At 31.6% G+C, this 52,871-nt stretch carries 43 protein-coding genes (1 of these 43 cut by a window edge); 26 read left to right on the top strand and 17 right to left on the bottom strand.

All coding sequences use genetic code 11. The features are described from left to right. From BMX42_RS07520 to BMX42_RS07560, 9 genes are all read left to right on the top strand, one after another. Nucleotides 1-322 carry the 3' portion of a Crp/Fnr family transcriptional regulator gene (locus tag BMX42_RS07520; RefSeq protein WP_091311580.1) on the top strand. Its footprint begins 305 nt before the window's first position, so 322 of the gene's 627 nt are visible here — the last part of the coding sequence; its start codon lies off the left edge, out of view; the stop codon is at nt 320-322. Between the two features lie 140 nt (nt 323-462). Next, nucleotides 463-1,776 carry a TolC family protein gene (locus tag BMX42_RS07525; protein WP_091311584.1) on the top strand — a complete coding sequence of 438 codons (1,314 nt, stop codon included), beginning with the start codon at nt 463-465 and terminating at the stop codon, nt 1,774-1,776. A gap of 30 nt (nt 1,777-1,806) precedes the next feature. Next, nucleotides 1,807-2,892 carry an efflux RND transporter periplasmic adaptor subunit gene (locus BMX42_RS07530; RefSeq protein WP_091311588.1) on the top strand — a complete coding sequence of 362 codons (1,086 nt, stop codon included), beginning with the start codon at nt 1,807-1,809 and terminating at the stop codon, nt 2,890-2,892. Between the two features lie 44 nt (nt 2,893-2,936). Next, nucleotides 2,937-6,152 carry an efflux RND transporter permease subunit gene (locus tag BMX42_RS07535; RefSeq protein WP_091311592.1) on the top strand — a complete coding sequence of 1,072 codons (3,216 nt, stop codon included), beginning with the start codon at nt 2,937-2,939 and terminating at the stop codon, nt 6,150-6,152. A gap of 10 nt (nt 6,153-6,162) precedes the next feature. Beyond that, on the top strand, nt 6,163-6,468 hold the full coding sequence (locus BMX42_RS07540; protein ID WP_091311596.1) for a hypothetical protein: 306 nt from the start codon (nt 6,163-6,165) through the stop codon (nt 6,466-6,468). A gap of 29 nt (nt 6,469-6,497) precedes the next feature. Further along, nucleotides 6,498-6,683 carry a YgaP family membrane protein gene (locus BMX42_RS07545; RefSeq protein ID WP_091311601.1) on the top strand — a complete coding sequence of 62 codons (186 nt, stop codon included), beginning with the start codon at nt 6,498-6,500 and terminating at the stop codon, nt 6,681-6,683. 154 nt (nt 6,684-6,837) lie between these two features. Continuing rightward, nucleotides 6,838-7,623, top strand: a complete 786-nt coding sequence (locus tag BMX42_RS07550; protein ID WP_091311605.1) for a sulfite exporter TauE/SafE family protein — start codon at nt 6,838-6,840, stop codon at nt 7,621-7,623. A 10-nt stretch (nt 7,624-7,633) separates the two neighbouring features. Continuing rightward, entirely contained in the window at nt 7,634-8,200 is a 567-nt protein-coding gene (locus BMX42_RS07555; RefSeq protein ID WP_091311608.1) for a YeeE/YedE family protein, read from the top strand. A 2-nt stretch (nt 8,201-8,202) separates the two neighbouring features. Next, nucleotides 8,203-8,613, top strand: coding sequence for a DUF6691 family protein (locus tag BMX42_RS07560; protein WP_091311612.1), 411 nt, complete (start codon nt 8,203-8,205; stop codon nt 8,611-8,613). A gap of 62 nt (nt 8,614-8,675) precedes the next feature. Here the strand turns inward: BMX42_RS07560 and tyrS are convergent, their stop codons facing one another. From tyrS to BMX42_RS07580, 4 genes are all read right to left on the bottom strand, one after another. After that, complete coding sequence (tyrS, locus tag BMX42_RS07565; protein ID WP_091311616.1) at nt 8,676-9,974, bottom strand: tyrosine--tRNA ligase; 1,299 nt, start codon at nt 9,972-9,974, stop codon at nt 8,676-8,678. Between the two features lie 103 nt (nt 9,975-10,077). Then, nucleotides 10,078-12,492, bottom strand: a complete 2,415-nt coding sequence (locus BMX42_RS07570; RefSeq protein WP_091311619.1) for an efflux RND transporter permease subunit — start codon at nt 12,490-12,492, stop codon at nt 10,078-10,080. Between the two features lie 128 nt (nt 12,493-12,620). Further along, nucleotides 12,621-14,852: a DUF5686 family protein gene (locus BMX42_RS07575; protein ID WP_143055615.1), complete on the bottom strand. Its 2,232-nt coding sequence runs from the start codon at nt 14,850-14,852 to the stop codon at nt 12,621-12,623. Between the two features lie 83 nt (nt 14,853-14,935). After that, nucleotides 14,936-15,544: a superoxide dismutase gene (locus BMX42_RS07580; protein WP_091311628.1), complete on the bottom strand. Its 609-nt coding sequence runs from the start codon at nt 15,542-15,544 to the stop codon at nt 14,936-14,938. A 199-nt stretch (nt 15,545-15,743) separates the two neighbouring features. On the opposite strand from BMX42_RS07580, the gene BMX42_RS07585 reads away from it, so the two are divergent. The 5 genes from BMX42_RS07585 (at nt 15,744) to BMX42_RS07605 (ending at nt 26,732) form a co-directional block, all read left to right on the top strand. Then, the gene (locus tag BMX42_RS07585; protein ID WP_245748273.1) at nt 15,744-18,887 is read left to right on the top strand and encodes a UvrD-helicase domain-containing protein; all 3,144 of its coding nucleotides are present in this window, start codon (nt 15,744-15,746) and stop codon (nt 18,885-18,887) included. A 25-nt stretch (nt 18,888-18,912) separates the two neighbouring features. After that, nucleotides 18,913-20,106 carry a glycine C-acetyltransferase gene (gene kbl / locus BMX42_RS07590; RefSeq protein WP_091311637.1) on the top strand — a complete coding sequence of 398 codons (1,194 nt, stop codon included), beginning with the start codon at nt 18,913-18,915 and terminating at the stop codon, nt 20,104-20,106. Nucleotides 20,107-20,221: 115 nt separating this feature from the next. After that, nucleotides 20,222-21,625 carry an OmpA family protein gene (locus BMX42_RS07595; RefSeq protein ID WP_091311641.1) on the top strand — a complete coding sequence of 468 codons (1,404 nt, stop codon included), beginning with the start codon at nt 20,222-20,224 and terminating at the stop codon, nt 21,623-21,625. A 65-nt stretch (nt 21,626-21,690) separates the two neighbouring features. After that, the gene (locus BMX42_RS07600) at nt 21,691-24,483 is read left to right on the top strand and encodes a PD-(D/E)XK nuclease family protein (protein ID WP_091311644.1); all 2,793 of its coding nucleotides are present in this window, start codon (nt 21,691-21,693) and stop codon (nt 24,481-24,483) included. A gap of 71 nt (nt 24,484-24,554) precedes the next feature. After that, on the top strand, nt 24,555-26,732 hold the full coding sequence (locus BMX42_RS07605; protein WP_091311648.1) for a S41 family peptidase: 2,178 nt from the start codon (nt 24,555-24,557) through the stop codon (nt 26,730-26,732). Nucleotides 26,733-26,907: 175 nt separating this feature from the next. On the opposite strand, the gene BMX42_RS07610 is transcribed toward BMX42_RS07605, so the two are convergent. Further along, nucleotides 26,908-27,693 (bottom strand): alpha/beta fold hydrolase, encoded by a 786-nt coding sequence (locus BMX42_RS07610; protein ID WP_091311652.1) that lies wholly within the window; start codon nt 27,691-27,693, stop codon nt 26,908-26,910. 126 nt (nt 27,694-27,819) lie between these two features. Between BMX42_RS07610 and BMX42_RS07615 the strand changes: the two genes are divergently transcribed. Both BMX42_RS07615 and BMX42_RS07620 read left to right on the top strand, forming a co-directional pair. After that, nucleotides 27,820-29,085 carry an AbiH family protein gene (locus tag BMX42_RS07615; protein ID WP_091311655.1) on the top strand — a complete coding sequence of 422 codons (1,266 nt, stop codon included), beginning with the start codon at nt 27,820-27,822 and terminating at the stop codon, nt 29,083-29,085. A gap of 12 nt (nt 29,086-29,097) precedes the next feature. After that, nucleotides 29,098-29,490 carry a DUF1398 domain-containing protein gene (locus tag BMX42_RS07620; RefSeq protein WP_091311659.1) on the top strand — a complete coding sequence of 131 codons (393 nt, stop codon included), beginning with the start codon at nt 29,098-29,100 and terminating at the stop codon, nt 29,488-29,490. 177 nt (nt 29,491-29,667) lie between these two features. Here the strand turns inward: BMX42_RS07620 and BMX42_RS07625 are convergent, their stop codons facing one another. Both BMX42_RS07625 and BMX42_RS07630 read right to left on the bottom strand, forming a co-directional pair. After that, a complete protein-coding gene (locus tag BMX42_RS07625; RefSeq protein ID WP_091311663.1) occupies nt 29,668-30,960 on the bottom strand; it encodes an aminopeptidase P family protein in 1,293 nt (430 codons plus the stop codon). 73 nt (nt 30,961-31,033) lie between these two features. Further along, nucleotides 31,034-31,561 carry a Crp/Fnr family transcriptional regulator gene (locus BMX42_RS07630; RefSeq protein WP_091311667.1) on the bottom strand — a complete coding sequence of 176 codons (528 nt, stop codon included), beginning with the start codon at nt 31,559-31,561 and terminating at the stop codon, nt 31,034-31,036. Nucleotides 31,562-31,654: 93 nt separating this feature from the next. On the opposite strand from BMX42_RS07630, the gene BMX42_RS07635 reads away from it, so the two are divergent. The 7 genes from BMX42_RS07635 (at nt 31,655) to BMX42_RS07665 (ending at nt 40,366) form a co-directional block, all read left to right on the top strand. Continuing rightward, nucleotides 31,655-34,264: a WD40/YVTN/BNR-like repeat-containing protein gene (locus tag BMX42_RS07635; RefSeq protein WP_091311670.1), complete on the top strand. Its 2,610-nt coding sequence runs from the start codon at nt 31,655-31,657 to the stop codon at nt 34,262-34,264. Then, entirely contained in the window at nt 34,261-35,142 is an 882-nt protein-coding gene (locus BMX42_RS07640) for a hypothetical protein (protein WP_091311673.1), read from the top strand. Before BMX42_RS07635 ends, BMX42_RS07640 begins: the two co-directional genes overlap by 4 nt. A 138-nt stretch (nt 35,143-35,280) precedes the next feature. After that, nucleotides 35,281-36,186, top strand: coding sequence for a succinate dehydrogenase cytochrome b subunit (locus tag BMX42_RS07645; protein ID WP_091311677.1), 906 nt, complete (start codon nt 35,281-35,283; stop codon nt 36,184-36,186). 6 nt (nt 36,187-36,192) lie between these two features. Then, nucleotides 36,193-38,202, top strand: coding sequence for a fumarate reductase/succinate dehydrogenase flavoprotein subunit (locus tag BMX42_RS07650; RefSeq protein ID WP_091311680.1), 2,010 nt, complete (start codon nt 36,193-36,195; stop codon nt 38,200-38,202). A gap of 6 nt (nt 38,203-38,208) precedes the next feature. Next, a complete protein-coding gene (locus tag BMX42_RS07655) occupies nt 38,209-38,970 on the top strand; it encodes a succinate dehydrogenase/fumarate reductase iron-sulfur subunit (protein ID WP_091311683.1) in 762 nt (253 codons plus the stop codon). Between the two features lie 2 nt (nt 38,971-38,972). Continuing rightward, on the top strand, nt 38,973-39,536 hold the full coding sequence (locus BMX42_RS07660; protein WP_091311685.1) for a hypothetical protein: 564 nt from the start codon (nt 38,973-38,975) through the stop codon (nt 39,534-39,536). Between the two features lie 65 nt (nt 39,537-39,601). Then, the gene (locus BMX42_RS07665; RefSeq protein WP_091311687.1) at nt 39,602-40,366 is read left to right on the top strand and encodes a nitrilase family protein; all 765 of its coding nucleotides are present in this window, start codon (nt 39,602-39,604) and stop codon (nt 40,364-40,366) included. 31 nt (nt 40,367-40,397) lie between these two features. Here BMX42_RS07665 and BMX42_RS07670 read toward each other — a convergent pair whose 3' ends face one another. Next, entirely contained in the window at nt 40,398-42,002 is a 1,605-nt protein-coding gene (locus BMX42_RS07670; RefSeq protein ID WP_091311691.1) for an Ig-like domain-containing domain, read from the bottom strand. Between the two features lie 70 nt (nt 42,003-42,072). Continuing rightward, on the bottom strand, nt 42,073-42,777 hold the full coding sequence (locus BMX42_RS07675; protein ID WP_091311695.1) for a ComF family protein: 705 nt from the start codon (nt 42,775-42,777) through the stop codon (nt 42,073-42,075). Between the two features lie 40 nt (nt 42,778-42,817). On the opposite strand from BMX42_RS07675, the gene BMX42_RS07680 reads away from it, so the two are divergent. The 3 genes from BMX42_RS07680 (at nt 42,818) to BMX42_RS07690 (ending at nt 45,753) form a co-directional block, all read left to right on the top strand. Continuing rightward, the gene (locus tag BMX42_RS07680; RefSeq protein WP_091311699.1) at nt 42,818-43,636 is read left to right on the top strand and encodes a hypothetical protein; all 819 of its coding nucleotides are present in this window, start codon (nt 42,818-42,820) and stop codon (nt 43,634-43,636) included. A gap of 46 nt (nt 43,637-43,682) precedes the next feature. Continuing rightward, nucleotides 43,683-45,224 carry a glycine--tRNA ligase gene (locus BMX42_RS07685; protein WP_091311702.1) on the top strand — a complete coding sequence of 514 codons (1,542 nt, stop codon included), beginning with the start codon at nt 43,683-43,685 and terminating at the stop codon, nt 45,222-45,224. Between the two features lie 91 nt (nt 45,225-45,315). After that, nucleotides 45,316-45,753 (top strand): retropepsin-like aspartic protease, encoded by a 438-nt coding sequence (locus BMX42_RS07690; protein WP_091311706.1) that lies wholly within the window; start codon nt 45,316-45,318, stop codon nt 45,751-45,753. Here BMX42_RS07690 and BMX42_RS07695 read toward each other — a convergent pair. The 8 genes from BMX42_RS07695 to BMX42_RS07730 all read right to left on the bottom strand — a co-directional run. After that, nucleotides 45,713-46,990 (bottom strand): TCR/Tet family MFS transporter, encoded by a 1,278-nt coding sequence (locus BMX42_RS07695; protein ID WP_091311709.1) that lies wholly within the window; start codon nt 46,988-46,990, stop codon nt 45,713-45,715. The two genes, BMX42_RS07690 and BMX42_RS07695, sit on opposite strands and share 41 nt — an antisense overlap. Nucleotides 46,991-47,184: 194 nt before the next feature. Then, the gene (locus BMX42_RS07700) at nt 47,185-48,201 is read right to left on the bottom strand and encodes a type I restriction enzyme HsdR N-terminal domain-containing protein (protein ID WP_091311713.1); all 1,017 of its coding nucleotides are present in this window, start codon (nt 48,199-48,201) and stop codon (nt 47,185-47,187) included. Between the two features lie 211 nt (nt 48,202-48,412). After that, the gene (locus BMX42_RS07705; RefSeq protein ID WP_091311717.1) at nt 48,413-49,267 is read right to left on the bottom strand and encodes a T9SS type A sorting domain-containing protein; all 855 of its coding nucleotides are present in this window, start codon (nt 49,265-49,267) and stop codon (nt 48,413-48,415) included. 79 nt (nt 49,268-49,346) lie between these two features. Continuing rightward, a complete protein-coding gene (locus BMX42_RS07710; protein ID WP_091311720.1) occupies nt 49,347-50,135 on the bottom strand; it encodes a hypothetical protein in 789 nt (262 codons plus the stop codon). 18 nt (nt 50,136-50,153) lie between these two features. After that, a complete protein-coding gene (locus tag BMX42_RS07715) occupies nt 50,154-50,420 on the bottom strand; it encodes a hypothetical protein (RefSeq protein ID WP_091311724.1) in 267 nt (88 codons plus the stop codon). A gap of 72 nt (nt 50,421-50,492) precedes the next feature. Further along, nucleotides 50,493-51,623 (bottom strand): hypothetical protein, encoded by a 1,131-nt coding sequence (locus BMX42_RS07720; RefSeq protein WP_091311728.1) that lies wholly within the window; start codon nt 51,621-51,623, stop codon nt 50,493-50,495. Between the two features lie 39 nt (nt 51,624-51,662). After that, nucleotides 51,663-52,205 carry a hypothetical protein gene (locus BMX42_RS07725; RefSeq protein ID WP_091311732.1) on the bottom strand — a complete coding sequence of 181 codons (543 nt, stop codon included), beginning with the start codon at nt 52,203-52,205 and terminating at the stop codon, nt 51,663-51,665. Nucleotides 52,206-52,289: 84 nt separating this feature from the next. Beyond that, nucleotides 52,290-52,871 (bottom strand): T9SS type A sorting domain-containing protein (locus BMX42_RS07730; RefSeq protein ID WP_143055616.1); only part of this gene is annotated, 582 nt, incomplete at its 5' end.

Here is a 52,871-nt window from a genome sequence, read left to right on the forward strand (position 1 = left end):
TATTTTAATTCCAGTGGCTAAAATGAACGAATGGTTAGGTAAATATGCCACTTGGCGAGATTTTGTATTCAACAGCTATAACAACCGATTAAAAGAAATGCTAACCACAATTGACCATTTAGCGTTCATGAATATGGATGAAAGGTTACTAAATTATCTTTTAGAAAAATCGAAAATCAATCATTCCAAAGAAATTCACAATACACATCAAGAAATTGCCTACGATTTAAATACGTCAAGAGTTGTAATTTCCCGAATTTTAAAAGCCTTAGAAAATAAAGGGAAAATTAAATTGAATAGAGCGTATATTGAGTTGTTGTAAATGTTAATTAATAAGCTATGGTGTGAAAGCTAATTATAACTAACCTATTCCAGCCCAAATCAAAAATTCCACCTCTGTAACATTTGTAACTGTATAACGTTTGAGTTGCGTTTAATTTTGCTTCATAATTAATTTAGATTATGAAAAAAATTAAACACCCTTTTTTAATAACCACTTTATTATTTTCAGTTTTTGGATTGGCGCAAGACACGCTGACTATTTCTAAAAACGATATTTCTAAGAAAATTTCAGAAAATAATTTACAAGTGAGAATTGCTGAAAAAAACTTTCAGTCGGCAAAAGCAGATTATAACCAATCGAAAGCAGTTTTCTTACCGAATATTAATGTTTCGCACACTGGGATTTCAACCACCAATCCTTTAATGGCTTTCGGTTCGAAATTAAATCAGGAAATTTTAACGGCTTCAGATTTCAATCCCGCTTTATTAAATGATCCAGCAAAAACACAAAATTTTGCTACAAAATTCGAAATTCAACAACCCCTTATTAATGTAGATGGTTTTTATGGAAGACAAGCTGCAAAAGCAAAAATGGAAGCGTTCCAACTACAAACTGAACGCACTAAAGAATATTTAGAATTAGAAGTTTCGAAAGCTTATATGCAATTGCAACTGGCCTATAAAGCCGTGAGCGTTTTAGAAAAAGCCAATACCACTGGAAAAGCCAATTTGAAATTAGTAGAAAACTATTTCAAACAAGGCATGTTGCAAAAAACCGATTTATTAAATGTGCAAGTTCGTGTAAGTGAAATCGCAAATCAATTGCAATACGCGAAAAGTAACGTACAAAATGCGTCAGATTATTTAGGATTTTTGTTAAACGAAGACACACAAGGAAAAATCTACAAACCTGCTGAAGCTTTAGAAAACTCCATTGCGATTGAAGCAATAAACACCACTTTATCTGAAAACAGAAAAGACATTCAAGCGATGACAAAATCTTCGGAAGCGTATGCGAAAATGTTAAAATCTTCAAAAATGACATTCCTGCCAAGATTAAACGCTTTTGGAAGTTATGAAATGTACGATAAAAATATCTTAGGAACTTCGGCAAAAGGATATGTAGTTGGTGCCCAATTATCTTGGAATGTTTTCGACGGCTATAAATCTATCGGAAAATTCGAAAAAGCGAAAGCGGAATCTCAAAAAGCCGATGCGGAAAAAGACCAATACACCAAACAAAGTCAATTGGAATTAAACAAAACGAATCGCCAATTAAAAGACGCGGAAAACAAAGTGAATTTATCACAATTAGCTTTCGAACAATCACAAGAAGCCTACAGAATTCGTCAAAACAGATTCGCGCAAGGTTTAGAAAAAACAACAGATTTATTGCAATCCGAAACACAAATGATTCAAAAAGAATTAGAACAATTACAAGCGGTTTTCGAATATAATTTTACAAAACAATATTTACAGTTTTTAACGAAGTAAATTTTAATAATCAATTTCAATTTTAAAAAGATGAAAAAAAATATAGCAATTTTAACCCTTTCCACTTTAGTATTTCTTTCATGTGGAAAAGAAAAAAAAGAACTAACTAACAACGAACCAGCTATTAAAGTTGTAGTGAATGGTTTAGCCACAAATAACTCAGAATTCATCACCGCAAGCGGAAAAACAGAAGCGGAAAGCAGTGCCAATTTAAGCACAAGAATGATGGGTTATGTGACTAAAGTTCACGTAAAAACAGGTCAGAAAGTTTCTGCTGGACAATTATTGGTAAGCATTAATAGTTCCGATTTACAAGCAAAAAAAGCGCAAGTTGACGCGTCTATTTTACAAGCGACTGCAGCCTATAATAACGCGAAAAAAGACTATGATAGATTTACGGCTTTATTCAGTCAACAAAGTGCTTCTCAAAAAGAATTAGACGATATGACCTCTCGTTACGAAATGTCAAAAGCTGGTTTAGCTGGTGCGAAACAAATGCGTAATGAAGTTATGGCGCAGTTTTCTTACTCTAATATTACCGCTCCATTTTCTGGAGAAGTTACGAATACATTCATTAAAGAAGGCGACATGGCTAACCCAGGAATGCCTTTAGTAAGCGTAGAAGGAGTTTCTAGAATGCAAGTAACGGCAATGGTTTCGGAAGGTGATATTTCTCAAATTAAAAACGGAATGCCAGTGAAAATTATGGTAAAATCGTTAAATAAAGAAGTGTCAGGTAAAGTTTCAGAAGTGAGTGGTTCTGCTAAAAACACAGGTGGACAATACTTAGTAAAAGTGACTTTAAACTCCAACGACAAAACCATTTTATCAGGAATGTTCGTAAATGTTCAATTTCCAATCGCTAATCAACCAAAATCAGAAACTACTTTAAAATCAGATAAAGTAATGGTTCCAGAAAGTGCTTTGGTAAAACAAGGACAATTAACAGGGATTTACACGATAGCCAACGGTAAAACAGCCATTTTAAGATGGATTAGAACCGGAAAAGCCTTTGGTAATCAAGTAGAAGTTTTATCAGGATTATCTGCAAACGAGCAATATATTGTTTCTGCAGAAGGTAAGTTATATAACGGAGCTAATGTGAGTATTCACTAATCCGTTTTTAGTGCTAAGACATTAAATTCTTAAACAAAAAAATCATGCAAGAAGGTATATCAGGTAAAATTGCCCATTTTTTCATCAACTCTAAATTAACGATTTTGTTAATGGTTGGTTTGATGATCATCGGGGTGTATAGTTCGTTCTTAATTCCTCGTGAAGAAGAACCACAAATCGCTATTCCAATGGCGGATATTATGATTGGCTATCCAGGCGCAAGTCCGGCAGAAGTAGAAAGTCGTGTTATTAAACCCTTAGAAAAAGTATTGTCTAACATCAAAGGTGTAGAACATTTACATAGTATGGCAATGAACGGTCAGGCTATGATAATTGTGCAGTTTTATGTAGGCGAAGATTCAGAACGCTCGTATGTGAAATTGTACGATGAGTTAATGAAAAACGAAAATATTTTCCCAAAAGGCGTATACAAACCTATGGTAAAAACACGTTCCATTGACGATGTTCCTATGCTAGGTGTTACACTTTGGAGTGAAAAATTGAACGATTTCGAAATTCGTCAAATTGCGGAAGAAGTTACTTCGGAAATTGAAAAAGTAAAAGATGTTGCCATTACGAAAGAAATTGGAGGAAGAACCCGCGAACTAAAAGTCGTTTTAGATAAAGATAAAATGGCGGAAAATGGTGTGGATGCTTTAGGAATTATGCAAATGATTCAAGCAAATAACGGCAGTTCTCAGTCAGGAAGTTTTGTAAATAATGACAAAGAATATCTACTTACAACTGGAGAATTTTTATCGACTTCAGAAGACGTAGAAAATTTGGTTGTAGGTGTGAATGCCAATATGCCAGTCTATTTAAAACAAGTGGCGGCAATTCAAGACGGACCGTCAACACCAAGAAGTTACGTGTCTTTCGGATACGGAAAAGCAAATGAAAAGTATGCGAAAAACAAATCGGAATATCCTGCTGTTACAATTTCTGTTGGAAAAGTAAAAGGCGCGGATGCGATGAAAATTTCGGATAAAATCATCGAGAAAATCGAAACCTTAAAAAAGACCTTAATTACAAATGATGTTCACGTAGAAATCTCTAGAAATTACGGAGAAACGGCTTCTCATAAAGTTGGCGAATTATTAATGCACTTAGGTGTGGCGATAATCGCGGTAACGCTTTTAGTAATGCTTGCTATGGGTTGGCGTGGTGGTTTAGTGGTTTTCTTTTCAGTGCCATTAACGTTTGCCTTAACCTTGTTTGCTTATTATATGTTGGGTTACACGTTAAACAGAATTACGCTTTTCGCCTTAGTTTTTGTGGTGGGAATTGTGGTAGATGACAGTATTATCATCGCTGAAAACATGCACCGACATTTTAAAATGAAGCGATTGCCGTTCAAACAAGCTGCGATTTATGCAATTAACGAAGTAGGAAATCCAACTATTTTAGCCACTTTTACAGTAATTGCTGCTATTTTACCAATGGCTTTCGTGTCAGGAATGATGGGGCCTTACATGAGTCCAATGCCAATTGGTGCTTCCATTGCGATGTTACTTTCGTTGTTTGTTGCCTTAACGGTTACACCATATTTAGGTTACCATTTATTACACGAAAAAGAGGAACAAGAACACAAAGCAGAACAAGGTTTAGAAACATCTTGGATTTATAAATTATATAATAAAATTGAACGTCCCTTTTTAGAAAATTCTACGAAACGTAGAGTGATGTTAGGAATTACAGTGGTTTTATTAGCAGGTTCTGTATTAATGTTTTTCACGAAATCGGTTTTAGTAAAAATGTTGCCTTTCGATAATAAAAACGAATTCCAAGTGGTAATCGATATGCCAGAAGGAACTACGTTAGAAAGAACAGCAGTTGTTACGCAAGAAATTGCACAATATTTAACTACCGTTCCAGAAGTAGTGAATTATCAAAATTATATTGGAACGTCTGCGCCTATTACGTTTAACGGATTGGTTCGTCATTACGATTTACGTGGTGGAAGCAATATGGCTGATATTCAAGTCAATTTATTACACAAAGAAGACAGAGATTTGCAAAGTCACGATATTGCAAAAGTAGTTCGCCCAGAAGTGCAAAAAATCGCAAAAAAGTATGGTGCGAATGTGAAAATTATTGAAGTGCCACCAGGACCACCAGTTTTATCAACTTTGGTTGCTGAAATTTACGGACCAGATTACAAACAACAAATTGAAGTAGCTAACCAAGTAAAAGGAATTTTAGAAAAAACTACTGATATTGTGGATATTGATTGGTATGTAGAAGACAATCAAACGGAATATAAATTGGAAGTCGACAAGGAAAAAGCGATGTTAAACGGAATCGCACCACAACAAATTGTTGGAAATTTGACGTATTTGTTAAAAGAATATCCGATTTCTAATTTGTACGATGAAAATTCAAACAACAGCGTTGGAATTGTTCTTTCTCTAGATGATAAAGACAAAACATCACTTCAAGATATTCAGAATTTAAAAATAAAAGGCAGTCAAGGAAATGTAGTTCCAGTTTCCGATTTGGTAAAAGTGAAAGAAGATGTTTTACAAAAAACGATCTATAGAAAAGACCAAAAACGAGTAGTTTACGTAACTGCAGATATGGCTGGAGAATTAGAAAGTCCGGTATATGCAATTTTAGGAATGAACGAAGAATTGCAAAAAATGAAATTACCAAAAGGTTATAAAGTCAACGAATTGTACATGGAACAACCATCAGATGAAAGTGATTTTACCGTAAAATGGGATGGTGAATGGCAAATTACTTTAGAAGTGTTCCGTGATTTAGGAATTGCATTCGGAGTGGTAATTGTAATTATTTATATGTTGATTGTAGGTTGGTTCCAAAACTTTAAAACACCAATTGTCATGATGCTAGCGATTCCGCTTTCGTTAGTGGGAATTGTTTTCGGACACTGGTTGTTAGGTGCTTATTTCACCGCAACTTCTTTCATTGGAATGATTGCTTTAGCTGGAGTTATGGTTCGGAATTCCGTTTTACTTATCGATTTTATTGAAATTCGATTAAACGAAGGTATTCCATTAAAACAAGCTATTATTGAAGCTGGTGCCGTAAGAACCACACCAATTTTACTAACAACAGGTGCAGTTGTAATTGGAGCCTTAATTATTTTATTCGATCCAATTTTTCAAGGATTAGCCATTTCATTAGTATTTGGAGCTGTAGTTTCTACCATATTAACTTTACTTGTAGTGCCAATTATTTACTATGTCACGGAAAGAAAAAAATGGGAGAAAAAGAGTGTTGAGGAAATAAACCAATAAATTGTAACCTATGAAACTATTAATAATAACATCAATTTCTGAATTTGAAAACGAAATAAAACAAATGCTAGTGAAAGCAAATGTGAAAAATTTTTCATACAAAGAAGTTATGGGCTATCATAACACAAGTAATGAGGCTATTGGTGATAACTGGTTTGCCACAGAAATGAATGAGAATGAAAGTATGTTATTTTATGCTTTTGTACCAAGCGAAAATGTGGAAATGATTTTTAATGCAATTAATGAATTTAATGGAAAACAAGAAACACTTTCAAAAATTCATGTGGCCACAGTAAATATTGAGAATTCAAATTAATTTAGTAATAATATATAAAAAGCATAAATATGAAAAACAGAATCATCCGAGCAATAGCAGGAAGTTTTGTACTAATCAGTATTTTACTTTCCATTTATGTCAACCAAAATTGGTTATGGTTTACAGCCTTTGTAGGTGCTAATTTATTGCAATCTTCCATCACCAAATGGTGTTTAATGGAAGATATTTTAGCCAAATTAGGGGTGAAAGATTAATTAAAAAGCCGTTCTAAAATATTTTAGAACGGCTTTTTGATATTCGTCTTAACAACACTTATCTCTGTAACAATTGTTACTGATTCTCGTATTTTATGGACTTAAATTTGTAGTTTAGCTTAAGTTTTAGACAAATTGAAACAATCTTTTTTATATGCAAATAATTGGTTTTACATTAAGTATTTTGATTGGTATTTCTCTCGGTCTAATTGGGAGCGGTGGTTCTATACTTACCATTCCAATTTTGGTTTATATATTTCATGTGTCGCCAAGTGATGCTACAACGTATTCTCTTTTCATCGTTGGAATTTCTGCATTAGTAGGAAGTATTAATGGTGCCAAAAATAAATTACTTGATTATAAAACGGCCTTGTATTTTGGTTTACCAAGTGTAATTTCTGTTTTTTTGATGCGTAAATTGTTAGTGCCATTACTACCAAATGAACTTTTTAGGATATCAAATTTTACAGTTACAAAAGATTTACTGATAATGATCGTGTTTTCTGTTTTGATGATTTTGGCTTCCTTCTCAATGATACAAAAAAGAAAAACTACTGAGAATGATAGTTTAGAAATAAATTACAATCTTTTAATTTTAAAAGGTATTTTCGTTGGTTTGTTAACGGGTTTTGTTGGTGTAGGTGGCGGATTTTTAATCATTCCTGCTTTGATATTTACGGCAAAATTAACCATGAAAAAGGCAGTGGCCACTTCTTTAATTATCATCGTTTTCAATTCACTAATCGGATTTTTAGGTAGTATTTCAAACACATCAATAGAGTGGAATTTTTTAATGCTTTTTACGTTCTTTTCTATAATTGGAATTTTTATAGGAATGTATTTAAGTAAAATAATACCTAACGAAAAATTAAAACCAGTTTTTGGTTGGTTTGTATTAATAACTGGAATCTATATTGTCGTAAAAGAATTAATAATTTAATTTATTAAATATGTTAGAACTTATCAAACAACCTTGGCATTGGGCTGTTGCGGGTACATTAATAGGGTTAATTGTTCCAATATTATTACTTTTGGGTAATAAAAAATTAGGAGTTTCTTCTTCCATGAGACACTTATGCGCCATATTTATACCAAGAAAAATTCCTTTTTTTAATTATGATTGGAAAAAAGAGATCTGGAATCTTTTCTTTGTTTTTGGAATCTTTTTAGGTGGTTTTATTGCTGCGAAATTTCTAACTAACACAAACCAAATCGTAATAGCTGAAAGCACTAAAGAAATATTAGCAGGATACGGTATTACCGATTTTAGCCAAATCATGCCAACACAAATATTTTCATTAGAAAACATATTTACATTAAGAGGATTTTTCTTTTTTGTAGTAGGTGGTTTTTTAGTAGGTTTTGGTTCAAGATATGCTGGTGGTTGCACAAGCGGACATTCCATTATGGGAATTTCTACTTTTCAATTACCATCACTTATTGCTACATGTTGCTTTATGATTGGAGGTTTTTTTACGGCAAATGTTATATTGCCAATAATCTTTAAATTTATTTAAAAATGAAAAATTTAAAATATTTAATAGTTGGAATCTTATTCGGTATTATTTTCGTTAAAGCCGAAATATTAAGCTGGTTTCGTATTCATGAAATGTTTCGCTTGCAATCTTTCTTTATGTATGGCATAATTGGAACAGCAATTATTGTTTCGATGTTATCTATATTTATTATCAAAAAATTCAATATTAAAACCTTTTCAGGAGAAGACATTGTTATCGAAGATAAAGAAAGCAATAAAGGTCAAATTTATGGTGGATTAATTTTCGGAATTGGATGGGCAATCACTGGTTCTTGTCCAGGTCCATTGTATGCACAAATAGGCGCTGGCTTTTTAGTAGTTGGTGTTGTTTATCTGAGCGCCGTTTTTGGCACTTGGTGCTATGGATACGTCAAAAATAAGTTACCTCATTAATAAAAACAAAGCCGTTCTAAAATCAATCAGAACGGCTTTTTAAATTTTTTAATAAAAACAGCTTACACCACTTTTAAAATATAATAGTTTTTCTTTCCTTTTTGAAGTAAAACGAATCTGTTTGCAATTAAATCATTTGTTGTAATTACATATTCTTCTGTTACTTTTACTTTGTTCACAGAAACCGCATTTTCTTTTAAGGCTCTTCTAGTTTCGTTTCCAGAAGATAAAAATCCAGATTTCACAAAAGCATCAACAATTGGGTAACCTGCTTCAATTTCTGCTAAAGTAACATCCGCTTGATCTAAACTTTGAAAAACATCCGATAAGGTTTTTAAATCTAATAGTTTTAAATCGTCAACCGTTGGTTTAAAAAACGCTTGCGAAGCAAAAACTGCTTTTTCATGTTCTTCTGCACCATGAATCATAACTGTTAATTCTTCGGCTAATTTTTTCTGTAACACACGTAAATGTGGTGCTTCAGCGTGTTCCGCTAATAAAGCATCAATTGTTGCTTTATCTAAGAATGTGAATATTTTAATATATTTTTCTGCGTCAATATCAGTTGTGTTAAACCAAAATTGGTAAAATTCATACGGAGACGTTTTATCTGCATCTAACCAAATGTTTCCTTTTTCCGATTTCCCGAATTTCGAACCATCTGCTTTTGTAATTAACGGACAAGTCATCGCGAAAGCTTTTCCTTCCGTCTCAGAATCAACGTTCATTCTTCGAATTAATTCCGTTCCTGTCGTAATATTTCCCCATTGGTCACTTCCACCCATTTGTAATTTACAATTGTGGTATTTGTGTAAATGATAGAAATCATACCCTTGAATTAATTGGTATGTGAACTCTGTAAAACTCATTCCTTCGCCTTCACCAGACAAACGTTTTTTCACAGAATCTTTACTCATCATATAGTTTACAGTGATACGTTTTCCCACTTCACGAACAAAATCAATGAATGAAAAATCTTTCATCCAATCGTAATTGTTCACTAAAACTGGTGCTTGTGCATCCGTAGCATTGAAATCTAAAAAGCGAGATAAAACACCTTTAATTCCTTCTACATTATGATTTAAAGTCGCTTCGTCTAATAAATTTCTTTCGTTTGATTTTCCTGATGGATCACCAATCATACCTGTTGCACCACCGACTAAAGCAAATGGCTTATGTCCGAATTTACGCAAGTGCATCAATAAAATAATTGGCACTAAACTTCCAATATGTAACGAATCTGAAGTTGGATCAAAACCAATATAAACGGCTGTTGGTTCTTTTAAAAGTTGCTCTTCTGTTCCTGGCATGGCATCGTGTACCAAACCTCTCCATTGTAATTCTTCTATTAAATTATTCATATGTTTAAGCTTTGTTTTTTTATAGGTAACATATGTTATCACCTTTTTATTATTGGTGTTTGTTTACAACAAACTTTTTGTTAGTGGTGAGGGCATTTATTTTTTATTTTTCTTCAACCACAGCATCTGGGTCGTCATCATTTTCTAATATATCAATTCTTGGTTCTTTCATTTCTTGTTCGTTAGCTAAGCTTCTGTTTAATGATAAAACCAAACTTGGTAATAAAATTAAATTGGTCAACATTCCGAATAATAAAGTGATTGAAACCAAACCTCCTAAAGCTACCGTTCCTCCGAAATCTGATAAAGTAAACACAGAAAACCCAAATAATAACACGATAGAGGTATAAAACATACTCGAGCCTTCTTCTTCTAGCGTTGAAAACACAGATTTTTTAATTTTCCAATTGTTTCTGACTAATTCTTGACGGTATTGCGCCAAATATCTAATAGTATCATCCACGGAAAGTCCGAACGCAATTCCGAAAACCAAAATCGTTGATGGCTTAATTGGAATTCCAATATATCCCATTAATCCAGCAGTTGCTAATAAGGGTAATAAGTTTGGAATTAACGCCACAAATATCATTTTAGCCGAGCGGAATAAAAAGAAGATTAAAGCTCCTGTTAAAAACACAGCAAAAATTAACGATTCAATTAAATTGTCTAACAAGTAACTTGTTCCTTTTTGGAATAATAATGCTTTCCCAGTAATCGTAACAGTAAAACGTTCTTTCGGGAATAATTTATTAATTCGATCTTGAAGTTTTTCTTCTACTTTATTCATTTCGTCCGTGCTGACTTCTCTCATAAATGTAGAAATTCTAGCATATTGTCCAGTAGAATCTACATAACTTTTTAGTGGATTATTTTTACTGTTTTTTGACGAATTTTTTATAAATGGTAATATAAATGCTTGTTCTTGTGAATTCGGTAAATCATAAAAAGCTGGATTGCCATTATAAAAAGCTTGTTTAGAAAACTTCACTAAATTTACAATTGAAATTGGTTTAGAAAGTTCCGGAATCGCTTCAATTTCTTCCTGTAATTCTTCCATTTTTTTTAATGTCGAAATCTTCATCACACCTTTTTTGCGTTTGGTGTCAATCATAATTTCAACAGGTAAAACGCCTTTAAATTCTTTTTCAAAGAAACGAATATCTTCGAAAAAATCGGTACTTTTTGGCATGTCTTCCAAAATGCTCCCTGAAATTTTCATTTTATAGACACCAATTATTCCAATAATAATTAATGCCAAAGAAACTGCGTAAACTCTAACATTATGGAATTTAACTTGATTAATTACCCATTTATTAAAATTAACTAAATAACCACGTTCCAAATGCTCCAAATGCTTTTCTTTTGGAAGCGGCATAAAACTGAAGAAAATTGGAATAATAAATAAACTTAGTACAAAAAGCGCCATAATGTTTATTGAGGTTACAATACCAAATTCTTGAAGTAATTTGTTGTTAGTAACAATAAAAGTCGCAAAACCAACAGCGGTTGTTAAATTTGTAATAAATGTTGCCGTTCCTACTTTGGTTAAAACACGTTGTAAACCTTTGGCTCTGTTTCCATGAGCACGCGTTTCTTGATGGTATTTATTGGTTAGGAAAATACAGTTTGGTATTCCAATAATAACAATCAATGACGGAACTAAAGCCGTTAAAACGGTAATTTCGTATCGTAATAATCCTAAAAATCCGAATGACCACATTACACCAATCATCACGACAAAAAGCGCCATCATGGTGGTACGGAACGAGCGGAAAAAGAAATAGAAAATTAATGATGTTACCAATAAAGTCGCGCCAATAAACAAACCAATTTCGCTAATAATTGCTTTTGCGTTTAAAGTTCTAATGTATGGCATTCCCGAAACTTTAATATCTGTTTTGGTAGCATTTTTGAACTCTTCAATAGCCGGAATTAGTTTATTTAAAACGAATTCTTTTCTTTCAGGTTTGTTGACAATATCTTTTTTCAGATAAATAACACTTCTAACAACACCACTTTTTTTATTGAACAAAAGGCTTTCGTAAAAAGGCATTTTGTTTAATAAATCGTGTTTTTTGGAATCCAAATAAGCGGCATCGGCGACTTTATTTTGATCTATAAATGGTTTTAACTGGAACGTTTGTAACGAATCGTTTTTGACTAAATTCTGAATTTCATTAAACGACAAAACACCTTCTACTTCTTTGTTTTTCGCAATAGAAGCCATCATATTGTTCCATGCCTTAAACGTAGTAGGTTTAAAAACATCAGAACTTTTAACCGCGAAAATGATCACATTACCTTCTTCACCAAATTTCTTTAAAAAATCGGTGTAAGCAATGTTATCTTTATGGTCGTTTGGTAATAAATTGGCTTCGGTTTGTGTAAAACGGATGTATTTCCATTGCGTCCCCATAAAAATGGTGAACAATGCAATTAACAAAAGAACCCAATGTCTATTTCTTAAAAGCGTACGTGCTACAAAATTCCAAAAATTGATATTTAACCACTTCGTCATGATATAAATTTAGGCTGCAAAGGTAAGAATTATGCTGAAATATAGGCGAAATTTGAGCTAAAAGATGGGAATTATATAAATTTTTTTAACTGTATTATGTCATTTGAGTTTGAAGTCTAAGATTTTGACTAAATCCCCAAATTCAACGTAAACGACAATTTTATTGCAATATTTTGGTCGAATCTTGGTAATTGATACGGCCCATATCTGTAATAGGTTGACAATCCGAAGCCACTGAAAATGTTTTGTAGCTCAAATCCGCTTTCAAAAAAACCTTTTTCCATTGTTTTAAATTCAATACCTTGATGCTTTTCTGAATGTGAAAAATCACCAAAAGCGACCTTACTTCCCAAAACTAATGTAGGTTTGATGCTTTTCGAGATTTGTAATTTATTGAAGTAATGTTTCAATTGAAAAAGTGAATACCTGTCCGAATAAAATTCATTAAAATACATGGTTTCAAATGACGTTTTATTAGCAAAAGTAAGACGTTGCAAAATCGCTTCTCGATCTAAATTATTAGGAGAAACACTATACAAATGTGAAAGTGGTGCGTTGCCTAAACTAATTCCACCTTGCAATAAAAAAGTTGTTTTTTGCCCCGATAAATATTTCTTCTCTTGATAAATTCTAGTATCAATTTTAGTGAATTCGATATTGTCACTCAATACATTCGGAATGGCATGAGCAATTTGTAAAATCACTTTGGGATATCCTTTTTCGACTTCTAATATTTCTTGTGGCGCTTGTAAAAAAGTACTTTTGGGCGACCATTCTAAACTTAAAGTTGCTAATGTTAAATTGTAAATATGATAAGTTTTACTTGGCGCAATAAAAGCGTAATCAAATAATGGATTGATTCGAGAGCGGTTTATTTTCAGTGTAGTTTCTACTTTAGAAATAAATTTCGATGCAAATGTTAACTCATACGATTGATGGTTGTAAAACGTAGAAATATTAAATGGTCGTGGATCTAAAAGTTTAAAACGTTTGTTGTCTGCTAAAAGCGTTAAGTCGGCAAATTCAGTTAAATCATTTGTTGCTGATCCAGAAATCCAAGTATCGGTATTTTTAGAAACTCGGAACGAACTCCCAATTTGACCTTTAAATTTGCCGTCTTTTGTGCCATAAGCACCATAGCCAAATAATTTATAAGATGGCGAAAGGCGGTCGTTGGTAGATAAACCTAAACCTAAACGGAATCCTTCGTAATTATTAAATTTAAACAAATCTCGAGCACGAACATCTACAATTCCAAAAGGAATTTGTCCGTTAATTAGTTTTTTTCCAAAATAAATTTTCCTTTCTATTTGTGTAGCCGTTACCAAACTATCTAAAGTTTGATAGGTTTTTAGAGAACGTTTATCTAAAGTATCATTCGAAATGGTTTTAAAAAAAGCGACGTTCGTTTTTGTAGCACTTTTATCAATATGAATTTGATAATGTTGTTTTTTTGGTTTTTCGGTAAAGTTATAATCGGTAAAATCTCGGTCGATTTTCACATACAAATTATCTGAATAATCGAATTTTTTAGAAGAAGTACTTGTCATTTCCTCAAACTGAATGGTTTCTCCTAAAAAATCAATATTGTGTTTACCTTTTCCTTTGGTTACCAATAAGCTTTGCGATACAGGAAACCACGATTTCCCATTATTAAACCAACCAAAAATGGTTTCCGTTTTGACATTGATAATGCTGTTGATAAGAAAAGTACTTTTAGTAATAGAAAACGTATTTAAATCGACAGTTAGTGAACCTTTTATTGGGGTTTTAAAGATGTTTTTCTTTGATTCAAATTGCAAGACAATTTCTTTACCATTTTCGGTTGCAATCGTATCTGTAATTTCAAATTTGTATTTGCGTGAACCTTCTGAGGTAAAAGGATTTTGGAAAGTAAATTGTAAAATTTTCAAGTGTTTTTTACTCAAATCAAAAGGCATAAATTCTTGTCCTAATAATTCGTAAACGGGTTGTTTCAAACCTGCCATTTTCAGTCCAATAATGTTTTCTTTTTTCTTGCCTTTTACGATAGAAATGGTAGAAACTTTTTCGGTTTGATATACGTGTTGTTTGGTAATAATTTTCTTGAATTTATAACTCGAAGAATCAAGAATATATTTTGTTTTTTTCTTGTTTTTAAAAACCATTTCAATACGATCAGAAATAGAATCGGGATGTGCCGAAACAATTGCTTTTTCGTAAAAAGAATAACTAAAATCAGTGGCTTTTAAATTATTATTATTCTGAATTCTAATGATATTGCCAACTAATTTTTGGGTGTTTTCATCCTGCTTTGATGTATTCTTCTGAGCCATCGCCTCAAAAGAACATAAAAACAAAATCCAAAACAATATCCTCATTTAGTAGTAAATTAGAAGCAAATATACAGATAATAAAAAAGCGTCCAATTATACTTGAACGCTTTAATTTTATATTTATGAAATTATTTCGCTTCGTTGAAACGTCTCGTTACTTCATCCCAGTTAATTACATTGAAAAAAACTTCTATGTAATCTGGTCTTCTGTTTTGGTATTTTAAGTAATACGCATGTTCCCAAACGTCTAAACCTAAAATTGGCGCCCCACCACAACCAATTCCTGGCATTAATGGATTGTCTTGATTTGCTGAAGAACAAACTTCAACTTTTCCGCCTTTTTGCACACAAAGCCAAGCCCATCCTGAACCAAAACGCGTTGCAGCAGCTTTAGCAAATTCAGCTTTAAAAGCGTCAAATGAACCATAAGCAGCATCAATCGCAGCAGCTAATTCACCTGTTGGTAAACCACCACCGTTTGGCGACATAACTGTCCAAAATAAATTGTGGTTAAAAAATCCACCACCGTTATTTCTAACTGGCATGTTGTTCATATCTAAATTAGCCATAATCGCTTCAATAGATTTTCCTTCTAAATCTGTTCCAGCAATGGCAGCATTTAAATTTGTAGTATAAGCATTATGATGTTTTGTATGGTGAATTTCCATAGTTCTCGCATCAATATGTGGTTCTAATGCATCATATGCATAAGGTAATTGCGGTAATTCAAAAGCCATGATATATATTTTTAAATGATTAATTATAATTTTCAAATTTATAACTTTAACTTTGAAAATAAAAATTTACAAGGCACAAACGAATTGATTTAACACATAGATTCATAGTTTTTTTTGATTGAAGTGAAGATATTTCGTTCAAAATAGTTCAGAATAGGATTGAGTTAGAAAATAATCGGTGGCTTAAAAAATAAAAAATATGGCATTTCAACTTTATAACGCTTCAGCTGGTTCTGGAAAAACGTACACTTTAACAAAAGAATATTTGAAAATTTTGTTAGTGGCACCAGCCAATGATGCTTATAAAAAAATTCTAGCGATTACGTTTACGAATAAAGCTGTTGAAGAAATGAAAAGCCGAATTGTAGAAAGTTTAATTGCTTTTACAGAAGAAGAAGTTTCGGAAAAAACAGCCGATTTTATGCAAGAAATTGCCTCTGAAATTAAGTTGGATGTGCATTCTATTCAAGTCAAATCGAGAAAAATTTTAAAGAATTTAATTCACAATTACGCCGCTTTTGATATTTCAACTATCGATAAATTTACGCATCGAATCATCAGAACATTCACGCACGATTTAAATTTACCTACGAATTTTGATGTCACACTTGACACAGATGAATTACTGAAAAATGCTATTGATGTAGTTGTTGCCAAAGCTGGTGAAGACAAACAACTGACGGATATTTTAATCAATTTTGCTAAAAATAAAACCGACGACGATAAAAGTTGGGATGTGACTTTAGATTTATACGAAGTTTCGAAACTGATTTTAAACGAAGAACATTTTTTCAATTTCGGAAAATTGAGTGATAAATCAGTAGATGATTTTTCTAAAATTGCCGAAAAAATCAAGCTGAAAATTGAAAGCAATAAATCAAAAATAAAAGAAAACTCTAAAAAAATTTTAGATGATTTCACTGCAAATAATTTAACTAAAGACGATTTTGATCGCGGGACTTTTTATAATCATATTGTGAATTTGTTTCACGAAAAGGCAACGGATTATGATTTTGTAAACGACAGAGAAATAACCGTTCCAAAAAAATCAAATAATTTAGAAGTTGTAGAAAGTTTTTCTGCTTCTTGGAAACAGAAATTGAGTATTATTTATAGCGCTCAAAACGAAAATGCGTTGTTCGATTTGATTATCAAAAACATGATTCCGTTATCGTTAATCAACGTGATTTATCAAGAATATAAACAACTACAAGAAGATCAAAATGTGTTGTCAATTTCAGATTTCAATACGATAATTCACAACGAAATTAAAGACCAACCCGCGCCGTTTATTTATGAACGTTTGGGTGACAGATACCGTCATTATTTTATTGACGAATTTCAGGATACTTCGCAATTGCAATGGGAAAATTTTGTGCCATTAATTGATAATGCTTTGGCGAGTGAAGATCTAGACGGCACAAAAGGTTCGCTAATGATTGTGGGAGATCCGAAGCAATCTATTTACCGATGGCGTGGTGGAAAAGCGGAACAATTTATCGATTTAAGTAACGAAGAAAATCCTTTTTCGAACAAAGATAAACGCGTCAAAAATCTGCCAAAAAATTACAGAAGTTATTCGGAAGTGATTGATTTTAATAACCAATTTTTCCAATTTCTTTCGGGCGAATTTACGAATGAAGCGTATCAAAAATTATATCAAGAAACCGCCAATCAGGAAGTTAATGCTAAAAAAGGCGGATTTGTTTCGGTGAGTTTTTTAAATGACAATATTGAGATTAATGATGAAATTGCCGATGATGAAAATATCACCGAAAAAGACAAACAATATTTATCGAAAACTTTAGAAATCATTCAAAGTTCCATTGCGAACGGATTTGAATATTCTGATATCGTTTTGCTAACTCGAAAAACTAGAAATGGTGTTTTACTGGCGAATTTCTTAACCGAAAATAACATTCCCATTATTTCATCGGAAACGTTGCTGATTCAGAATGCTTCGGAAGTGAAATTCATCATTAATTTTTTAGAATATTTAAATAGCGCGAATAATCAAGAATCGAAAATAAATTGGTTGTATTACGTAGCGAAAGAAAAGGTTTCGAAACAAGAAATTCATCAGTTTATTACGGAAACAAAAGATTTATCGGAAACTGATTTAGAAAAATATTTATCGGATTTTGAATGTAAAATTTCGTTTGAAAATTGTAGAAAAAAATCGTTATACGAAGCCGTAGAAAACATCGTTCACGTCTTTTTAAAAGAAAAAACTACGATTTCTTACGTGCAATATTTCCTAGATTTGGTTCTGGAAAGAAATGTAAAATATCAAACAAGTATTGCTGACTTTTTAGAGTATTGGAAAAAAACCGGATTCAAACAAAGTATTCCATCTCCAGAAGGTGAAAAAGCCATCCGAATTATGACCATTCATAAATCGAAAGGTCTAGAATTTCCTGTCGTAATTTATCCGTTTGCCGATGATAGTTTAAATCCGAGAACCAACAACATTTGGATTCCAATGGAAGACGAAAGTGTTGATATGCCGCAAGCTTTGGTAAAAAACACAAAAGTTTTAGAAAAGTACAACGACAAAACCAACGAAATTTATCAAACCAAATCGCAAGAAGAAATTCTTGATACGATTAATGTTTTATATGTAGCGTTAACACGTGCCGAAGAACAATTGCATATTATTAGCAGTTATAAAGTCACCGCAAAAGGAGAAATTTCGACTTCAAAAACATTGGCGACATATTTCATCAATTTCTTGGAGCAAAACGCCAATTTTTCTATCGAACAAAAAGACTATGTTTTTGGAAATCCGGAACGAAAATCGCAGCCGAAATTATTCTCAAAAAACAAAGCCGAGATTCATGCCGTGGAAAATGCTTTAGATTTTTCTTCGATAAAAATCGCAAAAAAAGAAGCCTTAATGTGGGGAACTTTGCAACAAGATGCGATTGAATTCGGAAATATTTTACACCAGATTTTATCGTATATTATTACGAAAAACGATTTGCAATTCGCCTTAACGAAAAGTTTAGAAGAAGGATTAATTCAACATTCTCAAAAAACCATTTTCGAAGAAAAAGTCAATCAAATTATCAATCACCCTGAATTGGAAGATTTCTTTAATCCGAGTTATACCGTTTTTACAGAACATAATATTATATCGCCAAATGAAGTCAATTTAAAACCAGACAGATTAGTAATTCATAATAATGAAGCTTTCCTAATAGATTATAAAACAGGTTTGCCAGAAGAAAAGCATAAGAATCAAATTGAAAATTACGCACGCGTTATTGAAAAAATGAGCGTAAATGTTAGTAAAAAAGTCTTACTATATATAGGAGAAGAATTAAAAATTATACATTTGTAAAAAATACAACAAACTATACCTTATTATGTACGGAAAAATTCAAGAGCATTTGCAAAAAGAGTTAGATGCGATTCAACAAAACGGATTATATAAAAAAGAAAGAATTATTACTTCGCCTCAAGGTGCTGAGATAATTGTAAATGGTGAAACGGTTTTAAATTTCTGCGCGAACAATTATTTAGGATTATCATCTCATCCAGAAGTGGTGCAAGCTGCAAAAGACGCTTTAGATTCTCACGGATTCGGAATGTCGTCTGTGCGTTTCATTTGTGGAACTCAAGATATCCATAAACAATTGGAAGCTGAGATCGCAGATTTCTACGGAACAGAAGATACTATTTTATATGCTGCCGCTTTCGATGCGAATGGTGGTGTTTTCGAACCTTTATTAGGAGAAGAAGATTGTATTATTTCGGATAGTTTAAATCACGCTTCTATTATTGATGGAGTACGTTTGTGTAAAGCAGCACGTTACCGTTATGAAAATTCTAATATGCAAGAGTTAGAAGAACAATTAATAAAAGCTACAGAAGCAGGTCATCGTTTCAAGTTAATTGTAACAGACGGAGTTTTCTCTATGGACGGATTAGTAGCGCCTTTAGATAAAATTTGCGATTTAGCAGATAAGTACGATGCATTAGTAATGGTAGACGAATGTCACGCTGCTGGTTTCATCGGTGCAACTGGTAAAGGAACAATGGAAGCAAAAGGAGTTATGGGTCGTGTGGATATTATCACAGGAACATTAGGAAAAGCTTTAGGTGGCGCGATGGGTGGTTACACAACGGCTAAAAAAGAAGTCATTGAAATTTTACGTCAACGTTCTCGTCCATATTTATTTTCTAATTCATTATCTCCGGCAATTGTTGGTGCTTCATTAAAGGTTTTCGAATTATTGAAAAAAGACAATTCTTTAAGAGATAAATTAGAATGGAATACGAATTATTTCAAAGAAGGAATGAGAAAAGCAGGTTTAGATTTCATTGATGGTGATTCTGCAATTGTACCAGTAATGTTATATGATGCAAAATTGTCACAAGTAATGGCTGATGAATTGTTAAAATTAGGAATTTATGTAATTGGGTTCTTTTTCCCAGTTGTTCCTAAAGAAAAAGCAAGAATTAGAGTACAATTATCTGCTGCTCACACACAAGAACACTTAGATAAAGCTATAGAAGCATTCGCTACCGTAGGTAAAAAACTAAATATTATTCAGTAAATTAGCATTAATTAACTTTTAATTAGGAAAAAAAGCACAAAAGTTTTGTGAATTACAAAAAACATATTACTTTTGTTCGTATTATAACGCATTGTAATTAAATTAAATAAAAAGTATGAAACATCTTAACAAACTATTTGCTGGGGCGTTATTGTTAGCTGGATTCGCAGCTAATGCTCAAGACAGCACAAACCCATGGGCAATATCTTTCGGAGTTAACGCAGTTGACACGAAGATAAGCATGAAAGGAAATGACCACCTTAGATTTGAAGAATTGTACAATCCACAAGGAAATTGGAACATTGTACCTTCAGTATCTTATGTAAACGTTGCTAGAAATGTAGGAGGAAACTTCAGTTTTGGTTTAACAGGATCATTCAACAAAATCACTAAGTGGGTAGAACACGTTGAAGGAACTAAAAACACTCACGTTGTAGGTAATCCTGGTGATTTAAACTATTACGGAGTTGATGGAGCAATTACTTATAGCTTCAAAAGCTTAATTAAGTCAAAATGGTTTGACCCAAGTTTACACTTAGGTGGAGGTTATACTTTCTTCGGAGATGCTTCTGCTGGTACTGTAAATGGAGGATGGGGATTAAACTTATGGTTTGCTAAAAATGTAGCATTAACTTTAGGTTCTACTTTAAAATACGGTTTCGACGACAAAAGAATGCCAAACGCAGATGTACCAACTCATATTTTTCACCAAGCTGGTTTAAAATTCCAATTCGGTGCTAAAGATAGAGATAATGACGGAATCATCGACAAAGAAGATGCTTGTCCAGACGTTCCTGGTTTAGCTGCTTTCCAAGGTTGTCCTGATACTGATGGAGACGGAATCCAAGATTCAGCTGATGCTTGTATCGATGAGCCAGGTACTCCAGAAATGAATGGTTGTCCTGATCAAGATGGTGATGGTGTTGCTGATAAAGATGACGCTTGTATCGATGTAGCTGGTTTACCTGTATTACAAGGTTGTCCTGATGCTGATGGTGATGGTGTTGCTGATAAAGATGACGCTTGTCCTACTGTAAAAGGAGAAAAAGCTAACAAAGGTTGTCCATGGCCAGATACTGATGGTGACAAAGTTTTAGACAAAGATGACAAATGTCCTACTGTTGCTGGAACTGTTGCTAACAACGGATGTCCTGAAGTTTCTGACGAAACAATGAAAAAATTAAATGACTATGCTAAAACTATATTATTTGATTCTGCAAAAGCATCGTTCCAAAAACAAACTTTCCCAGTATTACAAGCTATGGTTGCTATCTTAAAAGAGTACCCAACTGCTAAGTTTGCTTTAGAAGGTCATACAGATTCAGATGGTAAAGACGCTATGAATTTACAATTATCTAAAGATAGAGCTGCTGCTGTAAGAACTTACTTAGTTGATAACGGTATTGGTGCTGACAGATTAACTTCTGAAGGATTTGGAGAATCTAAACCAGTTGCTTCAAACAAAACTAAAGCTGGAAAAGCTCAAAACAGAAGAGTAGAAGTTAAATTAGTAAAATAATTTTTCTCTTATAATATTTGAAAAAGGCCTCAATTTATTGAGGCCTTTTTTTTATCTTTATTGCCATGGATGCATCTTTTTTATCTAAACTGGCAAAAGAATTATTAAGCAATAATTCTACCACACTATATAATACAAACATTGTTTTGCCTAACAAAAGGGCAAAACTTTTTTTAATTGAAGAATTAAAAAAACAATCTACTGAAACTTTTTTAGCGCCTCAAATCATTAGTATTGAAAGCTTAATTGAAGATATTGCACAATTAAGAGCTTTAGATAATATTGAACTTTTGTTCGAGTTTTATATCGTGTATTTAGATATTACAGAGAAATCTAAACAGCAAGATTTCGAAAAATTTTCTAGCTGGGCCGTTACACTACTACAAGATTTTAATGAAATTGACCGTTATTTAGTCAATCAAAATGAAATATTTTCCTATCTGTTAGATATTGAACGCATCAAACATTGGACGCCAAATATAAATAACCAAACCAAATTGGTGGAGAATCATTTAGAGTTTTGGAAATTATTGCCTCTTTACTATGAGAAATTTACTCAACATCTACTAAATAAAAAAGTCGGTTATCAAGGTTTATTATACAGAAAGTCGGCAGAAAATATTATTGATTTCACCAAGAATCTAGAAAATAAAACCTTTGTATTTGCGGGTTTTAACGCGCTAAATAATGCCGAAGAAACCATCATCAAATATTTATTAGAAAATAAAAAAGCTACGGTTTATTGGGACATTGATGCGGTTTTCTTAAGAGACGAGTTTCACGATGCCGGTTTGTTTTTAAGAAGAATTAAAAATTCGTGGAAACATTTTGAAACGAATCCTTTCAATTGGATTATGAACGAGTTTTCCAATGAAAAAAATATCGAAGTAATTGGAACACCAAAATCTATCGGACAAGCAAAAATCGCAGGTAAAATCATCGAGAAAATTGCTTTAGAAAATCCTTCTTTAGAAAAGACTGCTGTGGTGTTAAGTGAAGAAAATATCTTAATTCCTTTATTGAATTCTTTACCTGTTGAGGTGGAAAATTTAAACATCACGATGGGTTATCCAAGCAAAAATAATCCAGCACAAATATTAGTTTTTAAACTGTTCAACCTTCATTTGAATGCTCAAAACAGAAACAAAAAGCAAAGCGTTTTCTATTATAAAGAAGTGCTAGAAATCCTAAATAATCCGTTAGTAGTTTCAAGTGTCAACGCAAATGAAGTCGTTAAAATTATTAAAAATTCGAATTTAACGTTTATCACGAGCAATCGATTAGCAGATTTATTTTCGAAATATAATTTAGAAGAAAACAAATTGGTTACACTTTTGTTTTTCGATTGGAATGTTTCTGTAGAAGAAATTTTAGAGAAATTAAAAGCAATTCTTATCTACATCAAAGAGCATTTAAGTAATCAGAATGAGCAAGATAAAGTCACGAAGGCCTTTGTGTTTTCGATTTATAACATCATCATAAAAATCACCAACTATTACGAAACCTATCATAACATTGAAAATTTAGAAATTCTTTTTTCTATTTATAAGCAGGTTATCGATCAAGCTCAGGTTTCTTTTGAAGGTGAGCCGTTACAAGGTTTGCAAATCATGGGAATTTTGGAAAGTCGTGTGTTAGATTTTGAAAATGTGATTATCACTTCGCTTAATGAAGGAAAATTACCTGGCGGAAAATCGAATAATTCTTTTATTCCACACGATGTAAAATTAGAAAAAGGTTTGCCAACCTATAAGGAACGTGACGCCATTTTCACGTATCATTTTTACCGTTTGTTGCAACGTGCGAAAAACATTTACTTATTATACAACACACATTCGGAAGGAATTGACGCAGGTGAAAAAAGTCGTTTCATCACCCAATTGGAAATCGAACATTTACCGAATCACAATTTCAAAAAAGTGTTTTATAACGCCATAAAACCGGATACGATTTACCAACCAATTGAGATTTTAAAAACGCAACCAATTTTGGATAGATTGAAAGAAATTGCGACAATAAAAGGTTTTTCTCCATCGGCTTTGACCAATTATTTACGAAATCCGATTCAGTTTTATTACCAGCGAATTTTAGGTGTTCGTGAAAATGAAGAAGTGGAAGAAAATGTGGCTGCGAATACGTTAGGTACGATTATTCACGAAGTGTTGGAAAAAATGTATCAACCTTTTGAAGGCACAAATACACAAATTAAAATTTCGGATATTGATGCAATGATTCAGAATATTGAAGCATTTACCTTAGAGAAATTTGTAGAAGTCTACAAAGAAGGTGAAATCAAAAAAGGGAAAAACTTAATTGCTTTTGAAGTTGCAAAACGTAATATTTACAACTTCTTAATTCAGGAAAAACTAAATATCGAAAAGGGTGACGAATTGTTTATTTTGTCTTTAGAAAAAGAACATTCGGCTGAAATTGTACATCCGAATTTACCATTTCCAATTCGAATTGCTGGAAAAGTTGATAGAATTGAATTGCGAAATAACAGCATTCGAATTATCGATTACAAAACAGGAAAAGTCGAAGCGAATAAACTAAAAATCGGCACTTTTGAAGGTTTAACGTTGGATTTAGCCAATGATAAAATCATTCAACTGTTGTGTTATGCTTTAATGTTTCAGGAAAGTGAATTGAAAGCAAACTTTAATGTGGAAGTCGGCATTTTTTCTTTTAAAAATATGAAAGGCGGATTTTTACCTTTTACTTTTAAAATTGGAAGTGGAAAAAATGCGATAAATGAAACGATTATTACACAAGAATTCTTAGAAAATTTTACAGAAGAATTGGTAATTTTAGTTCAAGAAATTTTAAATCCAGCGATTTCTTTTAAAGAAAATATTTAACTTTTCGTTTTGATTTTCTTATATTTTTTTCATTTTCTTTGTCGAAATTAAAATTACCCTAAAAAATAGTTATGAAAAAAATCTTCTCTTTTGCATTCATTTTATTGGTGAATATTTTGTTCTCACAATCTGATGTTCAAAAATTCAATCTTGACTTTGAAAAAACTATAAAAGGCGAAAACTTACCTGAAGATTGGATTAAATGGGGTAAATATGATTTAAAAATTGATTCTACTCAAGCATATAAAAGTAAAAATTCAATTCTAATTGATGCTAAAAACGGTGAGGGTTTTGGAAGTGTTGCTTATGCATTACCAGCTAATTTTAAAGGTAAAAAGATAACTCTTGAAGGTTATATAAAATATGAAAATGCAACTGAAGGTTTTGTTGGTTTGTTAATGCGAATTGATAAAAATGGAAAATCTATAGCGTTTGATAATATGAAACAGCAAATGTTGCAAGGAACTGCTGATTGGAAAAAATATAGTGTTACATTAGAATTTAAAGAAAACGCAGATCAAATTTATGTTGCCGGAATTTTAAATGGTAAAGGAAAAGCTTGGTTTGATAATTTTAAAGTTACAATTGATGGTAAGCCTATAGAATCATTAACTCCTATAAAAAAAGAAATTTCAATTGTTGATAAGGATACTGAGTTTGATGGTGGTTCAAAGTTTGAATTGACTTCGTTAAACGATAATCAAAAACGAAATTTATTTATTTTAGGAAAAGTTTGGGGTTTTGTAAAATACTATCATCCTGCAATTGCTGAAGGAAAAATTAGTTGGGATTATGAATTATTCAGAATGTTACCCAAAATTGATAGTAAAAACTTTGATACTGACTTAGTTCAATGGATCAATAAATTAGGAACTTTTAAAACGGAAAAGAAGACTTTGCCAGAAGAAAGCGAAATTAAATTGCTTCCAAACACAAAATGGATTGCTGACACGAGTTTGATTTCTGTTGAATTGTCAGAATTACTTCAAAATATCAATAATGCCGTTCGTCAAGACAATCATTACTACATTGATTTCTATAAAACTGTAAGTAATCCCATTTTTAACAACGAGAAAGTATACTTAAAAATGAATTACACCGATTCTGGAATCAAGCTTTTATCTGTTTTTCGTTATTGGAATATGATTGAATATTTTTTTCCTAATCGTCATTTAATGGATGAACACTGGGATAAGGTATTAAAAGAATTTATTCCTAAAATGACTGCCACTAAAGACGAAAAAGAATATACGTTAACTCTGGTTGAACTTATTGGAAAAATTCAGGATACACATGCTAATGTTTGGGGAAATAAAATTTTCGATAATTTTTTTGGAGAAAAAGTAGCGCCAATTGAAGTGAAATTTATAGAAAATAAAGTTGTAGTGGTGAATTTGCGAGAAGAATACAAAGAGGCGAATATTCAAGTTGGCGATGTAATTGTTTCTGTAAATGGAGTTCTTATAGAAGATTGGATCAAGAATAATCAGAAATACTTCCCATCTTCAAATTATCCTACTCAATTAAGAGGTATGGCGAATAAAATTTTACGAACTAATAATGATAATTTACAACTTACTCTAGAAACAATTTCTGGAAAAAAAGAGGTTAGCGTTGTTACAATTCCGTTTAAATATTTTAAAAACAAACCTGTTTCTCATAAAGTAATAAATGAAAACATTGGATACATTTATCCTGGAACATTGAAAGAAGGCGAAATCAATGAAATAATGGATAAGTTTTTAGATAAGAAAGGTTTAATTGTTGATTTAAGATGTTATCCTTCTGAATTTCTTGTATTTAGTTTGAATCGTTACCTCTTAAACGAGAAAAAAGATTTTGTAAAATTTACTACTGGAAATATTAAAACACCAGGTTTGTTTACAATTAAAGACTACGAATATAAAGTGGGAAGAAATAATAAGAATTATTTTAAAGGGAAAGTAATTATATTGGTAAATGAAGAAACACAAAGTCAAGCAGAATATACTGCAATGGCATTGCGAGTAGCTCCAAATGCGAAGGTTTTAGGAAGTACAACAGCTGGTGCGGATGGAAATGTATCTGAAATTTATTTACCTGGTAATATTTTTACCTGGATATCTGGAATTGGTGTTTTAACTCCAAACGGTTCTGAAACACAACGTGTAGGAATTATCCCTGATGTTAAAATAGAACCAACTATTAAAGGAATTCGTGAAGGGAAAGACGAAGTATTGGATAAAGCTATTGAGTTGATTAATAACTAAAAACGATGCTTTTTAAAAAATAATTTTAGCCACGAATTCTCGAATTTAAATTGTTTATTGAAACGATTTGTATCGACAAAGTCGATAATTATTCGAATAAAAATTATTGAGTTTTATACTTAATTCGGCAATTCGTGGCAAAATATAAAAGATTAATAATTTACTTTTCTTGCGGTTAATTTTTTAAGAAGTTAGTCAAAACCTTTTCTAATTCTGCTTGATTTTCGAGGTGACTCATATGTCCGTCGTTGAAGGTTACGAGTTGTACATTGGTGCCTTCAATTTGTTCTAAATTTTCTTCGTAATTTAAAACTGGATCTTTCTTTCCTAAGATTAACAGAATTGGATACGGAGCAAAATGCAACAATACTTCACGGTCTTTTCGTAATTTCATGCCTTCTTGAGCAGCGATAATTCCTTGTAAAGGCGTTTGCAACGCTTCTTCACGAACCCATTCAATTTGTTCTGTTAGTTTTTCTCGGTTTTCTTCCGAAAATAAATTCGCAATACTCATTCGAACAGCTGCAATATAATTTTGTTTTACGGCTTTTATAGCACGTGTTCTATTAGCAATTCGCTCCTCGCTATCGGCACGAGAAGTGGAATTTAACAACACCAAACCTTTCATGAATTCGGGATACAATTCGGCAAAAGCCAAAGCTGCATAACCACCCATTGAATGTCCAACAAAAACTGCTTTTCTGATTTTTAGTTCCGATAAAACATGGTGAACCGAATCCGCCATATCTTCCATCGTATGAACATAACCCAAACAATCTGTTTGTCCGTGACCCAATAAATCAATACAAACCACACGATTTTTCTTAGCTAAAACGGGCGCCAAATAGTTCCACATCGTGCTATTTTCCAAAAATCCGTGCAACAAAACCACCACCGTGCCTTTTCCTGCATCCGTGTATGAGATTTTTGTGTTTTTGTAGTTAGTGTGTTTGTAATTCAAAATTCGTTGTTCGTTGTTCGTTGTTCGTTGTTCGTTGTTCGTTGTTCGTTGTTGAAAACTTAATCCTGCAAAAATATAGTTTCTTTAATTAAAAATGTAAATTTGAGAAAAGGATTTTTTAGATTTATGAATAGACTGGTTATTATAGGAAACGGATTTGATTTGGCCCATGGTTTGCCAACGAGTTATAGAGATTTTATTGATGATTTTTGGAAGAATTTTAGAGATAAATGCAAAACTGAAGAATATAAAGAATTAGTATATACTCATGAAAAACATGAAAAGTATTATTCAGAATATAAAGTGATTGAAAAGTTTGATGATTTATTATTAAATATTAAACAATATTTGAATGAAAATCCAGAATATTATTTTGATGAAGGATCGTTGAAATTTTATTCTGGTAGACTTTCATCAAGAGAAAAGATTTTTGAATTTAAAAATGATTTCTTTAAAAGAATTGTTCAAAAAAATTCTGAAAATTGGGTTGATATAGAAAACGAATACTATTTATTGTTAAAATTCTATGTTAATTCAAAAAATTCTTCTTCAAAAGAAAAAAAAGTTATAGTTAGTAGACTTAATAGCGAGTTTAATCAATTGAAACATTTACTTGAAAAATATTTGAATGAAAATATTGAAAACAAATTTCTTTTAGATTTACCTAAAGAATTTAATGTTGTTAACGATGATTTATATAAAGTATTAAGACCAATTTCTGTTTTCAATAATGAAACTAATTTGAAGTTAGAGTTTAATAATCTTGAAGATAAAAATGATATTGATATTTTTTTTAATAAAGAAAAACATGATTCTTATCAGAATAAATCAGAAATTCGATTGCTTAATTTTAATTATACATCAACTTTAAATAGATATATTATTTCGTTAGTTGAAGGAAGAATAAAAGTTGAATTGAACCATATCCATGGTAAATTAAATAATAATTTAAATTTGATAAACTTTGGATTTGGAGATGAAATGGATGAAGATTATAAAGCAATTGAAAACATTAATGATAATGAATATTTAAAAAATTTTAAGTCTTTTCAATATCTTCAAAACTCAAATTATAGTGATTTATTAAGTTATATCGATAGTGAAAAATTTCAAGTTTTAATTATGGGTCATTCTTGTGGTTTATCAGATAGAACCTTGTTAAATACAATTTTTGAGCATCATAACTGTCGTTCAATTAAAATTTTTTATCATTTAAAAGAAGACAAAAATGATAATTACACAGAAATAACACAAAATATTTCACGCCATTTTAATAAGAAAAAATTAATGAGAGAAAAAATTGTAAATAAAACACTTTGTCAACCTTTACCACAAATTCAATTACCAAAATTTAAAATGGTTAATGGTATGCCAATTGCAGTAAATAATTAAAACCAAAACCCTATGTTCACCATCCAACAAATAAAAGAAGCACATGCTAAAGTCAAAAGTGGTGCTGATTTCCCAAAATACATACAAGATATTATTGCACTTGGCGTAACTTCTTTCGAAACTTTTGTATTTGATAATCATACCGATTATTACGGAAAAGATAATTATTTTACGTCATCTCAAGGTTTTTCGGAAACACTTCCAATTGCCAATAGAAGTGATATCGAACAATTTAAATCCGATTTAAAATCGCACCAACAAGGCAATACAGATTACATGACTTTCTTGAAGGATTGCGCCAAATCTGGTGTCGAAAAATGGATTGTAGTTATGGATAAAATGACGTGCAGTTATTACGATATAAACGGGAATGAAATGTTAGTGGAAAAAATTCCAACATTGTAATTGTCAAGCTGAACTCGTTTCAGCTTCTCTTCTTATATTAGATTCTGAAACAAGTTCAGAATGACAAAAATAGCGCATAAAAAAACGGCTCAGTTTCGCACCCGAGCCTGAAAGGCGAACAGAGCGAAGCTAAACCGTTTTATACTGTAAACTGTCACTGAGACTGAAAACTAAATCTTAGCTATTCATTATCGATTCAATTTCATCTGCTTCAATTGGAATATTTTTCATTAAGTTGAAAGGTTCTCCTTTTGGTTGAATCACCACATCGTCTTCTAAACGAATACCAAAACCTTCTGCTGGAATATAAATTCCTGGTTCTACTGTGAAAACCATATTCGCTTGCATTGGCTCGTGTAATAAACCATAATCGTGTGTGTCTAAACCTAAATGGTGCGACGTTCCGTGCATGAAATATTTTTTATACGCTGGCCATTCTGGATTTTCATTCTGAACATCCGCCTTCGTAATTAAGCCTAAACCTAATAATTCTGAAGTCATTATTTTACCAACTTCTACATGATATTGTTTCCATAAAGTTCCTGGTAACAACATTTTTGTAGCTTCGTTTTTCACATTTAAAACTGCATTGTAAACCGCTTTTTGTCTGTCAGTAAATTTTCCAGAAACTGGAATCATACGTGTTAAATCTGAAGAATAATTCGCGTATTCTGCACCTATATCTAACAAAATTAAATCGCCCGCGTTACACACTTGGTTGTTTTCAATATAGTGTAACACATTCGCATTATTTCCTGAAGCAATAATTGGTGTGTAAGCAAATCCTTTTGAACGGTTGCGTAAAAATTCGTGCGCTAATTCGGCTTCAATTTCATATTCTGTAACACCAGGTTTTACGAAATTTAATAATCTACGCACTCCTTTTTCGGTAATATTACAGGCATTTTGAATTAAATCTAACTCAATTTGGTCTTTCACAGAACGTAAACGTTGTAAAATTGGATTCGATTTTTCTACTTTATGTGCTGGATATTCATTTTTCCACCATTTAATAAAACGGTCTTCACGTGTTTCCGTTTCAACTGAAGCTCTGTAATGTTCATTCGTGTTAATATACATCGTGTCGGCATACATCATCACTTCTTTTAATACTTTATGAAAATCTTGTAACCAATACACCGATTTGATTCCAGCAACTTCAAAAGCACGTTCTTTCGTTAGTTTTTCACCTTCCCAAATCGCAATGTGTTCGTTAGTTTCTTTTAAAAATAAAATTTCTTTTAAATGCTCGTAAGGCGCATCTGGAAATAATAATAAAATACTTTCTTCTTGATCTACTCCAGATAAATAGAAAATATCTCTATGTTGTGCAAATGGCAAAGTACTATCTGCAGAAACAGGATAAATATCGTTCGAATTAAAAACAGCAACTCCGTTTGGCTTCATTTTCGCCATAAAGTTTTTACGATTCTTAATAAAAAGTTCTCGGTTAATTGGTAAATATTTCATATTTCAGTTTTATTGAATTTTAAATTTTATCAAAATTAAGTAATACGAAATAAATAATAGTAGCCAAATGGCGTTATTTTATATTTTTTCGAATTCGGCTCATATGTCGAGACGAAATTCCCAAGAAAGAAGACAAATAATGTAACGGGACTTCGTTTAGTAATAAAGGTTCATTTTCCAATAGTTTTTTATAACGTTCTTCTGGAGTTAACGTCAATAAATCGATGCGATAATCGTCAATTAAGCAAATTTGTTTTTCGATTAACGTGTAATAAAAATCGTGAAATGCTTTATTTTCTTTTAATAATTTTTGAAAAGATTTCTGATCAATTACCCACAATTTACAATCGTGAATAGCTTTTACATGTTTTCGAGAAGGAACATTTAACAAAAAACTTTTCAAAGAAGAAGTAAAGGAGTTTTTTAAAGATAAATACGTGGTTTTTTCTTCATCATCCACTAATAAAGCGTGTTGTAAAATACCTTCTTCAATGAAACAAAAGTATTTACACACTTCTTTTTCTCGCACTAAAAACTCATTTTTCTTTAAAGTTAATGGTGTAAAAAACGATTTAAAGTCTTCAAATAAAGAGCTATTCATTTGCTTTCGTGGTTATAAAATCAAAAATAATAACTTTCAAATGAATAGGTATCAAATTATTCTTTTAATTTTGAAGAAATCAAATTATAAAAAATGAGAAAATTCGTCGTTCTAGTTTCCCTTTTCAGTTCCTTCTTTTCTGTAGCGCAAGAAAACACTTTTCAATCCATAAAATTTCAAAACATCGGACCCACAATTATGAGTGGTCGTATTGTGGATTTTTCGGTGAATGAAAATAATCCTCAAGAATTTTATGCAGGTTATGCAACTGGTGGATTGTGGTACACGAATAATAATGGAACGAGTTTCGAATCGGTTATGGATAACGCGCCAACGCAAAATATTGGTTGTGTTACTGTCGATTGGAAATCGGGATTAATTTTGGTGGGAACGGGTGAAGTGAATTCTTCACGTTCGTCTTATGCCGGAATTGGCGTTTTGAAATCAACTGATAAAGGAAAAACATGGACAAATATTGGTTTGCCAGATAGTCATCATATTTCTAAAATTTGGGTCAACCCGAATGATAACAACGAAATTGTAGTCGGAGTTTTAGGCCATTTGTATTCAAAAAATGAAGAACGTGGCGTTTTTAAAACTACAAATGGTGGAAAAACGTGGACAAAAACCTTATTTATCAACGACGAAACAGGAATTATAGATATTAGTTTCGCACCAAATAATCCAAAAATCATGTTTGCTGCGGCTTGGGAACGCGAACGAAAAGCGTATAATTTCAAAGGAAACGGAATTGGTTCTGGGATTTATAAAAGTGAAGATGCAGGAACAACTTGGAAAAAAATCGATGCAAATTCTGGTTTTCCAACAAATAAAGGAATGGGTAGAATTGGTGTAACTTCTTTTAACGAAAACATTGCTTACGCGATTGTGGACAATCAGAATTTAAGACCGAATTCAAAAAAAGAAAAATCAACAGATGCAAATACAAATTTGTTTGATACCGAAGTGATTGGTGCAGAAATTTATAAAACTACAGATGGTGGAAAAAATTGGAGAAAAACACATAACCAATTTATAAATGATGCATTTTATTCTTACGGTTATTATTTTGCTGATATAACGGTTGATGAGTCAGATGAAAACAGATTATACATTTCCGCAGTTCCTTTAATTTTTTCAAATGATGGCGGAAAATCTTTTGAATCCTTAAGTCAGGATAATGTGCATTCAGATCATCATGTATGTTGGGTGAACCCGAAAAATCCAAATCATGTGATTAACGGTAACGATGGTGGTGTAAATATTACTTACGATAACGGAAAACATTGGATAAAATGCAACAATCAAGCGGTTGGGCAATTTTACACCGTAAATGTTGACAATAAAGAAGATTACGAAGTGTATGGAGGTTTGCAAGATAACGGCGTTTGGGCTGGGCCAAGTAATTATGTTCACAATGTAGATTGGTTGCAAGATGGAAGATATCCATACGAATTTTTAAGTGGTGGCGATGGAATGCAAGTTCAAATTGATACCAGAACGAATAATTTGGTTTACGCCGGTTCTCAATTTGGAAATTATATAAAAATTGACAGAAAATCGGGTAAAAGAGAGTTTATTACACCAAGAGCGGATAAAAAAGAAGAACCTTACAGATTTAATTGGCAAACACCTATTTTGTTATCATCACACAATCAGGATATCGTTTATTTTGGTGGACAATTCGTGTTTCGTTCTATGAATCAAGGGAAAGATTGGGAAAAAATTTCAACAGATTTAACTAACGGAAAAGTAGAAGGAAATGTGCCTTTTGGAAGCATTACTTCAATCGCAGAAAGTAAGTTTAAATTTGGGCAACTTGTGGTTGGAACTGATGATGGAAATATTCATGTAACTAAAAATAGTGGCGAGAATTGGATTAAAATTTCAGAAAATTTACCACAAGGTTTATGGGTTTCTCGTGTGCGATTTTCGAACTTTAAAAAAGACAGAATTTACATTACGTTGAACGGATATCGAGATGATAATTTCACGACTTATGCTTATGTTTCGGAAGATTTAGGAACAACTTGGAAGTCATTAACGGAGAATTTCAATCAGAATGCGGCCAATGTAATTTTAGAAGATTCTGAAAACGAAAACATTTTATATTTAGGAACCGATAATGGTTTGTTTATTTCGATGAACAAAGGAACATCGTGGCAAGATTTTTCAAATGAAATTCCGAATGTTGCCGTACACGATTTAGTGATTCAAAATAGAGAAAAAGATTTAATCGTTGGAACACATGGACGTTCATTGTATAAAGTGAATGTGGCTAATATTCAACAGATTAATGAAACAATAAATGCGAAAGGAATTGCGTTATTTAAATTAGAAGAGGTTTATTTTTCTAAAAATTGGGGAAATAAAAATTACACTTGGGGTAATGAAAGTATTCCAAATGTTGAAATTTGGTATTATTTAAAAGATGTTTCAAATAGTAGTATTACGATAAAAAATTCGGATGGAATTGTAGTTTTAAATCGTCAGGCTAAAGCCGAAAAAGGAATGCTAAAAATAGATTACGATTTTAGTATCGACGAAAAAGTAAAAACGGCAATCGAAAAGAAAGATTCTAAGATAAAAATCACACAAGCAGGTAATAAAAAATATTATTTACCTGTTGGAAAATATACGGTTGAATTAGAAGCAAATGGTAAAAAAGAAACCCAAACTTTAATCATAAAAGAAAGAAAATGAGGATAAGAATTTTAACACTAATAGCATTATCATTCATGAGTTTTTCATGTACTGATGAAGATGATGACCAAGTTATTGCGGAAGAACCACAATTAATCATCAAATTTAAATTTGATCCGACACAAGTAAGATTGAATAATATTGGGCAACCATCAACGGTTCTGGCAGGAAATGCGGCACAATCGCCAAATTTTAATAGTATAAGCGCACATTATTTAGAGTTTACTCCAAATGCATTAACACAAGTTGGGCAAGGTGCGATTTTGTATTCTGGACCGTCAACAACTTTAGGAGGTCCAAATGCTATTGATTTTAGTAAAGCGAAAATTGTTGGAGAAGGCGAAGCGTTTTTGTCTATTCCTTTAAAAGATGTTCCTCATGGAAGTTATGAGTATGTTCGAGTTTCCTTGTCGTATCAAAATTACAACATCAATGTTTTAGCTAGCGGAATGAATTATGTTGGGACTTTAGCAAGTTTTGTTGGATTCAATAATTACATTACAACTCATACGATTGGAACTAATGTTTTTACAGTAAATGACGATAAATTACAAGGTTATTGGGCTTTCGGAATTCCATCTGTAGGATATTATACTTCCGGACAAGCACCTGCTGGAGCAACTACAGTTCCAAACCCAATTGCAACAACTTCACCAATTCCTGCAGGATCATGTTTGGTTACTGGAAAATTTGCTAATAATTTTGTGGTTACCGGTAATGAAACTAAAAATGTTGAAGTGCAATTATCGCTATCAATCAACAACAGTTTTGAGTGGCAAGAAGTCAATTTTGACGGAAAATACGAACCAGCTGCAGGTGAAAATGTGGTAGATATGGGTTTAAGAGGTTTAATTCCTAGTTTTACTATCATAAATTAAAGTCTAATGTGTTGATATTCAACAAAAGTTAAACTCATTTAAAATCATTATAAATTATCTTTCAAAGGTTGTAAGTCTTACTTATAACCTTTATTTTTGCTTACATTATTCAAACTCAAATTAACTTTAACTATAATTATGGCAAAATCAGCATTTTTAAAGTCATCTATTGCAAAAAAATATTGGATGGCTCTTACGGGATTGTTTTTATGCTTGTTTTTAGTAGGGCATTTAATTGGAAATCTTCAATTATTTATGTCTGGTTATGAAGGAGCACTTCAATTTAACAAGTATGCTTATTTCATGACAACTAATCCTGCGGTAAAATTACTTTCTTATGTAACTTATCTATCTATTTTATTTCACGCTATTGATGGAATTTATTTAGCAATTCAAAACAAAAAGGCTCGTCCTATTGCTTATGCGATGAATAATCCATCAAAAAATAGTAGTTCAGCATCAAGAAACATGGCGGTATTAGGAACCATGATTTTAATTTTCATTGCAACGCACATGATTAATTTTTGGGCTAAAATGAAATTCGGAACAGCAATGCCTTTATTTGTAAAAGAAATTGTAGATCCTAATGCAGGTGGAGTAAAACAATACATGTTAATTGCTACTCCTGAATCACCTCAAGCAAGTGTGCCAGTTCAAGCTCCTATTTTTGATAATGCAATGCTAAATAAGCAACCAAACAATCAAATTATTATTGATGGACATAAAATCATCAACAAAGCGAATAAGGAAGTATTGTTTGAAGGATATAAAGACTTACATAAATTAACAATTGCTTTTTTTAAGAGTAAAGCAAAATTATTTAATGTAATTCCAAACGAAGGTTTGTTTTTTACATTGTTTTATGTGTTTTCAATGATCGTTTTAGGTTTCCATTTATGGCATGGTTTTCAAAGTGCTTTCCAATCGTTGGGTATTAATAATAAATTTACACCAGCAATTAAAGTTTTCGGAAAAGCATTTTCAGTTATAGTTCCTATACTATTTGCTATTATTCCAATTTACATTCACTTTATTTCAAAATAAAAACATATGGCATTAGATTCTAAAATTCCTCAAGGTCATATTTCAGAAAAATGGACCAATCATAAGAACAATCTTAAATTAGTTGCTCCAAACAATAGACCAAAAATCGATGTAATTGTAGTAGGAACAGGTTTAGCAGGTGCTTCGGCAGCCGCTTCACTTGGAGAAATGGGTTACAACGTAAAAGCATTTTGTTTTCAAGATTCTCCACGTAGAGCACACTCAATTGCTGCTCAAGGTGGTATAAACGCTGCAAAAAACTATCAAAATGATGGTGATAGTACTTATAGATTATTTTATGATACTATTAAAGGTGGTGACTATCGTGCGCGTGAAGCAAACGTTCACCGTTTAGCAGAAGTTTCTTCAAATATTATCGACCAATGTGTGGCTCAAGGTGTTCCTTTTGCTCGTGATTATGGTGGATTGTTAGATAACCGTTCGTTTGGTGGTACACAAGTACAACGTACTTTTTATGCTGCTGGACAAACAGGACAACAATTATTATTAGGAGCATATTCTGCATTATCTAGACAAATTGGTTTAGGAAATGTAAAAATGTATAACCGTCACGAAATGCTTGACATTGTTAAAGTTGATGGAAAAGCACGTGGAATTATTGCTCGTAATTTAATTACTGGAGAATTAGAGCGTCATTCTGCTCATGCGGTGATTATTGCAACTGGAGGTTATGGAAACGTATATTTCTTATCTACAAATGCGATGGGAAGTAACGTTACAGCATCTTGGAAAATTCATAAAAAAGGAGCGCATTTTGCAAATCCTTGTTATGTGCAAATTCACCCAACTTGTATTCCAGTTCACGGAACAAATCAATCAAAATTAACGTTAATGTCAGAATCATTACGTAATTCTGGTCGTATTTGGGTTCCTGCTAAAAAAGAAGATGCGGAAGCAATTAGAGCTGGTAAATTAAGACCAACACAAATTGCTGAAGAAGATAGAGATTATTATTTAGAAAGAAGATATCCTGCTTTTGGTAACTTAGTACCTCGTGATGTGGCTTCTCGTGCTGCTAAAGAGCGTTGCGACGATGGACACGGAATTGAAGCTAATGATACAAACGAAGGAGTTTATTTAGATTTCTCTGCTGAAATTATTACTAAAGGTAAACAAGCGGCTTTAATCCAAGGAGATTCTAATCCATCGGATGCGAAAATTCAAGAATTAGGTAAAAAATGGGTGGAATCTAAATATGGTAATCTTTTCACTATGTATGAAAAAATTACAGACGAAAATCCATACGAAACACCAATGAAAATTTATCCAGCAGTTCACTACACAATGGGTGGTGTTTGGGTTGATTATAACTTAATGTCATCTATTCCTGGATGTTTCGTGGCTGGTGAAGCAAACTTCTCAGACCATGGTGCTAACCGTTTAGGAGCTTCTGCATTAATGCAAGGTTTAGCAGATGGTTATTTCGTATTACCTTATACGGTTTCTAACTATTTAGCTGACGAAATTAGAACAGGTAAAATTTCTACTGATACTCCAGAGTTTGTGGATGCAGAACATTCAGTTCGTCAATCTATTGAACAATTAATCAATAATAACGGAACAAAATCTGTAGACCATTTCCACAAAAAATTAGGATTAATTATGTGGAATAAAGTGGGTATGGCTAGAAATGAAAAAGGCTTATCAGAAGCAATTGAAGAAATCGGACAATTAAGAGAAGATTTCTATGCTGATGTAAAAGTTCCTGGTGCGGCCAACGAATTAAACCAAGAATTAGAAAAAGCACTTCGTGTTGCTGATTTTATCGAATTGGGACAATTAATGGCAAAAGATGCTTTATTACGTAAAGAATCTTGTGGTGGACATTTCCGTGAAGAATATCAAGATGCTGAAGGAGAAACACTTCGTGACGATGAAAACTTTGCTTATGTTGCTGCTTGGGAATATAACGGAAGTGACGCAAGTAAATCAGTACTTCATAAAGAAGAATTGAAATATGAGTTTATCAAAATTGCAGCTAGAAACTATAAATAAGATATTATGAGTGCTAAAAAAAATATAAATATCAACCTTAAAATCTGGCGTCAAAAAAATGCTAGTACTAAAGGTAAAATGGAAACTTATAAATTAGATAATGTTTCTACTGACAGTTCTTTCTTAGAAATGTTAGACCAATTGAATGAGCAATTAGTAAATACACAAAACGAACCAGTTGCTTTTGATCACGACTGTCGTGAAGGTATTTGTGGAATGTGTTCATTATACATTAATGGTCGTGCACATGGTCCAGATACTGGAACAACTACTTGTCAATTACACATGCGTAAATTTAAAGATGGTGAAACTATCTTTATCGAACCATGGAGAAGTAAAGCGTTCCCTGTTGTAAAAGATTTAATTGTAGATAGAAGTTCTTTCGATAGAATTCAACAAGCTGGTGGATTCGTATCGGTAAACACTTCTGGAAATACAATTGATGCCAATGCAACTCCAATTAACAAATCTGATGCAGACAAAGCTTTCGAAGCTGCAGCTTGTATTGGTTGTGGAGCTTGTGTAGCTACTTGTAAAAACGGTTCAGCAATGTTATTTGTTGGAGCAAAAGTATCTCAATATGCATTGTTACCTCAAGGTAAAATTGAAGCAGCAGATAGAGTTTTAAACATGGTGCGTCAAATGGACGAAGAAGGTTTCGGAAATTGTACAAATACTGGAGCGTGTGAAGTAGAATGTCCGAAAGGAATTTCTTTAGAAAACATTGCTCGTATGAACAGAGAATATTTAAAAGCTAGCGTTCTTTAATTATGAACAAAGTAATAAAAATAGCTCTATTCTCGCTAGTATTAGCAATTGTCTCTTGTAGTTCAGGTGATACCGTTGAAGCTAGTGATGATACGAATCCAACAACACCAACAGTAGCAATGACTACAGAAATTGATGGTGTAGATTATGATACACCACCACAAATTGGAGGTAATCTAGCTGAAAATTCTGGAGGAGCGTCGTTTGGTGGTTCTGATTATTACCTTTTAAAAGGATATAAAAACTTAAATACAAGTAAATCAGCTTTTAAAGTTGGTAATAAAATATTTAATATTTATTTAGCAATTCCAAAAAATGATTTATCAGTTGGAACTCATTCTTTTTCAAGTACTTTTACTACTGGAGATTATTATGCAGATTTAGATATTTCTGGTGTAATACCAGCAGAAAATGTTAATACTATAAGCGGTTCTATAAACGTTTTAAGTTATGATGCTTCAACTAGATTATTAAAAGGGACTTTTGTTTTTACAACTGATGATGGTGTTAATTTAGTAGATCCTTCACATTTTATTGTTGGATCGTTTGAATATAAACTGCCATAATGAAATAAAATTATTTATTAAAAACGCATTCATTTTTTGAATGCGTTTTTTTTATATTTACAAGTATGAAAACAGCACTAATTCAAACAGATATTATTTGGGAAAACCCAATTGAAAACACAAGAGTTTTAGAAGATAAAATCAATTCTATTGTTGAAGATGTTGACTTAATAATTCTTCCAGAAATGTTTACATCTGGTTTTACAATGCATCCGAATTTAGTTGCAGAAACGATGAATGGAGTAACTATTTCGTGGTTGCAAAACATTGCAAAATCTAAAAATTGTGCTATTACAGGAAGTTTAGTGATTACTGAAAACGGAAATTTTTACAACAGAATGGTTTTTGTTTTTCCGAATGGAGAAATACAACATTACGATAAAAAACACTTGTTTACTTTAGCAGGAGAAGATAAAATTTATACTTCAGGAAATGAAAAAGTAATCGTGAATTATAACGATTGGAAAATTTGCTTACAAGTTTGTTATGATTTGCGTTTCCCTGTTTTTTCAAGAAATACTGAAAATTACGATATGGTAATTTATGTGGCAAGTTGGCCAAAAGTGAGAACTAACGCTTGGGATATTTTACTTAAAGCACGAGCCGTAGAAAACTTATCTTATGCGATTGGTGTCAACCGAATTGGAACAGATAATAATAATTTAGAATATATTGGACATTCTCAAATTATTGACGAATTAGGTAATTTTATAATCGAACCAACAGAAAAAGAGGGTGTTTTCATCGCTACTTTAGATAAAAATAAAATGCTAGAAACCAGAAATAAATTAAATTTTCTGAATGATAAAGATACTTTTAGTTTGATTTAAATTTAAGTTGCCTGATGTTTTCGAAGGCAAATCAATCTAGCTCCAATTCCTGATCCACATCCCAATTTGCTCTTACATCAAATAACGTAGGGAAATAAATCATTTCTTCAGGTTGTAGTTTCATTTTAAAATTTCCAGAATCCCAAATTTGGTTTTGGTTTTCATCGAAATACAATCTTACTTGATAGGTACTTGGTTGAATGGCTTCAAAATACATTTCAGTTTCAGTTTCTTTTGTACAATAGTTGTAGGCAACAACTTCTCCAGAACTGTTTAATATTTCAAGCATAAAAGGAAATTTTTTAGCGTTTTTAATTCGCAATTTCAAATTACCAAAATCACTAATTGAACCTTTTGTGAAATCAAATTTTAAACTATCATTTTTAGTGTTATAATCGTCTTCAATAGCACCAGGTAATAAATTGATAGTATATTTTTCGTCTTCTTCTTGTTTAAAATCGAATGTAATTAACTGTTCAAAATCATTAATTTCTGTAGTAAAAGGAACTGAAGTGGAATCTTTTTTTCTTAGAAATATTTTTTCGTTATTTATTTTCTTAATTGGTGTTGTTGTTTTTAAAGACATTTTTTCATTAAAACTAAATTGCTTACCTGAAAAAAGTGATACTTTTAACGAATCGGCCTCCTTCAATTTTTTCAATTTTACCGAATAATCCTTACTATAATTATCTGATTTTACAATTACATTTATCGAATCTTTAGCATCATTCGGAATAAAAACTTGTAGCGTATCTGATTTTTTATTTTCTGATTTTGAAAAGCGCAATGGTGTTTCAATATTGTTTTTCTTAGTAAAAATTTTGATATTTTTCACATCGCCTTCATAACCTAAAAAAAGCTTATTGTTGCTTTCAAGTGTTGGTCTGTATGTTTTGATTTCGCTTTTTTCAGAAAATAATCGTAACGTATAAGTACTGTCCGTTGGGATTTTTATTTTCTGTTTTTTAAAGGCGATTTTTTCCGATTTAGCTTGGTAGTTGTAATTGTTGTTTTTGTCTTTTAATGCCACTAAATAATATTCACCTTCTTTAATATTTTCAATTTTAAAAGCAGTATTTTTTTCTAAAGTATTTGTAATATAAACTGGTTTTTTTTTGTAAACTAATGAATCATTATAGTTGGCAGCATCATATAACATTACAGTTACGTAATCATCCGCTTTGTTTTCAAAGGCATCTTTTATGTTTCCAGAAACCGTTAAAGAATCAACAAAAGTTCCAGTTGAAAACACGTATTTAAATTGTGAGTACGGAATACCTTCATTATAATCTGTAATGCTTTGTCCGAAATTGAAACTATATGTTGTGTTTGGTTTTAAATCTTCATTTAAAGTAATTGAAATAAATTTACTTGCACTTCCTTGTGGAACAACCGTTGGGCTTTTTTCCATTGGTGGCGAAATAATCAATTGTTTGTTGATGTCTTTTACCTTGATATATTCGCTAAAATCTATTTTTATGGTTTTCCCTGTAAAATTAGTTTGATAATTTTTGGGATTACTTTTTACAATTACTGGAGCAATAGTGTCTTTTGGTCCGCCAGTAATTGTTCCTCTTTTGGCACAACTGATAAATAAAACAGAAATTATAGTAAGTATGAAGATGAATTTTCTCATTAATTATGTCGTAATTTAGTCTTGCAAAGTAACAATTATATTCACTTCCATCATAATATTTAAATAAAATTTATGATTGTGAATATGCCATAGTAAGAATGCTAATTTTAGTGTTTTTAATTTTTAAGATTTCTTTAGCACAAGCTTCAATTGTGGCACCAGTTGTAAAAACATCATCTATAATTAAAACGTGTTTTCCTTCAATTTTACCCTGATTTTCAATTGAAAACACATTTTTGTTATTTTCTAAACGGCTTTCTTTCGATTTGTCAGTAACAGATTTTAAGTTTTTTGTTTTCAATAAAACATCTTCAAGCATTGGTATTGTTAGGTTTTTTTCAATAGCTTTGCAAAAAGTTGTGACTTGATTGTAGCCTCTTTCGTGAAATCTCTTTGTGTGTAACGGAACAGGGATGATGAAATCAATTTCTTGGAAAATTTCTAAATTTTTTAATTCATCGGCATATAAATTCCCTAAGAAGGTTCCAATTTCCTGACGATTTTTGTATTTTAAGTTATGAATAAGATTTTGTGAAATTCCTTTTTTGGTGAAATACAAAAAGGATGCTGCAAATTCAAAAGGAACTAAGCCATAAAAAGCTTTGTCAATTTCAGTTTCGGTAATAGTATGATGATGCGTTAATGGTAAATTATGAAGGCATTTAGTACAAATTACATTTTCGTTTTTTAACAATAAATTGGAGCATCCGTTACAAAAAACTGGGAAAAGTACATTTAACAGATTTCTGGGTATTTCATCGAAAATTTTTAACATATATAAACAATAATTTTATATTTATTCAAAATAAAAAAGTATGTCCTCAAACAGAAACAATTCTTCTTATAAATTAATTATACTTGCGTTGTCAATATTTTTATTGATTGTGCTTTTTAAAAGTTATAAAGATAATAAATCCTCAAATGAACTACAAGCAAATTTAAAGCAGGAAAGTTTATTAACACAAAATCAGTTGTCGGAAGTTATTGAAAAATATGATTCCGTTTCTATGATGTATAATAATTTTGACGATAGTTTTTCTAATGTAGATGCAAAAACTACTGAAATAAAGAGTGCAAAAGCACAAGAAAATTTTAAAACTTTATCGGATTTAAATAAACAGATTGAAACTATAAAAGATTCGATTAATTTATTGAAAGAAAAATTACAACAAATTGAAAAGCTAAAATCTTTAGTTAAACCAGAAGAGAAAAAAGCGATAATAGGAAAAAATACTTTTTCAAGTAGCACTAAATTTGAAGTAACGAATTTACAAGTTAAAGGTGTGAAGTTTTTAACAGACAATACGACTTCAAACAAAGCAAAAGCAATTGAACAAATTAGAGTTTGTTTCACAATTGATAAAAATGACGCTATTGCTGAAGGAGAAAAAGAACTTTTTGTACAAGTAATTAATCCTAAGAATGATATCGTTTCTGTAGAAGGTTTAATTCATGAAAAAAACAACACGATTTTAAAATATAGTAAGTTAGCTAAGTTCGATTATAAGCAACAAATTACAGATGTTTGTTGTTATGTGGACTTAGAAAAGAACAAAACATATAAAGGTCGTTATATTGTAAATTTATATTCTGGTACGACTAAAATCAGTTCTACAATTTTCAATTATAATTAATTAGAAATTCCTTTTTTAATTCCGTTGCTATTTTTACTTTTGCAACATGGCAAAACAAGAAGACTTATTTAAGAATGTAGTTTCGCATGCAAAAGAATACGGATTTATTTTCCCTTCTAGCGAAATTTACGATGGTTTAAGTGCAGTATATGACTACGCACAAAACGGTGTTGAACTAAAAAAGAACATTAGAGAATATTGGTGGAAATCCATGGTGCAAATGCATGAAAATATTGTAGGTTTAGATGCCGCAATATTAATGCATCCAACTACTTGGAAAGCATCTGGTCACGTTGATGCGTTTAACGATCCATTAATAGACAACAAAGATTCTAAAAAAAGATATCGTGCTGATGTTTTAATTGAGGATTATGCCGAAAAATTAAACATCAAAGCACAAAAAGAAATCGAAAAAGCAAGAGCTCGTTTTGGAGATGCTTTTAACGAACAAGAATTTATTACAACCAATCCTAGAGTTGTAGAATACCTTTCTAAAAAGAATGAAATTTTAGCTAGAATGGCTAAAAGTTTAGATGCTGGTGATTTAGACGATGTGAAACTTTTAATTGAAGAATTAGAAATCGCTTGCCCAGATTCTGGATCTCGTAATTGGACAGAAGTGCGTCAATTCAACTTAATGTTCGGAACAAAATTAGGAGCTTCTGCTGACACAGCAATGGATTTATATTTACGTCCAGAAACCGCTCAAGGTATTTTCGTAAACTTTTTAAATGTTCAAAAAACAGGTCGTATGAAAATTCCTTTTGGAATTGCTCAAACGGGTAAAGCCTTCAGAAATGAGATTGTTGCAAGACAATTTATTTTCCGTATGCGTGAATTTGAACAAATGGAAATGCAATTTTTCGTGAAACCAGGTGAAGAAATGAAATGGTACGAATACTGGAAAACAACACGTTTAAATTGGCATAAATCATTAGGTTTAGGAGCTGAAAATTACCGTTTCCACGACCATGAAAAATTAGCACATTACGCAAATGCAGCTGCAGATATCGAATTTAACTTCCCATTCGGATTTAAAGAATTAGAAGGAATTCACTCTCGTACCGATTTCGATTTAAAAGCACACGAACAATTTTCAGGTAAAAAATTACAATATTTCGATACCGAAGAAAATAAAAACTATGTACCTTATGTTGTAGAAACTTCTGTTGGTTTAGACAGAATGTTTTTAGCAGTTTTCTCAAAAGCGTTACAAGAAGAAACTTTAGAAGATGGTTCAACAAGAACTGTTTTACGTTTACCTTCTGTTTTAGCACCAACAAAAGCTGCGGTTTTACCTTTAGTGAAAAAAGATGGTTTACCAGAAATTGCTAAAGAAATTATGGAAGAATTGAAATGGGATTTCAACGTAGCTTACGATGAAAAAGATGCTGTTGGTCGTCGTTACAGACGTCAAGATGCATTAGGAACTCCATTTTGTATTACTGTAGATCATCAAACAGTTGAAGATAAAACAGTTACTATCAGACATAGAGATACGATGTTACAAGAACGTGTGGCTATTACAGATTTGAAAAACATTATCGACAAAGAAGTTTCGGTAAGAAACTGGTTAATGAAAATGTAAAAATAGTTTACTGATATAATTAAAAAACGCCAAATTCAAATGAGTTTGGCGTTTTTGTTTTCACTATATTTGAAGTATATAAAAATTTAGTATGAATGATTTAGCAACATTTTTAAAAACAAAAAAATACAAGGGAATTAAATTCAAGTTTTTAAAAACGCAGCATTTACTTATCAAAGTCAAAGTAAATGGCATTGCTGGAAATTTCATTTTGGATACTGGAGCATCTAATACTTGTATTGGTTTAGAAAGTATTGAAAAATACAGATTAGAAGTTAAAGATTATTCAAGTTTTGCAGCTAGCGCGAGTTCTACAACCATGCAAGCCAAAATATCAAAAGGCAATTATCTCCAAATTGGTTCTTGGAAACAATTGCCTTCTACTTTTATACTTTTCGATTTATCTCACGTAAACGAAGCTTTATCACAACTAAAAATAAAACCCGTCGACGGCATTATTGGCGCCGATGTTTTACTTAAAGGAAATGCTATAATTGATTATCCAAATCTGTGTTTGTATCTGCAATAGCAACGATAGGCACTGCTGCAATTAGTCGTTGTTTTTTGAAGGAATAAAAAGCAATAATTGCACTAAATAACATTAAAACACCACCTAAAACAAATGGTGCGCCAGCAAAATGAACTAAGGCTTTTTTATTGGTGAAATTATAAAACACATTCGACATTAATGGAGGACCAATAATGGCTGTTAAACTCATTAAGCTTGTTAAAGTTCCCTGAATTTCTCCTTGTTCGTTAGCAGGAACATTTTCGGTAATTACAGATTGTAAAGCTGGACCCGAAATTCCCCCCAAACAATACGGAATTAAGAAGGTGAACATCATCCAACTTTCTGTCGCAATGGCGAATAAAAACATCCCTAAAGTATATAAAACCAATCCGTAAATGATACTTTTTTCATTCCCAATTTTCGGATTAATCCATCGAATCAAACCACCTTGTACAATCCCAACTAACAAACCGATGATTCCCAATGAAATTCCAACCATTTTTTCGTCCCAATTAAATTGATACATCGTAAAATAACTCCAATTACTATGAACCGCATGCGAACCAATATAAACCAACATAATTGATATAAATAAGCCGAAAATTTTTGGGTATTTTTTCAAATTTAAAATGGCACGAATTGGATTTGCTTTACTCCAATCTAATTCTCTTCTGTCTTTTTTTGGTAGCGATTCTGGTAAAACAAAATAACCATATAAGAAGTTAATAAAACACAAAGCTGCCGCTGCATAAAACGGAACTCTTGCACCAAATTGCCCTAATAAACCACCAATTACTGGTCCAATTATAAATCCAATTCCGAAAGCCGCGCCAATCATTCCGAAGTTTTTTGCTCGGTTTTCTGCTGTGCTAATATCGGCAATATATGCTGTGGCTGTAGTAATACTAGCGCCAGTTATTCCAGCGATAATTCTTCCAATGAATAAAAACGTTATCGTAGGCGCAAAGGCTAAAAATAAATAATCTAACGAAAATCCTAAAAGCGAAAATAAAATAATCGGTCGGCGACCGTATTTATCACTTAAATTTCCAATTAGCGGCGACAATAAAAACTGTGTAAAAGCATAGGCAAATAACAACCAACCTCCAATTTTGGAAGCATCACTTAAATCTCCGTGAATTAATTCTTGAATCAATTTCGGAATTACAGGAATAATAATTCCCCAACCTGTAATGTCAATCACTAAGGTTAAAAATATAAATCCGATTGCTGCTTTTTTCTCTTTTTTCTTCATATATTTTTTGGGCGTGCCCTTTTAGGTCGTGCTGTTCGCTATATCTCCGATTCGCAAAAACTACAAATAAATTTTTGTTTTTGTCTCTCGGAGGATGCCGCTACCATCACTCACGCATTTACAAAGAAACAAAAAAATCTCGATTTGAAATTTCAAACCGAGATTTATATTTATAAGATAAATTTAGTCAATACTTATTTTTGAAAATAAACCATTGCAGCATCTAAAAGTTGTTTTTTCATGGCAACAACACTTTCTATTCCTTTGACATCGTGCTTAATTCCATTAATCTCAAGACAATAATTATTTCTAGAATTAAGAATTTTACAAATAATTTTTTTGTTGTTGTCATCAACTAAAATGTTGAAACTATTTTTTTGATCTCTATACGAAATTCTATCGGCATCAATTTCTTTTCTATGAATTAGAATTGTTTTAATTGTATGATATATTTTTAATTCTTCAGCAGTAGTAATAATCAAACTACCATTTTTAGATTCTTCCTCAATTACTTTCTTAAGTGCTCTTTGAATAGAAGTAGAGCTAATTTGTTCTCTTATTTTCAGTTTTATTGGGTCAGTCATTCTTTTACCGTTCATTCTATTGAAAATGGCTTTAATAAAATCATCAGAAGGATCGTATAACTCATTAGCAAAAGCTGCTGAAAACCCCTGTAAGAAATAGAAATCAGTTGCTTCTTCTAATAACTCTTTTACATCAATATTGTTTTTGTGTAACTTGGTTAAGTTATCTATTAAAGTATCGTTTACTTCATTGAAGTCAAAAACTAAAAACGGATTCACATTTAAACTAGTTTCTTTATTTGCTTCATTGGCACTATAAACTCTCCATTCCAAACCGTTTGTTAATATTCCCAACTTACAACTTGGAGTATTAATGAAATAGCCATTTAATTGCCAAGCTTCTTTATCAGTAAGAGTTTTAGCATATTTTTTACATTCAACAATTATTTCAGGATTTTTACCTCTAATTAATAATCCAATATCAGCTTTGTCATTTTTTTGTCCCCAACCTGCATTAATTTCTGTAAGCATATCATCCATTCTGCTATAGCCTAAAATTTCAATAATTGGCTCAATAAGATATTGTCTAGTTTGAGCTTCGTTAGTACACTTTTCTTCAAGTTTACTAAAATCAATTTTAGCTAGTGACTTTTTAATGACGTTAGCTATTTGTTTATTTATCGGCATATTTGAAAGAAATTAAATTGAATTATTGTTAAAGATAGAAAATTCTTTCAATTTGCGATATTATGGAATTGAAAATAAAAAATTTATTACAAAAAAAATCCCAAACTCTTTTAAATTTGGGATTTACATTTATTTAATCTTCTTAATACTTATTTTTGAAAATAAACCATTGCTGCATCTAAAATTGTTTTTTTCATAGCAACAACACTTTCTATTCCTTTTTAATAAGCTTTCCTTTTTTTAAAATTCGACTTTGATTTGTAATTGTATAAAAGTATAATCCTGGATTAAAATCAAAGGTTTCTAATGTAAGTTCATTTATAAACTCTTTTTTAATTATTTCTCTTCCTGCTAAATCAAAAATTCTTAACTCTGATGCATCATCAACATTGTTTAGCTTAAAGCTCAGCGTATTTGTGAAAGGATTGGGAAAAGAAGCAATTTCGTTTCCAAAAGATTCATCATCTAATCCTAAAGTATTTTCAATTCGAATGTTATCCACATGTATCCAACTTCCTGTAGTTCCTGTTACTAATGGTTTTAAAGTGATGAAATTTCCATTGCTTGGCGCTACAAAAGTAAAACTTCTTTCCGTCCAAGAATAAGAAGGAACGGAACTATGAATTAATGTTCCAAATGATGATGATTCTGTAGAAAGACCAAACTGAAGTGGAATTAACCCGCCTGCGCCTCCACCATCTGTTGAAACTTTATCAAAATATCTAATGGTATAAGAATTCCCTTGAACTAAATTCATGTCTATTTCTAACGAAACAGCATCACTTCTATAACCTACACTAGGCTGGTTGCCATAACCAAGAGCTAGAAACCAAGTTCCGTTTGTAGGACTACCATACGGGCATGTACTTTTAAGTATATCAGGTCCTGAAAAGGTATAATCCCCAAAAGCAACCGAGTTTGAAATAGAGTTATTGTATGTGGTATTTGAAGGATTAATAAGACATGAACTTAAAGTGTTTGTCTCAAAATTTCCATTTATTATAGTTTGGCTCATGCAGAAAGAGAAACTAAAAAATGTGATTAAGCTAAGTAGAGTTTTTTTCATTTTTTATTTATTATAATTTTATATGTTTAGTGTAATTTTAATTGAAGTGATTCAATTTTTTTCATAAAATTCGACCGAATTAATTATCGTCTAAAATTACTTTGAAGTCAATTTCTTTATATGTTTGAGAATCTTTGATACTTATTCTAGCTATGTTAGTAGCATCGCTTCTTGAAAAAAGAAATGTTTTGATAAAATCATTTTTAATTCCTTCGGGATATTTACTGTAATCTGTAAAAAGCGAATCAACATCTAAAACACTATTTTTAGCGTCTTCACAATAAATCATCATATTATATAGTTCATAATAATTTTCAAAGGTTTTTTTCAATGTGTTTTCAAACCATTTTTGATTTAATTTATTCTCTTTTACAATACTTGCAATTTCATTTTTGTAATCTAAAGGGTTTTTCTCTTTTTTAGTTTTTAATGCTTCAATGTCGAGAACAATTATTTTAATTTCATTTTTATTGTAAATAGTTTTATTTACTTTTTCTAGTATACTATCAACTTTTATTATTGATTCTGCCTCTTCTGAAACATTAAAAAAGCGTGCTCTACCAGTAACAGTTATTAATTTTTTAGACTTTTTGTTTTTTATAAAAGAAATCCAAAATTCTCTGTTTGCTTGCGTTAAAAAATATTCGGGTTTAATTTTTTGATGCGTTTCATCAGTTGCATAAGCGGTTATTAGTTCGCATCTGTTTGTGTTATCTGGAAAATTATCAAATCTCAACTTTATGGTTTGATTGATAACATCACTAGTATCTACGACTGTTCGATCGTATTCAATTTTTACTTCTTGACTTTGAACAGTATAAGTTGAAAATAAAAATAAAATGATTAACCTTATTAGAATATTTTTCATAGATATAAAAGCAAATTTTTAAAAACGACCAGTTGCAATATAAAACATAAGCCAACCTGTAAAGGCAATTGCTAGTCTCCAAATCAATTTTTTCAATAAGCCATTAGATATTGATTTTCCTTGTTCTAGATATTCGTCTGTTTTTTCATTTGCTGTTCCTACTTTCTTAGATAATTTGGTTCCAGCAAAGGCACTTAATGAAATGATATAAAGAATTCCAACCCAAGCGGCATTGATAAATCCTAACACCATCATTATCATTCCTATAATTGATAAAGTTTCCATTTTTTTAGTTTTAAAATTAATCCCAAACAACTTAAAATATGAAGTTTGGGATTTTGAATATATTTTTAAAAATTATTGTTTAATGCTTTTTAGAAACGTTTGCATGTAAGCATCAATAGCTTGTGCTGTTTCTGTGCCTCTTCCAATTTCATTGCACATCATTAAAGTTAAATCTGGGTTTGTTGGATGGTTAAGGATATAGATTCTGAATTGCCCTACATCTTTATAAGTTTTTCCATCTTGTCTTCCTGTATTGTACAAACCAGATTGAAATGTGTACCCTTTCATATTTCCGAATTCTACTTTTTCATAGAAACTCATTAAATCTTTTGATTTCGCTTCTTTGTTTATATAATAATCTACATTTTGTATTTCTTCATCTCGGAAAAGTACGCAGATTTGATACCAAGGTAAACTATATTTTTGCAAATCATATTCATGAATTTTTTTTACTTTATCGTTATTTGAATGATAAGTAACTCTATGAATGAAATCTTTAGCTAATTCATCAACCGTCAAACCTGGGTGTGAAGATTTTTCGAAGGTATAAATTTTATAAGTTTCTTGATTTTTGTGTATTTGGTAGCCTACTTCTGTATCACTCCTGTCTGTGCTTCCTGTCTGGCTGGTATTAATATCTTCCTTTATATTGGTTTTATCAATTGTAACATCAAGATAAGGGAGTTGTAAATTTTTTGTATCCCAAATAGGCACATTAAAGAAAATGGATTCTAATAATTCAACTTTTGGACCATATTCTTTATAGCCCGTTTCTTCTTTAACCCAAAAACCTATTTCTACTCGTATGCTTTTTTGCTTTTCTACTCCATTAGCACCATTTAAAACCCATTGAAGATTATTTCCTCTAGTTAGAAAATCTTGACCTCCAAAAACACCAAACTTTTTTGTTACTGGCGTTTTTTTCATAAAATCTAACATGGCAGTATAGCCATCTTTTTGAAGACTCCAATGGTTGATATAGGTTTTGGTATTATCAGAAAACTCTACATATAAATTTGTAAAACCAGAATAAACAGTTACATCTTTAGGGTTTTTAAAACTAACTTGTAATGTAGCTAAATCTTTTTTAGAGATTGTTGCGCCAGATTTTACTTCTTTTCCATTAATAAAAGCTGATAGTTGAGCTTGAGAAAAGGCAAAAGAAAATAAAGAAACTATTAATAATAAGCGATTGATTTTCATAAATTGTAATTGAAAAGTGAAATTAATTTATATGATTATTTATGATGTTGCTTGTAATTTTTTTAAATGTAGTTTGTAGCTCATAAAAGCACATGCTGATGCTACAATTAAACCAACTAATGCAATTGTTGCAATAGATTTTGGATTTGCACCTGAAAATGTTCCAGCTTCAATGTCTGGTGTACTAATCCATAATAATACTGATACTGCTACAACAACTAAACTTAATTTTGTAACCAATGCTTTCTTCATAAACGCAACTACTAACATAACTAGAGCAAAAACAGCAGCTAAAATCCCTAATTTTCCAGCATAATCCACTTTCCATTTTGGTGGTGTACTTTCGATAAGTTCCAGACTTTCTTGAATTTGAGGATCTTCCACTTTAGTTACATCAATTCCTTGTTTTTTTAATTTCTCAATTTCTTTTTGCGCGTTATCTACAAGTCGGTACACTTCTTCTGTTTTTTCGGAATCGCCATCTGTACCCATTCGGTTTTCAATATTTTTGAATAAAATACCTGCACAAGTTCCGCCAACTAAAAAGGCTAGAATCATAATAACTAAAGTTAATGCTCTCATAAAATTTGTTTGTTAAATAATTGGTTAATAAAATGTTTTTCTTTTTAAGAAATGTTTTCGATTAATAAATGAAATTGTTAAGTTTTATTGTTTAATGATTCTTAATGTTTTTACTTCATTATTAGAAGTAATTTTTACTAAATAAGTTCCAGCAGATAAATCAGCAACATCAATTGATGTTTCGTTACTATTAACAGATTTTGATAAAACTTCTTGCCCTAATAAATTGTATATAGAAACAGTTGTAATTTCTTTATCTAATGAAATATTAAAAATAGATTTCACAGGGTTGGGATATAACTTTACTTTATCCAATGAAAAAGTTTCAGATGTAAGTGTTTGCGTTGTAAATGAACCTCCCGGAATCCAATTGGTTTGCGTGTTACCACAATTAGATTTTACCCAAAAATAATAGGTAGTGTTTGGTGATAAATTACTTAACACAGCAAAGGTATCTGTAGTAGTTCCTGTGATAGCTCCAGCAGAAAATGGATCGTTGATAGTACTGTAACAATATATGTAGCCATTACTTGGTGCAGGCGTAGGAGCTACCCATGCAATATTATTTGTTGTCGATGTTAAACCATCATAATATAGTTGTGTTGGTGCGTTACAACCTGTAGATGGATAGGTTGTAAACGAAGGACCAGCAACCCAATTGGTTTG

Source organism: Flavobacterium terrigena, from assembly GCF_900108955.1.
In the GTDB taxonomy this organism is placed as follows: Bacteria; Bacteroidota; Bacteroidia; order Flavobacteriales; family Flavobacteriaceae; genus Flavobacterium; species Flavobacterium terrigena.

Bases quoted from the DNA above. Each gene is read 5' to 3' on its own strand.
- BMX42_RS07525 (WP_091311584.1), top strand. From the start codon at position 463: ATGAAAAAAATTAAACACCCTTTTTTAATAACCACTTTATTATTTTCA.
- BMX42_RS07530 (WP_091311588.1), top strand. From the start codon at position 1,807: ATGAAAAAAAATATAGCAATTTTAACCCTTTCCACTTTAGTATTTCTT.
- BMX42_RS07535 (WP_091311592.1), top strand. From the start codon at position 2,937: ATGCAAGAAGGTATATCAGGTAAAATTGCCCATTTTTTCATCAACTCT.
- BMX42_RS07540 (WP_091311596.1), top strand. From the start codon at position 6,163: ATGAAACTATTAATAATAACATCAATTTCTGAATTTGAAAACGAAATA.
- BMX42_RS07545 (WP_091311601.1), top strand. From the start codon at position 6,498: ATGAAAAACAGAATCATCCGAGCAATAGCAGGAAGTTTTGTACTAATC.
- BMX42_RS07550 (WP_091311605.1), top strand. From the start codon at position 6,838: ATGCAAATAATTGGTTTTACATTAAGTATTTTGATTGGTATTTCTCTC.
- BMX42_RS07555 (WP_091311608.1), top strand. From the start codon at position 7,634: ATGTTAGAACTTATCAAACAACCTTGGCATTGGGCTGTTGCGGGTACA.
- BMX42_RS07560 (WP_091311612.1), top strand. From the start codon at position 8,203: ATGAAAAATTTAAAATATTTAATAGTTGGAATCTTATTCGGTATTATT.
- tyrS (WP_091311616.1), bottom strand. From the start codon at position 9,974: ATGAATAATTTAATAGAAGAATTACAATGGAGAGGTTTGGTACACGAT.
- BMX42_RS07570 (WP_091311619.1), bottom strand. From the start codon at position 12,492: ATGACGAAGTGGTTAAATATCAATTTTTGGAATTTTGTAGCACGTACG.
- BMX42_RS07575 (WP_143055615.1), bottom strand. From the start codon at position 14,852: ATGAGGATATTGTTTTGGATTTTGTTTTTATGTTCTTTTGAGGCGATG.
- BMX42_RS07580 (WP_091311628.1), bottom strand. From the start codon at position 15,544: ATGGCTTTTGAATTACCGCAATTACCTTATGCATATGATGCATTAGAA.
- BMX42_RS07585 (WP_245748273.1), top strand. From the start codon at position 15,744: ATGGCATTTCAACTTTATAACGCTTCAGCTGGTTCTGGAAAAACGTAC.
- kbl (WP_091311637.1), top strand. From the start codon at position 18,913: ATGTACGGAAAAATTCAAGAGCATTTGCAAAAAGAGTTAGATGCGATT.
- BMX42_RS07595 (WP_091311641.1), top strand. From the start codon at position 20,222: ATGAAACATCTTAACAAACTATTTGCTGGGGCGTTATTGTTAGCTGGA.
- BMX42_RS07600 (WP_091311644.1), top strand. From the start codon at position 21,691: ATGGATGCATCTTTTTTATCTAAACTGGCAAAAGAATTATTAAGCAAT.
- BMX42_RS07605 (WP_091311648.1), top strand. From the start codon at position 24,555: ATGAAAAAAATCTTCTCTTTTGCATTCATTTTATTGGTGAATATTTTG.
- BMX42_RS07615 (WP_091311655.1), top strand. From the start codon at position 27,820: ATGAATAGACTGGTTATTATAGGAAACGGATTTGATTTGGCCCATGGT.
- BMX42_RS07620 (WP_091311659.1), top strand. From the start codon at position 29,098: ATGTTCACCATCCAACAAATAAAAGAAGCACATGCTAAAGTCAAAAGT.
- BMX42_RS07625 (WP_091311663.1), bottom strand. From the start codon at position 30,960: ATGAAATATTTACCAATTAACCGAGAACTTTTTATTAAGAATCGTAAA.
- BMX42_RS07630 (WP_091311667.1), bottom strand. From the start codon at position 31,561: ATGAATAGCTCTTTATTTGAAGACTTTAAATCGTTTTTTACACCATTA.
- BMX42_RS07635 (WP_091311670.1), top strand. From the start codon at position 31,655: ATGAGAAAATTCGTCGTTCTAGTTTCCCTTTTCAGTTCCTTCTTTTCT.
- BMX42_RS07640 (WP_091311673.1), top strand. From the start codon at position 34,261: ATGAGGATAAGAATTTTAACACTAATAGCATTATCATTCATGAGTTTT.
- BMX42_RS07645 (WP_091311677.1), top strand. From the start codon at position 35,281: ATGGCAAAATCAGCATTTTTAAAGTCATCTATTGCAAAAAAATATTGG.
- BMX42_RS07650 (WP_091311680.1), top strand. From the start codon at position 36,193: ATGGCATTAGATTCTAAAATTCCTCAAGGTCATATTTCAGAAAAATGG.
- BMX42_RS07655 (WP_091311683.1), top strand. From the start codon at position 38,209: ATGAGTGCTAAAAAAAATATAAATATCAACCTTAAAATCTGGCGTCAA.
- BMX42_RS07660 (WP_091311685.1), top strand. From the start codon at position 38,973: ATGAACAAAGTAATAAAAATAGCTCTATTCTCGCTAGTATTAGCAATT.
- BMX42_RS07665 (WP_091311687.1), top strand. From the start codon at position 39,602: ATGAAAACAGCACTAATTCAAACAGATATTATTTGGGAAAACCCAATT.
- BMX42_RS07670 (WP_091311691.1), bottom strand. From the start codon at position 42,002: ATGAGAAAATTCATCTTCATACTTACTATAATTTCTGTTTTATTTATC.
- BMX42_RS07675 (WP_091311695.1), bottom strand. From the start codon at position 42,777: ATGTTAAAAATTTTCGATGAAATACCCAGAAATCTGTTAAATGTACTT.
- BMX42_RS07680 (WP_091311699.1), top strand. From the start codon at position 42,818: ATGTCCTCAAACAGAAACAATTCTTCTTATAAATTAATTATACTTGCG.
- BMX42_RS07685 (WP_091311702.1), top strand. From the start codon at position 43,683: ATGGCAAAACAAGAAGACTTATTTAAGAATGTAGTTTCGCATGCAAAA.
- BMX42_RS07690 (WP_091311706.1), top strand. From the start codon at position 45,316: ATGAATGATTTAGCAACATTTTTAAAAACAAAAAAATACAAGGGAATT.
- BMX42_RS07695 (WP_091311709.1), bottom strand. From the start codon at position 46,990: ATGAAGAAAAAAGAGAAAAAAGCAGCAATCGGATTTATATTTTTAACC.
- BMX42_RS07700 (WP_091311713.1), bottom strand. From the start codon at position 48,201: ATGCCGATAAATAAACAAATAGCTAACGTCATTAAAAAGTCACTAGCT.
- BMX42_RS07705 (WP_091311717.1), bottom strand. From the start codon at position 49,267: ATGAAAAAAACTCTACTTAGCTTAATCACATTTTTTAGTTTCTCTTTC.
- BMX42_RS07710 (WP_091311720.1), bottom strand. From the start codon at position 50,135: ATGAAAAATATTCTAATAAGGTTAATCATTTTATTTTTATTTTCAACT.
- BMX42_RS07715 (WP_091311724.1), bottom strand. From the start codon at position 50,420: ATGGAAACTTTATCAATTATAGGAATGATAATGATGGTGTTAGGATTT.
- BMX42_RS07720 (WP_091311728.1), bottom strand. From the start codon at position 51,623: ATGAAAATCAATCGCTTATTATTAATAGTTTCTTTATTTTCTTTTGCC.
- BMX42_RS07725 (WP_091311732.1), bottom strand. From the start codon at position 52,205: ATGAGAGCATTAACTTTAGTTATTATGATTCTAGCCTTTTTAGTTGGC.